Origin of the sequence: Pseudoalteromonas simplex (assembly GCF_015278155.1) — a bacterium.
Taxonomy (GTDB): Bacteria; Pseudomonadota; Gammaproteobacteria; order Enterobacterales; family Alteromonadaceae; genus Pseudoalteromonas; species Pseudoalteromonas simplex.
Window position 1 is genome coordinate 1 of sequence record NZ_JADILN010000016.1, and the last position, 54,997, is coordinate 54,997.

At 42.0% G+C, this 54,997-nt stretch carries 64 protein-coding genes, 1 tRNA gene and 1 other RNA gene; 24 read left to right on the forward strand and 42 right to left on the reverse strand.

Annotation, left to right across the window (positions count from 1 at the left end):
- Positions 1-603 precede the first annotated feature (603 nt).
- Positions 604-1,248, reverse strand: coding sequence for an orotate phosphoribosyltransferase (pyrE, locus tag IRQ78_RS19055; RefSeq protein WP_054554229.1), 645 nt, complete (start codon positions 1,246-1,248; stop codon positions 604-606).
- Positions 1,249-1,270: 22 nt separating this feature from the next.
- Positions 1,271-1,984 (reverse strand): ribonuclease PH, encoded by a 714-nt coding sequence (gene rph, locus IRQ78_RS19060; protein ID WP_054554228.1) that lies wholly within the window; start codon positions 1,982-1,984, stop codon positions 1,271-1,273.
- A gap of 181 nt (positions 1,985-2,165) precedes the next feature.
- On the opposite strand from rph, the gene IRQ78_RS19065 reads away from it, so the two are divergent.
- From IRQ78_RS19065 to IRQ78_RS19090, 6 genes are all read left to right on the forward strand, one after another.
- The gene (locus IRQ78_RS19065; RefSeq protein WP_138601109.1) at positions 2,166-3,026 is read left to right on the forward strand and encodes a YicC/YloC family endoribonuclease; all 861 of its coding nucleotides are present in this window, start codon (positions 2,166-2,168) and stop codon (positions 3,024-3,026) included.
- Between the two features lie 170 nt (positions 3,027-3,196).
- Positions 3,197-3,817, forward strand: a complete 621-nt coding sequence (gene gmk, locus IRQ78_RS19070) for a guanylate kinase (protein ID WP_054563423.1) — start codon at positions 3,197-3,199, stop codon at positions 3,815-3,817.
- 103 nt (positions 3,818-3,920) lie between these two features.
- Positions 3,921-4,196 (forward strand): DNA-directed RNA polymerase subunit omega, encoded by a 276-nt coding sequence (rpoZ, locus tag IRQ78_RS19075; RefSeq protein WP_054554225.1) that lies wholly within the window; start codon positions 3,921-3,923, stop codon positions 4,194-4,196.
- A gap of 130 nt (positions 4,197-4,326) precedes the next feature.
- Positions 4,327-6,432 (forward strand): bifunctional GTP diphosphokinase/guanosine-3',5'-bis pyrophosphate 3'-pyrophosphohydrolase, encoded by a 2,106-nt coding sequence (spoT, locus tag IRQ78_RS19080; RefSeq protein WP_138601110.1) that lies wholly within the window; start codon positions 4,327-4,329, stop codon positions 6,430-6,432.
- Positions 6,433-6,443: 11 nt separating this feature from the next.
- Positions 6,444-6,836, forward strand: coding sequence for a RidA family protein (locus IRQ78_RS19085; protein ID WP_054554223.1), 393 nt, complete (start codon positions 6,444-6,446; stop codon positions 6,834-6,836).
- A gap of 153 nt (positions 6,837-6,989) precedes the next feature.
- The gene (locus tag IRQ78_RS19090) at positions 6,990-8,594 is read left to right on the forward strand and encodes a DUF342 domain-containing protein (RefSeq protein WP_194442927.1); all 1,605 of its coding nucleotides are present in this window, start codon (positions 6,990-6,992) and stop codon (positions 8,592-8,594) included.
- A gap of 48 nt (positions 8,595-8,642) precedes the next feature.
- On the opposite strand, the gene asnA is transcribed toward IRQ78_RS19090, so the two are convergent.
- Entirely contained in the window at positions 8,643-9,638 is a 996-nt protein-coding gene (asnA, locus tag IRQ78_RS19095) for an aspartate--ammonia ligase (RefSeq protein WP_194442928.1), read from the reverse strand.
- Positions 9,639-9,835: 197 nt separating this feature from the next.
- Between asnA and asnC the strand changes: the two genes are divergently transcribed.
- The 3 genes from asnC to recG are packed head-to-tail and all read left to right on the forward strand — an operon-like array spanning position 9,836 to position 13,175.
- The gene (gene asnC, locus IRQ78_RS19100) at positions 9,836-10,294 is read left to right on the forward strand and encodes a transcriptional regulator AsnC (RefSeq protein ID WP_054554220.1); all 459 of its coding nucleotides are present in this window, start codon (positions 9,836-9,838) and stop codon (positions 10,292-10,294) included.
- A gap of 44 nt (positions 10,295-10,338) precedes the next feature.
- A complete protein-coding gene (trmH, locus tag IRQ78_RS19105; RefSeq protein ID WP_194442929.1) occupies positions 10,339-11,055 on the forward strand; it encodes a tRNA (guanosine(18)-2'-O)-methyltransferase TrmH in 717 nt (238 codons plus the stop codon).
- Between the two features lie 38 nt (positions 11,056-11,093).
- The gene (gene recG / locus IRQ78_RS19110) at positions 11,094-13,175 is read left to right on the forward strand and encodes an ATP-dependent DNA helicase RecG (protein ID WP_194442930.1); all 2,082 of its coding nucleotides are present in this window, start codon (positions 11,094-11,096) and stop codon (positions 13,173-13,175) included.
- 77 nt (positions 13,176-13,252) lie between these two features.
- On the opposite strand, the gene IRQ78_RS19115 is transcribed toward recG, so the two are convergent.
- Together IRQ78_RS19115 and IRQ78_RS19120 are read right to left on the reverse strand one after the other, a co-directional pair.
- Positions 13,253-14,185: a porin gene (locus IRQ78_RS19115; RefSeq protein WP_054554217.1), complete on the reverse strand. Its 933-nt coding sequence runs from the start codon at positions 14,183-14,185 to the stop codon at positions 13,253-13,255.
- Between the two features lie 196 nt (positions 14,186-14,381).
- Positions 14,382-15,236 (reverse strand): LysR family transcriptional regulator, encoded by an 855-nt coding sequence (locus IRQ78_RS19120; protein WP_054554216.1) that lies wholly within the window; start codon positions 15,234-15,236, stop codon positions 14,382-14,384.
- A gap of 90 nt (positions 15,237-15,326) precedes the next feature.
- On the opposite strand from IRQ78_RS19120, the gene IRQ78_RS19125 reads away from it, so the two are divergent.
- Entirely contained in the window at positions 15,327-15,701 is a 375-nt protein-coding gene (locus IRQ78_RS19125) for a DUF413 domain-containing protein (protein ID WP_138616409.1), read from the forward strand.
- 78 nt (positions 15,702-15,779) lie between these two features.
- Positions 15,780-17,015: a GGDEF domain-containing response regulator gene (locus tag IRQ78_RS19130; RefSeq protein ID WP_054554214.1), complete on the forward strand. Its 1,236-nt coding sequence runs from the start codon at positions 15,780-15,782 to the stop codon at positions 17,013-17,015.
- A gap of 2 nt (positions 17,016-17,017) precedes the next feature.
- Here IRQ78_RS19130 and rarD read toward each other — a convergent pair whose 3' ends face one another.
- Positions 17,018-17,941 (reverse strand): EamA family transporter RarD, encoded by a 924-nt coding sequence (rarD, locus tag IRQ78_RS19135; RefSeq protein ID WP_054554213.1) that lies wholly within the window; start codon positions 17,939-17,941, stop codon positions 17,018-17,020.
- A 225-nt stretch (positions 17,942-18,166) separates the two neighbouring features.
- Here rarD and recQ point away from each other — a divergent pair, with 225 nt between their 5' ends.
- The 4 genes from recQ (at position 18,167) to IRQ78_RS19155 (ending at position 22,702) form a co-directional block, all read left to right on the forward strand.
- Positions 18,167-19,990 carry a DNA helicase RecQ gene (recQ, locus tag IRQ78_RS19140; protein WP_138601124.1) on the forward strand — a complete coding sequence of 608 codons (1,824 nt, stop codon included), beginning with the start codon at positions 18,167-18,169 and terminating at the stop codon, positions 19,988-19,990.
- Between the two features lie 7 nt (positions 19,991-19,997).
- A complete protein-coding gene (locus IRQ78_RS19145) occupies positions 19,998-20,294 on the forward strand; it encodes a DUF3630 family protein (RefSeq protein ID WP_138601126.1) in 297 nt (98 codons plus the stop codon).
- Between the two features lie 67 nt (positions 20,295-20,361).
- Positions 20,362-22,077 (forward strand): BamA/TamA family outer membrane protein, encoded by a 1,716-nt coding sequence (locus tag IRQ78_RS19150; protein ID WP_082389309.1) that lies wholly within the window; start codon positions 20,362-20,364, stop codon positions 22,075-22,077.
- Between the two features lie 64 nt (positions 22,078-22,141).
- Positions 22,142-22,702 (forward strand): mechanosensitive ion channel domain-containing protein, encoded by a 561-nt coding sequence (locus IRQ78_RS19155; protein ID WP_095209703.1) that lies wholly within the window; start codon positions 22,142-22,144, stop codon positions 22,700-22,702.
- Between the two features lie 59 nt (positions 22,703-22,761).
- On the opposite strand, the gene IRQ78_RS19160 is transcribed toward IRQ78_RS19155, so the two are convergent.
- The 5 genes from IRQ78_RS19160 to IRQ78_RS19180 form a co-directional block, all read right to left on the reverse strand.
- Positions 22,762-23,352, reverse strand: a complete 591-nt coding sequence (locus IRQ78_RS19160; protein ID WP_194442931.1) for a DUF1240 domain-containing protein — start codon at positions 23,350-23,352, stop codon at positions 22,762-22,764.
- On the reverse strand, positions 23,340-24,293 hold the full coding sequence (locus IRQ78_RS19165) for a hypothetical protein (protein WP_194442932.1): 954 nt from the start codon (positions 24,291-24,293) through the stop codon (positions 23,340-23,342). The genes IRQ78_RS19160 and IRQ78_RS19165 overlap by 13 nt, the downstream gene beginning before the upstream one ends.
- Before the next feature lie 153 nt (positions 24,294-24,446).
- Positions 24,447-25,505 carry a succinylglutamate desuccinylase/aspartoacylase family protein gene (locus tag IRQ78_RS19170; protein WP_194442933.1) on the reverse strand — a complete coding sequence of 353 codons (1,059 nt, stop codon included), beginning with the start codon at positions 25,503-25,505 and terminating at the stop codon, positions 24,447-24,449.
- Between the two features lie 309 nt (positions 25,506-25,814).
- The gene (gene rimK / locus IRQ78_RS19175; protein ID WP_054554209.1) at positions 25,815-26,720 is read right to left on the reverse strand and encodes a 30S ribosomal protein S6--L-glutamate ligase; all 906 of its coding nucleotides are present in this window, start codon (positions 26,718-26,720) and stop codon (positions 25,815-25,817) included.
- A 58-nt stretch (positions 26,721-26,778) separates the two neighbouring features.
- Positions 26,779-27,201, reverse strand: coding sequence for an ATP-dependent zinc protease family protein (locus tag IRQ78_RS19180; RefSeq protein WP_194442934.1), 423 nt, complete (start codon positions 27,199-27,201; stop codon positions 26,779-26,781).
- Positions 27,202-27,361: 160 nt separating this feature from the next.
- On the opposite strand from IRQ78_RS19180, the gene zntB reads away from it, so the two are divergent.
- The gene (zntB, locus tag IRQ78_RS19185) at positions 27,362-28,333 is read left to right on the forward strand and encodes a zinc transporter ZntB (RefSeq protein ID WP_054554207.1); all 972 of its coding nucleotides are present in this window, start codon (positions 27,362-27,364) and stop codon (positions 28,331-28,333) included.
- On the opposite strand, the gene IRQ78_RS19190 is transcribed toward zntB, so the two are convergent.
- Positions 28,328-28,549 carry a Rho-binding antiterminator gene (locus tag IRQ78_RS19190; RefSeq protein WP_194442935.1) on the reverse strand — a complete coding sequence of 74 codons (222 nt, stop codon included), beginning with the start codon at positions 28,547-28,549 and terminating at the stop codon, positions 28,328-28,330. The two genes, zntB and IRQ78_RS19190, sit on opposite strands and share 6 nt — an antisense overlap.
- Before the next feature lie 62 nt (positions 28,550-28,611).
- Positions 28,612-28,686 (reverse strand) — tRNA-Arg (locus IRQ78_RS19195).
- A gap of 219 nt (positions 28,687-28,905) precedes the next feature.
- Between IRQ78_RS19195 and IRQ78_RS19200 the strand changes: the two genes are divergently transcribed.
- Positions 28,906-29,088 carry a hypothetical protein gene (locus IRQ78_RS19200; protein WP_054554205.1) on the forward strand — a complete coding sequence of 61 codons (183 nt, stop codon included), beginning with the start codon at positions 28,906-28,908 and terminating at the stop codon, positions 29,086-29,088.
- Here IRQ78_RS19200 and IRQ78_RS19205 read toward each other — a convergent pair.
- From IRQ78_RS19205 to IRQ78_RS19215, 3 genes are read right to left on the reverse strand one after another with little or no spacing between them, the layout of a single operon-like run.
- On the reverse strand, positions 29,085-29,891 hold the full coding sequence (locus tag IRQ78_RS19205) for a phosphotransferase family protein (protein ID WP_138601286.1): 807 nt from the start codon (positions 29,889-29,891) through the stop codon (positions 29,085-29,087). The two genes, IRQ78_RS19200 and IRQ78_RS19205, sit on opposite strands and share 4 nt — an antisense overlap.
- Positions 29,892-30,515: a nicotinamide riboside transporter PnuC gene (gene pnuC, locus IRQ78_RS19210; protein WP_054554203.1), complete on the reverse strand. Its 624-nt coding sequence runs from the start codon at positions 30,513-30,515 to the stop codon at positions 29,892-29,894.
- Between the two features lie 20 nt (positions 30,516-30,535).
- On the reverse strand, positions 30,536-30,793 hold the full coding sequence (locus IRQ78_RS19215) for a YkoF family thiamine/hydroxymethylpyrimidine-binding protein (protein ID WP_054563401.1): 258 nt from the start codon (positions 30,791-30,793) through the stop codon (positions 30,536-30,538).
- A gap of 115 nt (positions 30,794-30,908) precedes the next feature.
- Here IRQ78_RS19215 and IRQ78_RS19220 point away from each other — a divergent pair, with 115 nt between their 5' ends.
- Positions 30,909-31,148 (forward strand): DUF2960 domain-containing protein, encoded by a 240-nt coding sequence (locus tag IRQ78_RS19220; protein WP_054554201.1) that lies wholly within the window; start codon positions 30,909-30,911, stop codon positions 31,146-31,148.
- A 5-nt stretch (positions 31,149-31,153) separates the two neighbouring features.
- On the opposite strand, the gene alr is transcribed toward IRQ78_RS19220, so the two are convergent.
- From alr to radC, 17 genes are all read right to left on the reverse strand, one after another.
- Positions 31,154-32,233, reverse strand: a complete 1,080-nt coding sequence (gene alr, locus IRQ78_RS19225; RefSeq protein WP_194442936.1) for an alanine racemase — start codon at positions 32,231-32,233, stop codon at positions 31,154-31,156.
- Positions 32,233-33,612, reverse strand: a complete 1,380-nt coding sequence (dnaB, locus tag IRQ78_RS19230) for a replicative DNA helicase (protein WP_054554199.1) — start codon at positions 33,610-33,612, stop codon at positions 32,233-32,235. The genes alr and dnaB overlap by 1 nt, the downstream gene beginning before the upstream one ends.
- A 111-nt stretch (positions 33,613-33,723) precedes the next feature.
- A complete protein-coding gene (locus IRQ78_RS19235) occupies positions 33,724-34,665 on the reverse strand; it encodes a DUF4097 family beta strand repeat-containing protein (RefSeq protein WP_138601277.1) in 942 nt (313 codons plus the stop codon).
- An 11-nt stretch (positions 34,666-34,676) separates the two neighbouring features.
- Positions 34,677-35,162: a hypothetical protein gene (locus IRQ78_RS19240; RefSeq protein WP_082389308.1), complete on the reverse strand. Its 486-nt coding sequence runs from the start codon at positions 35,160-35,162 to the stop codon at positions 34,677-34,679.
- A complete protein-coding gene (locus IRQ78_RS19245) occupies positions 35,149-35,700 on the reverse strand; it encodes an RNA polymerase sigma factor (RefSeq protein ID WP_054554197.1) in 552 nt (183 codons plus the stop codon). The genes IRQ78_RS19240 and IRQ78_RS19245 overlap by 14 nt, the downstream gene beginning before the upstream one ends.
- Before the next feature lie 142 nt (positions 35,701-35,842).
- Positions 35,843-37,591, reverse strand: a complete 1,749-nt coding sequence (locus IRQ78_RS19250; RefSeq protein ID WP_323741664.1) for a DUF7305 domain-containing protein — start codon at positions 37,589-37,591, stop codon at positions 35,843-35,845.
- Positions 37,584-38,108: a prepilin-type N-terminal cleavage/methylation domain-containing protein gene (locus IRQ78_RS19255; RefSeq protein WP_138601275.1), complete on the reverse strand. Its 525-nt coding sequence runs from the start codon at positions 38,106-38,108 to the stop codon at positions 37,584-37,586. Before IRQ78_RS19255 ends, IRQ78_RS19250 begins: the two co-directional genes overlap by 8 nt.
- Positions 38,105-38,506: a type IV pilus modification PilV family protein gene (locus IRQ78_RS19260; RefSeq protein WP_063699823.1), complete on the reverse strand. Its 402-nt coding sequence runs from the start codon at positions 38,504-38,506 to the stop codon at positions 38,105-38,107. Before IRQ78_RS19260 ends, IRQ78_RS19255 begins: the two co-directional genes overlap by 4 nt.
- Positions 38,503-38,955, reverse strand: a complete 453-nt coding sequence (locus tag IRQ78_RS19265; RefSeq protein ID WP_054554194.1) for a GspH/FimT family pseudopilin — start codon at positions 38,953-38,955, stop codon at positions 38,503-38,505. Before IRQ78_RS19265 ends, IRQ78_RS19260 begins: the two co-directional genes overlap by 4 nt.
- A gap of 5 nt (positions 38,956-38,960) precedes the next feature.
- Positions 38,961-39,392 carry a type IV pilin protein gene (locus IRQ78_RS19270; RefSeq protein ID WP_222938086.1) on the reverse strand — a complete coding sequence of 144 codons (432 nt, stop codon included), beginning with the start codon at positions 39,390-39,392 and terminating at the stop codon, positions 38,961-38,963.
- 303 nt (positions 39,393-39,695) lie between these two features.
- The gene (gene rplI, locus IRQ78_RS19275; RefSeq protein WP_054554192.1) at positions 39,696-40,148 is read right to left on the reverse strand and encodes a 50S ribosomal protein L9; all 453 of its coding nucleotides are present in this window, start codon (positions 40,146-40,148) and stop codon (positions 39,696-39,698) included.
- A gap of 35 nt (positions 40,149-40,183) precedes the next feature.
- Entirely contained in the window at positions 40,184-40,411 is a 228-nt protein-coding gene (rpsR, locus tag IRQ78_RS19280) for a 30S ribosomal protein S18 (protein WP_002962753.1), read from the reverse strand.
- A 12-nt stretch (positions 40,412-40,423) separates the two neighbouring features.
- Positions 40,424-40,726 carry a primosomal replication protein N gene (gene priB / locus IRQ78_RS19285; protein ID WP_036973732.1) on the reverse strand — a complete coding sequence of 101 codons (303 nt, stop codon included), beginning with the start codon at positions 40,724-40,726 and terminating at the stop codon, positions 40,424-40,426.
- Between the two features lie 67 nt (positions 40,727-40,793).
- Entirely contained in the window at positions 40,794-41,135 is a 342-nt protein-coding gene (gene rpsF / locus IRQ78_RS19290) for a 30S ribosomal protein S6 (RefSeq protein WP_036973113.1), read from the reverse strand.
- Between the two features lie 228 nt (positions 41,136-41,363).
- On the reverse strand, positions 41,364-41,519 hold the full coding sequence (gene rpmG / locus IRQ78_RS19295; protein ID WP_022946036.1) for a 50S ribosomal protein L33: 156 nt from the start codon (positions 41,517-41,519) through the stop codon (positions 41,364-41,366).
- Positions 41,520-41,530: 11 nt separating this feature from the next.
- Positions 41,531-41,767 (reverse strand): 50S ribosomal protein L28, encoded by a 237-nt coding sequence (gene rpmB, locus IRQ78_RS19300; protein WP_036973115.1) that lies wholly within the window; start codon positions 41,765-41,767, stop codon positions 41,531-41,533.
- A gap of 273 nt (positions 41,768-42,040) precedes the next feature.
- Entirely contained in the window at positions 42,041-42,715 is a 675-nt protein-coding gene (gene radC / locus IRQ78_RS19305; RefSeq protein WP_138601269.1) for a RadC family protein, read from the reverse strand.
- Between the two features lie 144 nt (positions 42,716-42,859).
- On the opposite strand from radC, the gene coaBC reads away from it, so the two are divergent.
- Together coaBC and slmA are read left to right on the forward strand one after the other, a co-directional pair.
- Entirely contained in the window at positions 42,860-44,053 is a 1,194-nt protein-coding gene (gene coaBC / locus IRQ78_RS19310; protein WP_187491035.1) for a bifunctional phosphopantothenoylcysteine decarboxylase/phosphopantothenate--cysteine ligase CoaBC, read from the forward strand.
- 112 nt (positions 44,054-44,165) lie between these two features.
- The gene (gene slmA, locus IRQ78_RS19315) at positions 44,166-44,753 is read left to right on the forward strand and encodes a nucleoid occlusion factor SlmA (RefSeq protein ID WP_166339573.1); all 588 of its coding nucleotides are present in this window, start codon (positions 44,166-44,168) and stop codon (positions 44,751-44,753) included.
- A gap of 42 nt (positions 44,754-44,795) precedes the next feature.
- On the opposite strand, the gene IRQ78_RS19320 is transcribed toward slmA, so the two are convergent.
- The 3 genes from IRQ78_RS19320 to rsmI form a co-directional block, all read right to left on the reverse strand.
- On the reverse strand, positions 44,796-45,317 hold the full coding sequence (locus tag IRQ78_RS19320; RefSeq protein WP_054554188.1) for a hypothetical protein: 522 nt from the start codon (positions 45,315-45,317) through the stop codon (positions 44,796-44,798).
- 451 nt (positions 45,318-45,768) lie between these two features.
- Positions 45,769-46,134, reverse strand: an RNA gene (gene rnpB / locus IRQ78_RS19325) — RNase P RNA component class A.
- 42 nt (positions 46,135-46,176) lie between these two features.
- Positions 46,177-47,034, reverse strand: a complete 858-nt coding sequence (gene rsmI, locus IRQ78_RS19330) for a 16S rRNA (cytidine(1402)-2'-O)-methyltransferase (RefSeq protein ID WP_058585920.1) — start codon at positions 47,032-47,034, stop codon at positions 46,177-46,179.
- 61 nt (positions 47,035-47,095) lie between these two features.
- Here rsmI and IRQ78_RS19335 point away from each other — a divergent pair, with 61 nt between their 5' ends.
- From IRQ78_RS19335 to dolP, 4 genes are read left to right on the forward strand one after another with little or no spacing between them, the layout of a single operon-like run.
- The gene (locus tag IRQ78_RS19335; RefSeq protein ID WP_054554186.1) at positions 47,096-48,973 is read left to right on the forward strand and encodes a penicillin-binding protein activator; all 1,878 of its coding nucleotides are present in this window, start codon (positions 47,096-47,098) and stop codon (positions 48,971-48,973) included.
- A 37-nt stretch (positions 48,974-49,010) separates the two neighbouring features.
- Positions 49,011-49,382 (forward strand): YraN family protein, encoded by a 372-nt coding sequence (locus IRQ78_RS19340; RefSeq protein ID WP_138602020.1) that lies wholly within the window; start codon positions 49,011-49,013, stop codon positions 49,380-49,382.
- 32 nt (positions 49,383-49,414) lie between these two features.
- Positions 49,415-50,002, forward strand: coding sequence for an SIS domain-containing protein (locus tag IRQ78_RS19345; protein ID WP_138602022.1), 588 nt, complete (start codon positions 49,415-49,417; stop codon positions 50,000-50,002).
- Positions 50,002-50,568, forward strand: coding sequence for a division/outer membrane stress-associated lipid-binding lipoprotein (dolP, locus tag IRQ78_RS19350; RefSeq protein WP_054554183.1), 567 nt, complete (start codon positions 50,002-50,004; stop codon positions 50,566-50,568). The genes IRQ78_RS19345 and dolP overlap by 1 nt, the downstream gene beginning before the upstream one ends.
- 65 nt (positions 50,569-50,633) lie before the next feature.
- On the opposite strand, the gene IRQ78_RS19355 is transcribed toward dolP, so the two are convergent.
- The 6 genes from IRQ78_RS19355 to IRQ78_RS20860 form a co-directional block, all read right to left on the reverse strand.
- On the reverse strand, positions 50,634-51,074 hold the full coding sequence (locus tag IRQ78_RS19355) for a ClpXP protease specificity-enhancing factor (protein ID WP_054554182.1): 441 nt from the start codon (positions 51,072-51,074) through the stop codon (positions 50,634-50,636).
- Positions 51,074-51,700, reverse strand: a complete 627-nt coding sequence (gene sspA / locus IRQ78_RS19360; protein ID WP_054554181.1) for a stringent starvation protein SspA — start codon at positions 51,698-51,700, stop codon at positions 51,074-51,076. The genes IRQ78_RS19355 and sspA overlap by 1 nt, the downstream gene beginning before the upstream one ends.
- 79 nt (positions 51,701-51,779) lie before the next feature.
- Positions 51,780-52,517 (reverse strand): cytochrome c1, encoded by a 738-nt coding sequence (locus IRQ78_RS19365; protein ID WP_054554180.1) that lies wholly within the window; start codon positions 52,515-52,517, stop codon positions 51,780-51,782.
- A complete protein-coding gene (locus IRQ78_RS19370) occupies positions 52,514-53,779 on the reverse strand; it encodes a cytochrome b (RefSeq protein ID WP_054554179.1) in 1,266 nt (421 codons plus the stop codon). The genes IRQ78_RS19365 and IRQ78_RS19370 overlap by 4 nt, the downstream gene beginning before the upstream one ends.
- Positions 53,779-54,369, reverse strand: a complete 591-nt coding sequence (petA, locus tag IRQ78_RS19375; RefSeq protein ID WP_054554178.1) for a ubiquinol-cytochrome c reductase iron-sulfur subunit — start codon at positions 54,367-54,369, stop codon at positions 53,779-53,781. Before petA ends, IRQ78_RS19370 begins: the two co-directional genes overlap by 1 nt.
- 514 nt (positions 54,370-54,883) lie before the next feature.
- Positions 54,884-54,988: an IS3 family transposase gene (locus tag IRQ78_RS20860; RefSeq protein ID WP_138602026.1), complete on the reverse strand. Its 105-nt coding sequence runs from the start codon at positions 54,986-54,988 to the stop codon at positions 54,884-54,886.
- Between the last annotated feature and the right edge of the window lie 9 nt (positions 54,989-54,997).

Genomic DNA, 54,997 nt, shown 5'->3' on the forward strand with positions numbered 1-54,997 from the left:
AACTCTTCAATTAAAAGTTTTTTGTTTGAAGTAAACTTCAAACCATGCTCAATGAATTCTGATTTTGATATCTTTCGATATCGAATTGACTATGAAGTCACTCAGTTACATTTGAGACTCTAAATTTGTTTGCGTCATCTAGCGAACTAGAATCTGCTGTTAGAACTCAATCTGTACGAGTGCCCACACAGATGATTGCTTTATATTGTTAAAGAACGTTTGAGATACTTTTGCGTCTCAAGGGCTGTGCATTCTACGCAAGCCGTTATTTTTGTCAACACTTAATTTTGAGAAAAGTTTATCTTTTCAAAACTCAGTCTTACTTGACTCAACCAACTCGTCGTTTTGCTTTTTTGTAAGCAGTCCGCCGTGTCGGTGGATGCGCATTATAGGGATGCAGCGAATTAACGCAAGCACTTTTTTGAGAAAACTTTAAAAAAACTGCCTTTTGTATCCTTTTTAGTCTAAACACCACAAAAGAGAAACTTTATTAACGCTTCAGTAACTTTTTAACCGTATTTAAGGCCATAAAAGTACAAGACTCTAAAAACAAAAAGGCCCAGCAATATAGCTAGGCCTTTAAATTGTTCGCGTTTTTAGGTGTTAAGCAATGCCGTATTGATCACGGTATGCTTTTACTGCAGCTAAATGCTCATCCATTGTACCTTTGGCTTCTAGGTAACTAATTAAGTCAGCTAGTTTTACAATAGAGATAACTTTAGTGCCAAAGTCACGCTCGACTTCTTGAATAGCAGATAACTCAGCTTTGCCTTTCTCTTGTCGATCAAGTGCAATTAAAACACCACTTAAGTCTGCACCATTATCTGCAATGATTTCCATAGACTCACGAATAGCTGTACCTGCAGTGATCACGTCATCAACTAACATGATCTTACCTTTAAGTTCAGAACCTACTAATGTACCACCTTCACCGTGTGCTTTTTTCTCTTTACGGTTAAAACAATATGGTACATCTTTGTCGTGATGATCTGCTAAAGCAACCGCTGTTGTTGTTGCGATTGGAATACCTTTATAAGCAGGGCCGAATAATACATCGTAATCAATGCCCGCATCTTCAAGTGCTGCAGCGTAAAAGCGACCCAAGCGTGCAAGGTCACGACCGGTATTGAATAAACCAGCATTGAAAAAGTAAGGACTAGTGCGGCCAGACTTTAAAGTAAACTCACCAAATTTAAGCACCTGCTTTTCAAGTGCGAATTCAATAAACTCTTTTTGATAATCTTTCATAACTAATAAACCTACTTCTTTATCAAGCTAATGCTTGCTTTTGAACGTCGATAATTTCACGAATTGAGTGCTTAGCTAATGTAAGTAGCTCATCAAGTTCGTCGAATGAGAAAGGTTCGCCTTCAGCTGTGCCTTGGATTTCGATGATTTTGCCAGTTTCGGTCAAGATCACGTTCATATCTGTTTCGGCTTCAGAATCTTCTAGGTACTCAAGGTCACTAATTGGTTGACCTTTATATACACCAACTGAAATTGCCGCAATCATATGCTTAAGTGGGTTTGAATTGATCATACCTTTACTACGCATGTAAGTAAGTGCATCAACTAATGCAACACATGCACCACTGATTGATGCCGTACGTGTACCGCCATCTGCTTGAATTACATCACAATCGATAGTAATGGTGTTTTCACCTAACGCCTTCAAGTCAACCGCAGCACGAAGTGCACGTGCGATTAAGCGTTGAATTTCCATAGTACGACCGCCTTGCTTACCGCGCGATGCTTCACGACCATTACGAGTATGTGTTGAACGAGGTAACATACCGTATTCAGCCGTAACCCAACCTTTACCTTGGCCTTTCATAAAGCGTGGTACACCAGCTTCAACAGTTGCTGTACACAAAACTTTAGTATTTCCAAACTCTACTAATACTGACCCTTCAGCATGCATAGTGTAATTACGTGTGAATGTAACCGGTCTAATTTGGTTAGGTGTTCTTTCGCTTGGACGCATTAACGATCCCCTTAATTCTGAATTTGCCACATTATAAGTCGATGTGGTGCTAGATGCCATGTTCATTTACATAATTAACTGCATCAGAAAAGCACATTTCAGAAAATTTACGCTAGAGGTTAAAAGCTGATTCGGTATAATCAGTCAACTTTGTAAATTTAATAACACTAGGAAATCATCCATGATCCACAGCATGACAGCTTATGCGCGCCGCGAAATTAAAGGCGAATGGGGCACTGGCACTTGGGAAATTCGTTCAGTAAACCAACGTTACCTTGAAACTTTTATCCGCGCACCTGAGCAATTTCGTGGCATGGAACCGGTTATTCGTGAGCGTTTACGTAAACATTTACAACGCGGTAAAGTTGAAGTTTTCTTAAAGTTTGCTGCAAATCCAGCGCATGTTGGTGAGTTAACGATTAACGAATCACTCGCTGAACAATTAATTAAAAGCGCACAATGGGTGCAAAACCAAAGCAATGGTGACATCAACCCAGTTGATATTTTACGTTGGCCTGGCGTGATGGAAGCTGAAGAGCTCGATATGGATAGCGTAAACACTGCGCTAATTGCAGGCTTCGATGAAGTGATTGAAGATTTTAAACAAGCTCGCGGCGATGAAGGCGCAAACTTACAAGAAATGATCGCAACTCGCCTTGATGCTATTTTAGAGCAAGTAACTATTGTTGAAGGCCACTTACCAGAAATCGCTAAATGGCAGCGCGAAAAACTAAACCAAAAGCTAGAAGAACTAAAAACAGACATCGATGAGTCTCGCCTTGAGCAAGAGCTTATTTACCTTGCACAAAAGCAAGATGTTGCTGAAGAACTAGATCGCTTAAAGTCACATGTTAAAGAAACCAAAAAAATCTTAACTAAAGGCGGCGCATGTGGCCGACGCCTAGACTTTATGATGCAAGAGTTTAACCGTGAAGCAAACACATTAGCATCAAAGTCTATCAACAGTGATATCACAAACGCTGCGGTAGAACTAAAAGTGTTAATCGAGCAAATGCGCGAACAAATTCAGAATATTGAATAAGCACGCTTTACAGTTTTTTATAAGACCCAGCACCTGCTGGGTCTTTTGTTTTTGAAAAGTCTAAAAGCAGGCAAACTTGAGCACTTTTAGCGAAATAAAGTACAATAGTTCAATTAAAGGCTTGGATTAGCGATAGTCCGAGCCTGTTTATTTTTTATTAGAGACAGATCATGGCGCAAACTCGCGGAAATTTATTTATCTTGTCAGCTCCATCAGGGGCTGGTAAATCAAGCTTAATTGGTGCTTTACTAAAGAAACACAGCGATATGAAAGTATCGGTTTCGCACACTACTCGCTCACCTCGTCCGGGTGAAGAAAACGGTGTGCACTATCACTTTGTTTCTGTGGATGAGTTCAAAGCGCTAATTGAGAAAAATGACTTTTTTGAATGGGCGCAAGTGTTTGATAACTACTATGGTACGTCTAAGCAAGCAATCGAAAGCCAACTTGCAGCAGGTATTGACGTATTTTTAGATATCGATTGGCAAGGTGCTCAGCAAATACGCAAATTAGTTGATGATGTTGAGACTATCTTTATTCTTCCACCATCAAAAGAAGAACTTGAATCACGCTTAAATAACCGTGGTCAAGACTCTGCTGAGGTAATCGCAGGAAGAATGGCAAAAGCACAATCAGAAACATCACACTATAATGAGTATGATTATGTTGTTGTTAACGATGACTTTGATACTGCACTTACAGAAATCGAAACTATCGTTATGGCTAAACGTTTATCGTTAAAAAGCCAAACTGTGCGCCATCAGGCGTTATTAGAGAACTTACTTAAGTAATACTTTTTTAAGAATAAGATAAAAATTAACCACAAGCTATTGGCGAATTTAACTTGGTACAGTAAACTACGCCTTTGCTTAAGAATTTATTTGGAGTGCTAAGATGGCTCGCGTAACTGTTGAAGATGCAGTAGATGCAATTGGTAATCGTTTTGACTTAATTTTAGTTGCGGCTCGTCGTGCCCGCCAAATCGCGGTTGGTGGTAAAGATCCACTCGTTGATGCTGAAAATGACAAACCAACGGTTATTGCTTTACGTGAAATTGAGAAAGGGTTAGTAGATAGCTCTTCTATGGACTTAATTGATCGTGAAGAACAACAACATCAAGAAGCAGCAGAGATGGCTGCTGTGGCTGCTATCGTAGGTGGCAACCAGTAATCGAGCTCCCCGCTTTGATTTAGCTATACGGCTAGTATTTCTACACTAGCCGTTGGCAAGCCCTTCTTTTCATCGTATATTCTATTCATACCGTTACCGATTTACTTCATTTGCGCATTGGAGTGTGACTTTGTATCTATTCGAAGGCCTCAAAAAGAAAATATCCGAATACTTACCACCCGCTGAGATTGAGCTGGTACAAAAAGCATACGTGGTCGCTCGCGAAGCCCACGAAGGCCAAACACGCTCAAGTGGCGAGCCTTATATCACCCACCCTGTCGAAGTGACACAAATACTTGCCGGCATGCACTTAGACCACGAAACGCTGATGGCTGCCCTGATGCATGACGTGATTGAAGACACTGACTTTAGCCAACAAGACTTAGCTGAAATTTTTGGCGACACCGTTGCCGAGCTTGTTGAAGGGGTGAGTAAGCTAGATAAACTCAGCTTTAAAGATAAAAAAGAATTCCAAGCCGAAAACTACCGCAAAATGATCATGGCGATGACGCAAGATATTCGCGTGATCTTAATTAAATTGGCTGACCGTACTCACAACATGCGTACTTTAGGCGCACTGCGCCCTGACAAACGCCGTCGCATTGCCCGTGAAACCCTAGAGATTTACGCACCAATTGCGAACCGCCTTGGTATTCACGATATTAAAAATGAATTAGAAGATTTAGGCTTTCAAGCGTTATACCCGATGCGTCATCGCGCATTAAGATCAGAAGTAGTCAAAGCACGTGGTAACCGTAAAGAAGTTATCAGTAATATTAAAACTGAAATTGAAGCACGTTTAGAAGAGTCTGGCATCGAAGCAACTATATCTGGCCGCGAAAAACACCTTTATAGCATTTACAAAAAAATGCTTAATAAAGAGCTTTCGTTTAACGAAGTGATGGATATCTACGCGTTTCGTATCAATGTTGATAATATGGATACCTGTTATCGCGTATTAGGTGTTGCGCATAACCTTTACAAGCCAATCGAAACTCGCTTTAAAGATTATATTGCTGTACCAAAAACCAATGGTTATCAGTCGCTTCATACCTCATTAGTTGGCCCTCATGGTATTCCTGTTGAGATTCAAATTCGTACCCACGATATGGATCATATGGCAGATAAAGGGGTCGCTGCTCACTGGATGTATAAAAAAGCCGGTGATAATGCAGGCCACACAGCACAACAACGTGCTCGCCAATGGATGCAAAGCTTACTGGAACTTCAGCAAAGCGCTGGTTCGTCTTTTGAGTTTGTTGAAAACGTTAAAACAGAGCTATTCCCTGAAGAGATCTATGTTTTCACGCCAGATGGCCGTATCGTTGAGCTACCCATGGGTGCGACAGCAGTCGACTTTGCTTATGCAGTTCATACTGATGTAGGTAATACCTGTGTGGGGGCACGCGTTAACCGTAAACCTCACCCACTCAGCAAAGCGCTTGATACAGGGCAAACGGTCGAAATCATCACCAGCTCTGGAGCACACCCTAATGCAACTTGGTTAAACTTCGTTGTAACAGGTAAAGCACGTTTAGGTATTCGCAATTACCTGAAGAGCCAACAGCATGAAGAAGCCATGCTGCTCGGTCGACGTTTACTAGACTCAGCACTTGGTGAAACCAAACTGGATGATATTCCAGATGAAAACATTCGCCGTGTACTTCAAGAGCATGAACTAAATACCGTCCTTGAGCTACTAGTCGAAATAGGCTCAGGTAATCTCATGAGTGTGCTTATTGCAAAACGCTTGATGCAAGTTGATGCAGACGACCTAGACGACCTAGCACAAAAAGCAAAAGCGACCATCATAGGTACTGAAGGCATGTTAGTTAATTACTCTAAATGCTGCCGCCCAGTCCCGGGGGATGCTATTACAGCTTATATCAGCCAAGGTAAAGGCCTTACGGTTCACCGCCAAGAATGTAAAAATATTCGTGGTTGGGAAAAAGAGCGCTCAAAATACCTCGTTGTAAAATGGGACGATAACCCAGAGAAAGAATATATTGCGGCCCTTCGTATTGAGATTATTAATCACCAAGGTGCGCTGGCTAAATTAACCAATGTTGTTGCCTCAACCCAAGCCAATATTGTTGAAATAGCGACTGACGAAAAAGAAAGTAATTTATACATGATAGATTTAGGCATCACGGTTAAAAATCGCGTTCATGTTGCTAACATTATGCGCCGCATTCGCGTTATGCCTGATGTGCAAAGAGTCTATCGTAAAAAGTAACAAGGATAATCATGAACAAATCTTTTATTTCTACTGATAATGCGCCTGCAGCTATCGGTACTTACAGCCAAGCAGTTAAAGTAGGCACGGCTGTTTATTTATCAGGTCAAATTCCACTTGTACCAGAAACAATGGAAGTGATCTCTGAAGACTTCACTGAGCAAACTCACCAAGTATTCAAAAACCTAACAGCTGTTTGCCAAGCTGCCGGCGGCCAAATTCAAGACATGGTGAAAGTAAATATCTTTCTAACTGACTTATCTAACTTTGCGATTGTCAACGAAGTAATGAGTCAGTACTTTAAGCAGCCATACCCTGCACGTGCCGCAATTGGCGTACGTGCGTTACCAAAAGGTGTGCAAGTTGAGATTGACGGTATCATGGAGCTACCTTCAACAAACTAGTCAGCCCTGCCAGCAACACAAAGTTGCTGGCACTTTTTTAGAAAAAGTTATTACTTCCCTCACCCGAAATTCTTGACTCATTAGCAAATCTCTAGCACTCTGTTGTTATAACAAATAAAACCTTTAGCTAATGTAGTAAAAAAGGATCTCCACGTGTTTAAGCTCGCTCACAACGGCAACGTTTTATTAGATGTTCATGAAAACTCGCCTCCTAGTGCTGCGTTTATTATCGAAGCATTAGAAAAGTCACCATTTTGCGAATGCAGAGTGGATCATGAAGCTATCAATAAATTCTTCAAAAGTGACTCTAACGAGCGCATGCTTGTTGTTGCCTCTAAACATGATGCGAGCCTAGTTGTAACCCTAAGCGATGATAAAATGCTTGCTACAGGCGAACTTACTCTTGCTGAAGGCGGCAAAGTTATGACGCTTGATGAAGCTAAAAAGGAGCTTATCAGAGCGGGCGTTGCTCGCGGGTACAAACAAGCTTTCTTAGAAAAGTTATTACAACAACAGTTTGAGTTACCTGCGGGTGAAGTTTCTAAAGGTGTGCTCGCAAAAGGCCGGTTACCGATTGATGGCCAACCATCTAAGTTCGTACCACAGGTTGAAACATTAAAAGACCGCTTAAAAAAACCTAAACTACGTGAAGACGGCACAGCCGATATGCGTGACTTTGGCAAACTCGCCAGTGTCGAACCCGGTGTATTACTTATAAAACAGATTCCTGCAACTCCTGGCAAAGAAGGTTTTACCGTTACTGGTGATGTACTTCCTGCAAAACCGGGGGAGAACAGCAAACTAGTCGCAGGTGAAGGCACCGAAATATCAAAAAACAACCCGCTAGAGCTAATTTCTGTGATCGCTGGTGTACCCGTTGATATTGCAAATGGTATGCGTGTTGATGATATTTTTACTATTGCCGATGTAAACGTAAAAAGTGGCCACGTAGATTTTGAAGGTAGCGTAATTGTGACTCATAACGTTGAACCTGGCATGCGTATTAATGCCAAAGGCGATATCACAGTTATGGGTACAGTGGAGTCTGGCCATTTATCAGCAGCTGGTGATATCACTATAAAACAAGGCGTAATTGGCCACCAGCTCGAAGATAAAAAGTTATCATGTAATATTATCAGCCAAGGTGACATTCACTTATCACATGGTCAGTACTGCTATCTTGAAGCCAATAATATTCTCATAGAACGCCAAGCCAGCCATTGCACAATGAAAGCCACTAAGCTGTTGCAAATAGGCCAAGAAGATAATCCGCAAGGCAAGCTATTTGGTGGAGAGGTCCTAGATGCACAAATATTAATTGCTGGCGAAATCGGCAATGAATCGGGTGCTAAAATGATCATTCACTTAGCAGCTTCAGGTGCTGATGTCACCGCACAAACAGATCAGTGTTTAAAAGACTTAGCACAAACAGATTCACAGCTAGATACTTTGCAAGCGGCTATCGAAAAAGCTGACCAAGTTAAAGACGCCGAAAAGAAAAAACAATTACTCGCAAAGATAGGTGCCACACAAATGCACTATTGCGAGCAAGCAGAAATTCTTGAGAAAAAGCTCTCTAGCTTAGAGCATCACCTGCATGATTTACTGGAAGATGCGCAATTAGTCGTTAATAAAAAACTGCATTCAGGGGTAGAAATACATATTTTTGAAAAAGTGCTACGTACAAACCGTAAGTACCCCCCTTGCAAGGTTAAGCTTGAAGAGAACAAGGTTGAGGTGGAGTTTAAAACCAGTTAATAAAAAAGAGGCTTTAAGCCTCTTTTTACCAGGGTCATTAATCTTAACTTAGAGAATTCCCTCCACTTGCTGTTTTAGCTGTTCAGGCCAAACACCAACTTGTACTTGCCCGATATGCTGTTTTTGTAACAGCAACATAGCGAGTCGTGATTGACCAATCCCACCACCAATTGTTTGCGGAAACTGCTTCGCCAGTAGCTGTTTATGCCAATCAAACTCTAAACGAGCTTGGTCGCCTGTAATCGCTAATTGAGTAGCTAAGGCATCTGGGCTAACACGAATGCCCATTGAAGAGATTTCAAATGCATCTTCAAGCACAGGGTTCCAAACTAAAATATCACCGTTTAAGCCTGCAAATTTACTACAGGTTTGTGTTGACCAATCGTCATAATCCGGTGCTCGTATGTCATGAATTTTGCCATCTGCAAGTGTGCCACCTATACCAATTAAAAATACCGCACCGTACTCTTGTGCTACCGCTTTTTCACGTTGTTTTGCAGTAAAGTCAGGATACATCTGACGTAACTGTTCACTGTGTACAAAGGTGATTTTCTCTGGCAAAAATGGCGTTAAATCAAACTCGCTTGATACAAAGCGTTCGGTTGCTTTAATAGCCTGATAAAGTGATGTTACGGTTTCTTTAAGCTTGTCTAAGGTACGCTCTGTACTCTCGCAAATTACTTTTTCCCAATCCCATTGGTCAACATACACCGAGTGAATTGGGCTTAAAGATTCTTCATCTGGGCGAAGGGCCTTCATGTGCGTATAGAGCCCCTCACCTACCGAAAAATCGTAATCGGCTAAAGTTTTGCGTTTCCATTTAGCTAAAGAGTGCACGACTTCAAATTGGCTACCCGGAATTGTTTTCACTGCTACCGATACAGCATTTTCAGTACCGCTTAAGTTATCTTGAATACCATCGCCTACTTTTGCCAAGATCGGCGCTTGTACTTCAACTAACCCTAATTGTTGTTCTAATTGGCTTGAAAAAAACTGTTTTACTTTACTAATTTGCTGCTGTTGCTGCAGGTAGTGTGAACTCATAATAATTGGCCTCATTCCCAGTTATTGTTACTTGCTTAATTAGAGAAACCCGCTGCTTGGCCCCTCCTGTTAAAACAATCCTCAACCAAACAAAGATAATTTTCAATAACCCGCAATAAAAAGAACTTAACATTGAAATTTTCATAAAAATAATGCTATAAAATTTATTGATTCAATAATTAACACTACGAAATACCATGGAAAATTATCAAATCGATAATCTCGATAAAAACATCCTTAATGCGTTAATGGAAAATGCGCGAACAGCGTATGCAGAACTCGCTAAACGCTTTGCAGTCAGTGCCGGGACTATTCATGTTCGGGTCGAAAAGATGAAACAAGCGGGAATTATTACAGGCACCCAAGTCAGTATTGATGCCAAACAGCTTGGTTACGATGTTTGCTGTTTTATTGGTATTAACCTCAACAATGCACGTGATTACCCACAAACTTTACTGCATTTAAAAGAGCTAGAAGAAGTCGTAGAAGCCTATTACACCACAGGTAATTACAGTATATTTATCAAGGTGATGGCGCGCTCAATTGATCATCTACAAGATGTGTTAATTAACAAAATACAAGCCATCGAAGCAATTCAATCAACAGAAACGCTGATCTCATTACAAAACCCTATTAGCCGTGCTGTTGTTCCCTAGGGTATAATCAGCGCCAATTAGAATCCGTCAACGAGCACACAACTATGGATACAACTCGCTTTGAGCGTGTTAAGCGCGTGTTAGATCGCCGCCAAACGGACCTAACGGTTTGTTTAGAAGAAGTACATAAGCATCATAATTTATCGGCCATTGCCCGCACAGCTGACGCGACAGGCTGCCATCATGTTCATGCTGTATGGCCAGAGAATCAAAAATGGTTAACTAACAATACTTCAGGTGGTAGTAAAAACTGGCTCGAAACTCACTTACATCGCAATATCGATGAAGCCGTAGCCATGATGCGTGCGCAAAATCCTGATGTACAAATTTTAGCAACTCACCTCAGCGACGACGCAGTCGACTTTCGTGAAATTGATTACACCAAACCGACAGCTGTTATTGTTGGTCAAGAACGTGATGGTATTTCGCCGCGTGCCCTCGCTCATGCTGATAAAAACATCATCATCCCAATGCAAGGAATGGTGCAATCTCTTAATGTATCTGTTGCAGCAGCACTTATTTTATTTGAAGCACAGCGCCAACGTGAAGAAGCAGGTCTTTATAACCGCGATATGCTTGATGCGAAAGTTAAGCATCGTATTTTGTTTGAAGGCTGCCACCCTATCATCGCTGAACAATGCCGCGAAAAAGAGCTGCCGTACCCTGAGCTGGATGAAAGTGGTGAAATTGTTGCTGATGAAACGTTCTGGAACATTTTAAAACACACGCAACCGCTTGAAGCCACTAACGAGTGCAAGTAAACTGAAAAAAGTCTACTAATTAATAATTTGAGTCACCTTTGAGTCATCCAAGCTTAGCGTTATACCCAATTACAGAATTAAAAGGCGTCGGCCCAAAAATGGCCGAGCGCCTTGCTAAGCTAAATATTCATACGGTACAAGACATGCTGTTTCATTTGCCTCATCGCTATGAAGACCGCACCCGCATTCACCCAATTTGCGAACTCCAACCGCATAGCCATGTTAGTGTTGAAGCCACCATTGAAACCAGCCAAATTACTTTTGGAAAAAGGCGCATGCTGGTTTGCCAAGTAAATGATGGCACGGGCCGTTTAACGCTCAGGTTTTTTAACTTTAGCGCGGCTCAAAAAAATGCCTTAAGTGCAGGTAAAATCATTCGTTGCTTTGGTGAGATCCGCCGTGGCAGAGTTGGCTTTGAAATGACACATCCGGAATACAGCTTATCGGATACCCTTTCTGAGCAACCAACGAACACCACGCTTACGCCGGTTTATCCTGTTACCGAAGGACTTAAACAATTATCTATTCGTGCGCTTAGCGATCAAGCACTTGCGCTATTAACTAAGTACCCTGTAGAAGAGTTGCTACCAGAACAGTTTCAGCCGACCGGAATGCGTTTAGCCGATGCACTTATGACCTTACATCGTCCACAAAACGATATTGATTTAACTGCCCTTGAACAAGGTATGCACCCTGCCCAGCAACGGCTAGTGTTTGAAGAGCTGCTTGCGCAAAACTTAAGCCTTTTAAAGCTACGCCAAAAAGGGCAAACGGTAAAAGCGGTTGCTTTAAAGCCGCATAACCAACTTGAGCAACAGTTTTTAGCTAATTTAGCCTTTAGCCCAACCAACGCACAAAGTCGTGTTGTGGCAGAAATCAAAGGTGACTTACAACACCCGTTTCCGATGATGCGCCTAGTACAAGGCGATGTCGGCTCTGGTAAAACCTTAGTCGCAGCGCTCAGTGCGCTCAGTGCTATCAGCGAAGGCTATCAAGTAGCGCTAATGGCACCAACAGAGATTTTATCAGAGCAACATGGCATCAACTTTAGCCAATGGTTTAATCAACTCGGTGTTGAAGTTGCCTGGTTAGGTGGCAAAAGTAAAGGTAAAGAGCGAGCAGCGACTTTGGAAAAAATCGCCTCTGGGGAAGCACAAATGATTGTTGGCACCCATGCATTATTCCAAGAACAGGTTGAGTTTAATAATCTCGTTTTAATTATCATAGATGAGCAACACCGCTTTGGTGTTCATCAGCGCTTATCACTACGCGAAAAAGGCCGCTTCGGTGACTGTTACCCACACCAATTAGTGATGACTGCAACCCCTATCCCGCGAACCTTAGCAATGACAGCCTACGCTGATTTAGAAACCTCAGTGATTGATGAGTTACCACCCGGTAGAACGCCTATTACAACGGTGGCGATTCCTGATGCACGCCGAGACGAAATTATTCAACGTGTGAGAACAGCATGCTCAGAGCAAGGTCGTCAAGTGTATTGGGTTTGCACCCTGATTGATGAATCTGAAGTGCTGCAATGCCAAGCCGCCGAGGATAGCGCCGAGCAATTAAAAGCAGCACTGCCAGAGCTAAACGTTGGCTTGGTGCATGGCCGGATGAAAGCCGCCGAAAAGCAAGCCATTATGAGTGAGTTTAAGGCAGGTATTATTCATGTACTGGTTGCCACAACCGTGATTGAAGTGGGTGTTGATGTGCCTAATGCGAGCCTTATTATTATTGAAAACCCTGAACGGTTAGGGCTTGCGCAACTCCACCAGCTACGCGGCCGTGTTGGTCGTGGGGCAACGGCATCACACTGTGTTTTACTTTATCACGCGCCATTATCAGCTACAGCGCAAAAGCGCTTAGGTGTGCTGCGTGAAAGTAATGATGGCTTTGTGATTGCTGAGCGAGATCTCGAAATCCGTGGCCCAGGTGAAGTACTTGGCACCAAACAAACAGGCTTAGCTGAATTCAAAATCGCCGACCTAAACCGCGATAAACAAACACTTAATCATGTCAGACCCATCGCTTTCAAAATATTGAATGACTACCCAGAACTTACCGATAAATTGATTCAACGCTGGCTTGCAGGCAAATCAAACTACGCACAAGCTTAAAGCTAACTTCAGTATAATTTTGTTCAACAAAAAAAGCCCAGCTAATTAGCTGGGCTCACAAGTAAGGGAGTGTTCACTTAGAATTTGTATTCAATACCAACACCTAGGTAATCTTGGTCAACTTGATTGTCTGTATCAAACGTTGAGTAGAAACCAAATACTTTGGTGTTTTTGTTTAGCTTGTGATCAACACCTGCAGAAATAGCTGTTTTCTTATCGCCTTCATCAAAGTCAATTACTTGGTACTGTACTTTGAATGTGTTGCTATTCATTTGGTAAGCAGCATTTACTAAGTAGCCATCAGCTTCTGCGCTACCATCCACTTTTTCTTGTGTTTGGTACATAGCACCTAGTTTGAAGTCACCTAGTTTACCTTGTACTGTTGCACGAACAATGTCGTAACCTTTTACTTCGCTGTCAGCTGCAACTGATGCATAAAGTTTGCTTTCTTTAAGTTTTGCATCGCCGTAAGTTAACGCTACTGAGTACCCGTTATCAGCATCTACATCATCTTCAGCTACATAAGTTGCTAATACTTTGAAGCCACTGAAGTCTTTAGAAGCATAAGAAATAGTGTCGCCTAAACGGTTTTCACCTTTAAATGCGTTTTTGATATCGCCTTCAAGGTCATTGAATAAATCAACTTTACCTTGAGATTGCTTCATTGCTGTATCGTTACGACCGATAACAACTTGACCAAAGCTACCTTTCACACCCACGTATTGATTACGCGCAGTGATGTTATCGTCATTGTCGCCTTTTGAATCAGCGTCAGATACGTCTACACCAAACTCAAATTTATAAACCGCTTCTAAGCCTTCAGAAATTTTTTCTGAACCTTTTAAGCCAAAACGTGAGTTATTGCTTTTAATTTCAGTGAAAGACCCTTCGCCATCATCTGATGATTGAACAGTCACGTTTGCTTTACCATATACATCTACATCAGCTAGTGCAGAAAAAGATAAACCACCAAATAAAGCTAGGAATAAGCTAGACTTTGCAAATTTCATGTCGTTTCCTCAATAATCGCAACAAAAAACACATGTTGTGTTTCAATGCGCGCAGTGTGACAGTAAAAAATGACAGAAAGATGACAGTTGAAATAAAAGCGTCAATTTAGCTTCATAAAATGTAATTAATTTTGAAATAAAAACGTAACTCACTGTTGTAAAATTAAATTTTTATGAAAGCTAAATTAAATTAATTTTAAGCTTTTATTTGTAGCTCAGTTAATAAAGTGACTAACTTCTCTAACAGAGGGGTTTGCTCGTTGTCTCTGTGGTAAGCAACAAACACATCACGCGATGTATGCGCAACATCTTCAACATGATAAAGCTCACCAGATTTAAGCTGCTCTTCAACTAATAACTGAGGAATAAAGGCACTGCCGCCGCACTTCAAAATTAAATCAAGCGCAATACGGCCCGTACTGGTTCTAAAATATGGAGGGGCGTGGCCGTTAAACTCACGAGCATGCCATAAAGAAAAGGTGGTACCCCAATCAACATAGACATATTGATTATCGAAAAAGTTTTCACTATTTGCTGTTTCAAACGCGCTCACTGGAATAATAGGTAGCTCACAAATTCGCTGTACAACCAGTTCATCTACTTTAGGGGGATCGAATAACACAGCTAAATCTAAAGTACGCTCCAATAATAAGCGAGTACTCTCTTGTTGTGCTTTGACTTCAGCAACTAACGACACACCCGGCATAGCAGAAACAATATTAGTAATACCAAACTGTAAAAATGCATCCCAAATATTAGGTGTTCCTGCTAAGCTAATTTGCTTATGCATATTATCTGCAAGTGCCACATCAACTTTTGCGCGCTGCATACCCGTAATGATCATTTGTGCATGTGGCAGTAATCGCTCACCAGGCGCCGTTAACTGTATGTTGTTACGTTGGCGAATAAATAAGTTAACGCCTAAACCTTGCTCTAATTGTCGGATCCGAAAACTCACCGCAGACTGTGTAATATATAAATTTTCAGCTGCCTTACCGAAATGGCGCGTACGGACCACTTCAACAAAAGTCTTCAATAAATCGATATCCATTTTTTACCCTTACGATAAAAATAATTTGTTTAATAAAATCGACAACTTGATCCATACTCCAGCAAGAAATTAGGGCATGAGGATAAAGCCATGAGCAATGACATTTCATCACTTCGTCAGGCATTTGCAAGCCAACGTCAATTCTATGATGATCAAAATTTCCCACGCGGTTTTGGTCGTAGTGGTCACTTCACTTTGCTAGAAGCCGACATTCTCGAGCAGCATGGTGTTGTTCTAAAGGGTTTATACAACAAAACCCTAGAACCACAAAATGAATTTCAAACTCAATTTGTACAAGTTGTCACCGGCAATCTTGACGCGACCAATGCAATTGAACGTGCTTGGGTCAAATACCTAAAGCAAACCACTTGCAAAACGAAATTTCATACATTGTTTGGACGTTCCCGTATTGCAAACCCAACAACACAAAGCGTTGAATATTATTCTGAGTCAGACAGCTTATAACGATTTGCTTTTTTAGGCTTTTAAGGTTAAAACTTGTAGTAACTATTGCTTCGCCAAAAAGTTATAACAAGGCAAACCGTGACTAGAAGAATATTAATAATTGAAGATACGCCAACGATTGCGCGAGTGCAAAAGCATATCGCGCAAAAAGTTGGTTATGAAGCCGATATTGCAGGCTCGTTGGCTGAAGCAAAAAAGTTAGTTGAAGAGCACTCTTATTTTTGCTCGGTAGTAGACTTTATTCTACCTGATGCACCAAAAGGCGAAGCAATTCCTTTTACTATCGCCTCTGATATTCCCACAATTGTCATGACGGGAAACCTAGATGAGACAACGCGGAATATTGTCGAAAAGCACCCAATAATTGACTACATTACTAAAGAAAATAAACAAGCTTATCAGTATCTGGAAAAACAACTCGCTCGCTTGCCTCGAAATGAACAAGTGCAAGTTCTTGTCGTTGATGATTCAGCGGCAACTCGCCACCACATTTGTAACTTATTAACTCGTCACAAATACCAAACCATTGAAGCTGTTGATGGTGTCGACGCTTTAAAAGTACTGGCTGAAAACCCAAAAATATCGGTGATCATTACCGATAACGAAATGCCAAATATGAATGGGGATGAGCTTTGTGTTGAAATTCGTCGTTTATATTCCAATGATGAAAAAGCCATAATCGGCATTTCTGCACTCGATACTCTGCACTTATCAACGCGCTTTTTAAAATCTGGTGCAGACGATTACCTTCGCAAGCCATTTAATAATGAAGAATTCTATTGCCGGCTAAGTCAAAACGTCGACATGCTTGAAAACATTAAAACGATTCGTTTACAAGCAAACACTGATTACCTCACTAAGCTGCCTAATCGCCGCTATTTCTTTGGTGAAGCAAACAGCCACCTCAAAGCTGCAAAACTGGCAGAAAACTCTGTCTCTTTAGCTATGATCGATATTGACCACTTTAAATCAATAAATGATAACTATGGTCATGATGCCGGTGATGAAGTGCTTAAAGGCCTATCGCAATGTATGGCAAAGTATTTTAAAAATAATTTAGTTGGCCGCTTTGGTGGTGAAGAGTTTGCAGTATATTTTGCTGATCAAGACCGACATGAATCGTTACAGCGTTTAGAAAAATTCCGCTTATTTGTTGAAAAGCACAGCCCTGAATTTAGCAAAGACCGTATCAAGTTTACGCTGTCGATTGGTTTTCATAATGGGCCTATTTATAGTTTAGATGAACTAATAAAACAGGCCGATCTAAAGCTTTATCAAGCAAAAGAGTCTGGGCGCAACAAACTAATAAGCTAAGCCTATACAGGCTTAGTCACTGCCTCTAATTTCGCTTTGCGTTGCTTACGACTTTGGCGGTACGAATCCCAACTGAATAACGCCAAAGCGCTCCAAATACAAGCAAAGGTCACCACACGCTCAGCATCAAATACCTCACCATAAAAAGCCACAGCAAGCATAAACATTAAACTTGGACCAATGTACTGAAAAAAGCCTAATGTGCTGTACTGAAGGCGTTTTGCTGCACCGGTAAAACACAACAGTGGTAAAGTTGTCACCACTCCTGCACTTATCAGTAACACGTTAATATGCCAATCATTTGCAGTTAAATCAGAGCTTGGCGAAGGCGCCATAAACCACCAGTAAATAAGTGCAACAGGTAATAAAATAAGTGCTTCGAGCAATAACCCTGGTAATGATTCAATCGGCAGCTTTTTGCGTAAAAGACCATAAATAGCAAACGAGCCAGCTAGCGAAAAAGCAACCACAGGAAATGATCCAAAGCTCACTAATTGAAGCAGCACACCACAAAGCGCGAGGCCTACAGCAACGCCTTGCCATTTACGCAGCCGCTCACCTAAAAACAACATACCAAGCAACACATTTAGTAGTGGGTTGATGTAATAACCTAAACTAGCATCGAGCATGTGATTATTGTTCACCGCCCAAATAAATAACCCCCAATTAAAGCCAAGTAAACTTGCTGTTATTACCAACATCAAAAGTAATTTAGGTTGCCCAAGCACAATTCGAATACGCTGCCATTGATGACGAGCTGCAATAATAAGAAGTAAAAATAACACCGACCAAATAACACGGTGCATTAAGATCTCAAAAGCAGAAACCTGCTGAAGAAATTTAAAATAAATGGGTGCAAGACCCCACATAAAAAAGGCTAAACAAGCGAAAATGACACCTTTTCGCTGCTCAATGTTGGTAGGCATAAGTTTGGCTTTATAGTTTAAAAGCGCTATTTTACGCCCCCTAAACAGTGACGCAACCAAAACACGCTAAATAAGCCCATGTATTTACTTCTTAAAAGGGACTGCCATTGTTGCAAAGTAACGCCGTGACATTAAGCTCCTGTGAAACGCTGAATTCTGCATTTTGAGATAGTTTGGGTATATTGCTAAAGACATCGCTATAAAAAACCACTAAAATGCTCGGCGATGAATACCAATACCGCAATGTCCAACACACCCGTTCGATCACCACAAGCCGTACTCAAACAAGTGTTTGGTTACAAGGACTTTCGTGATGGCCAAGAAGCGATTATAGCCGCAGCGCTAGACGGCCAAGACTCGCTTGTACTTCTACCAACGGGTGGAGGCAAATCATTATGCTATCAAGTACCCGCTTTGATCCTCGATGGTGTTACTGTGGTTATCTCGCCGCTTATATCCTTGATGCAAGACCAAGTTGCCCAACTAAGAGCGCTCGGCGTGCAAGCGGCCTACATCAATAACAGCCTGCCTTTTGAAGAGCAACAAGCTGTCTATCAACAATTACACTACGGCCAAATTAAGCTGTTATATGTTGCACCAGAAAAAGTATTACAACACGAATTTTTAGAGCGCTTGAGTCATCTTAAACTCGCACTTTTTGCTATTGATGAAGCTCACTGTGTGTCGCATTGGGGGCATGACTTTAGGCCGCATTACTGTCGGCTCAACGAGTTAAAGCAACGCTTTATGCACGTGCCCATGATGGCCCTTACAGCAACGGCAGATAAAGCAACTCGTTACGATATTATTGAACAGCTTCAGCTTAACCACCCTTACGTGCACACTGGTAGCTTCGATAGACCTAACATTCGTTACACCATAGAAGAAAAATTCAAACCTATGGTACAGCTGCTTCGATATTTAAAAGAGCAGCAAAATCAAAGCGGCATTATTTATTGCACCAGCCGAAAACGGGTTGATGATGTAGCCGAAAAACTTGCTGACGCAGGGTTTAATGCCGCCGCCTACCATGCAGGTATGAGCAATGAACAACGCCAATTTGTGCAATCGGGCTTTGCCCGTGACGATATTCAAATTGTGGTTGCGACCGTTGCCTTTGGCATGGGGATTAATAAACCAAACGTACGTTTTGTGGTGCATTACGATATTCCAAAAAGCATTGAGGCTTACTACCAAGAGACCGGTCGTGCAGGTCGTGATGGTCTGGCTGCAGAAGCGATAATGTATTTTGATCCGGCCGATATTGGTCGCGTACGCCGCTTTTTTGAAGATATTGAAGACGAGCAACGGCGTCGTGTTGAAGAGCAACGCTTTAATGCTATGGCCAGCTTTGCCGAAGCACAAACATGCCGCAGACAAATTTTGCTAAATTACTTTAGTGAATATAAGCGCGAAACCTGTGGTAACTGTGATATTTGCTTAAACCCACCGACTAGCTTTGATGGCACACTTGTCGCACAACAAGCTCTCTCGTGTGTGTATCGTGCAGAACAACGTTTTGGTATTGGCTATATTGTTGAGTTACTGCGCGGCGCAAACACTAGCCGTATTCGTGATAACAATCACCATCAGCTAAGCACCTATGGCATAGGAAAAGAGCATAGTGTGGAGTTCTGGCTAAGTATTTTAAGGCAGCTTATCCATCAAGGGTTATTAAGCCAAGATATTACCCAAGGCTCTTCATTACGCTTAACCGAAGCCGCCCGTGCGGTGCTTAAAAGTGAGTATGCACTGCAACTTGCTGAACCTCGCCTACAAGCTAAGCACGTTTACCAAGATAAACTTGCTCAGTTTAATTACGATAAAAAGCTGTTTGCAAAATTACGTGCCTTACGTAAAGAGTTGGCAGATGCTGATGACGTACCACCTTATGTGGTATTCAATGATAAAACTCTCGCTGAAATGGCGCAGCTCATGCCAACCAATGACAGTGAGTTTTTGAAGGTATCAGGTGTTGGTTTCACTAAGCTCAATAAGTACGGCGAACCGTTTTTAAATACCATTCGCGACTATCTTGCCGCTAATTAGGACTGCTATGACTGAACTAAGCTATGATGCTGAGCATGAAATCATTCTCATAACGTCAAGTGAGCTTCCACACGACGAAGACTTTGAACTTTGGGCAACCCTTTTCTTACACGCTCCAGCAATAACAACCGCCGACTTTGATGCTGGCGCTGATCGTCATCAATTACGCTTTCACTTTACAGATCATAGTTTTAATCTAAACTTTGAACATTACAGTGAAAGTATTTGGATTAATGCTGAAGGCATTGAGGCCAGTGCAGTTTTACCGCAACTTTATCAATATTTAGTCATGCAATTACAATAATAAGCTAGACTTTTTTCCACGCTTAGTATGTAGTAGTTGCACAGGACATACTCAACTAAGGGTGTAAATGGGATTTAAGCAGTCGCACTTTGTTGCTAGGCTAATAACACTATTACCAATCTGCATAGCAGCCAATGTTCATGCAGAGCAGCTATTAACTGACGATAATAATTATTGTCAAAACCAGCGCACGCTTAAATCGCAAGATAATAACTTACGCCGCCAACTCGATGCAGATAATCCACTTCCCGATGCTGCTAATAACCGTAAAATAGTCGCCATTGAACTTGAACAGCTAAACGTCTTTAACACTGAGCTAGAAGAAGAAAATAATTTTTTATTCCGGTTTGCCAATCGCGCTCACATGACGACTGAGCCAGAAGTAATACACAGCGTTTTATTGTTCGAAGAAGGTGATGTTTACAATCCACGTAAATTACTAGAGTCAGAGCGGTTACTGCGTAAACAAGGCTATTTATATGATGCACGTATCAACGCAAAGCTCGATTGTGATGGCAACGTCCATGTAAAAGTAATTACGCGCGATCTGTGGACTTTATTACCAGAAATAAGCTTTAGCCGTAGCGGCGGTGAGAATGAGTCGAGTATTGGCTTTCGCGAGTCAAACTTTTTAGGCTGGGGTAAACGTGTGTCGTTTAGTCGCACCCGTGATGCTGATCGCACTGGTTACCTATTTGTGTATGACGATCCACATATATTCTCTAGCCGTTATCAAGGCCGTTTAGAATACTCAGACAATGATGACGGTAAACGTCATTACCTCGATGTCAGCTACCCGTTTTTCTCAATCGATACGCCCTACAGTTACGGTGTTACAAGTTACTCTGACCAGCGCAGAGAATCTCTTTACTACCGTGGTGATGTAGTTAGCGAATTTGAGCAAAAGACCATATTAAACCGTGCTTACTTTGGTCACTCATCACAACTTGGCAATAGCTGGACTCAGCGTATCAAACTCGGGGTAGAAAATCGTAAGGATACTTTCAAGGCCATATCATTAACGAATTTACCTATCGCTGAAGATAGAACGCTGAGTTACCCTTACGTTAGTGGTCAATGGTTTGAAGATCACTACGTTAAGGTTAGAAATTTCGATAGCATCTACCGAACAGAAGATTTAAACCTCGGTTGGAATATCCGCGCTTTACTCGGTTATTCGAGTAAAGACTTTAGCGACGATGCCAGCCGTACTATTTATTCGTTATCTTTATCAAAGGCGCATTACTCTGGAGACAACCAATTGTGGCGCTTTAAAGCAGACCTAGATGGCTACTGGAATGAAGAAACCGATGACGTCGAAAACCTGTTTGCCAGCACGCAGTTACAGTATTACCTCAATACCACACTAAGACAAAGCTGGTATGCCAAAGCCCGCCTACAATATGCAGAAAATCTCACTGCTGATAAGCAACTCACGATTGGTGGGGAGAATGGCCTGCGTGGATACCCGCTTGACTACCAAGTTGGCGACCGCAGCTTTTTAGTGACTTTAGAGAAGCGCTACTACTGGGAATATGACTTACTGCAATTGTTTAAAGTGGGTGGTGCCGCGTTTTATGATATTGGTAGAGCTTGGTATAACAACAAAGATAATGGCGATAACGGTAACGTGCTGCAAAATGTGGGAGTGGGCCTTCGCTTAGCGCCAAGCCGTGCCAATGCCGGTACGGTAATTCACCTAGATATTGCCGCACCAATTAACAAACAAGATGATGATATCGACTCTGTGCAGTGGCTAGTAACGGTTAAAAATACCTTTTAAAGTAGTGTTATTGTTTAGCTAAAAAGCTAAAATCGAAACGTAAAATATTAACTTAGGAACCCTTTTGGACTTCGTCGAATTCTTTAACGAGCAATATCATTTAATCGTGACTGTTATCGCGGTTTTGCTTTACCCGCTGCTTCGTAAAACCACCAAAAAACTGCTGTTAAAAGCAATTAAAGGCAAAGCTGATCCGCATCGTGAATACCGTGCTGAGCTGTTGCTCAATATCATTCTTGCCATTGTCATGCTGTGTTTAGTATTGGTTTTTTGGGGTATAGAGCTACGCGGCTTACTAGTACTTGGCTCATCCATTTTTGCCATGCTAGGTGTCGCGCTTTTTGCAGCCTGGTCGTTACTAAGTAACCTAACAGCCTTCTTGTTGATGTTTATTCAAAACGACTGCCGCGTTGGCTTTTGGGTGAGAGTAATTGATGGTGCAAACTTCTTAGAAGGCCGCATTATCGAAATGGGACTAATGAACGTGGTACTTGAACACGTTGATGGTCACAAAGTGATTTACCCAAACAACATCTTTGTTACCCGCCCTGTGATGGTCCTAAAAAACCCACCTACGGCAACCAAAGCGCCAACCATAAAACGTATTTTAGGTCCAAAAAAATAAAGCCGCGGCTGCGGCTTTTAAATCACACTAAAACTGTCTGGTTCGACTAAAATAGGCGGTTAGCGACCTTGCTCCTTATTTGTTTTAGCTATAAAGGCCTTTAGTTCATCAAGTTGAGGCTCAATACCTTGCTCATTATGCCACTCAAACCACTCTTTAACATCTGGCACAACATAATGATGAACTTTCAAACAAAGCTCACTATTTTTTAGCCATACATCTGGTGAGCGTGTCGGGGAAAATTTATACCAAGAGCAGTAAGTGTAGCCATGGTTTTTTAAGTTTGCTTCAATGTAAAAACTCAACGCAATCGACGAAATAAAGTATAAAACTATGCCAGCTAACGTTGACTTTATCATCAGCAAAAATGTTTTTTCATTTTTATAATTAAAGAGCTTTTGAATTATCCCAATCATCATTAATAATGGGAACGGTAATAAAAAGAAAGCAGGAGCCTGAATGCCAACCTCACTTACATAATAACTATCTGTACTAAAAAATACATGCTCATTCATTCCTTTATTTGCCCCATAAAGCAATAAAATCGCAATACAAGTCATAAATATCAAGCCAAAAAATAGCCAGCATTTAGTAGTGAAATTAAGATCAGAAAATTTTTCATTAGACTTTTCCCCCTCTAGAATCGACATAAATTATCTCTATAACTTTTAATGTTTACATTTGGAATAGCGAATAATGAATAAAAATAATCTTCAAAATTACAGTTTACTTTTTCAAGGGGGGGCATTTTTGGGGTTAGCTTAATAGCACCAGTGATTACTTTTTCTTCTAACAATCTGAGTTCGTCAGCTAAAGAAGAAGCTAATTTATTGATTTCTTCACCAAAGATTGATGTTACAACGGTTGTAAGTATACCGACTACAACAACTACTATTAGGGGCACAGCAGCAGCCGTTACCACAGCGACTCCCGCTGCAGTAGCAATACCAATTGCCATTGCACTTACAGCTATACTTGCAGCAACAATTGCCATATCGACAGCAACACCAGCAACAAAATCATGCCATGTTTTTTCGTCCCTAAGAACCTGATCTAAGGCATGAAAAGTAACTGATATAATCAAAGTAACAATAAACCCGCCCTTCATTGACTTTGCCGCTTCTAACCTACCTACACCAACTGTAAATAGCTTTGGATTACTTGCTAAGTATCGGGTCCCTGTTAAGTGTTCACGGATTCGTGGGTATGAGTCTATAATTATGGCTGGCGAGCCGTTATACACTTTGATTTTAAACTTCCCGAACACATTTCCCTGATTTTTAAGTGCCATAGCTAGTACAGTAAGAGCTCTTACATCATCAAATAAAGGATATAAGCCAGCACCGAACTTTAAATCACCTTTAATTCTTTCCCATTTATTAGATACAGAGTTATATTCTTTTAACTGTGTATCAATCCAATCAACAGCTTGTGCACGAGAATATCCCTGTTTCATTTTTACAGAAATAATGTAGTCAACAAACTCCGCTGAGTTCATGATTAACATTGTATGATTATTACTGGCGAGTATATTTTGAATTTGTTTTTGGCGTTGCCTTTGTGCAATTGCACGGCGAGCATATGCTGACATGGTAATTTCCTTATTAATTTACCGACTCCATTTGTCTCTATTTTAAACACTAGAAAAGTTAATTCAACATTTGTTTAGTCAGAAATATCTGCAATTAACATCCAGCAAAAATAAAAGCCGCGATTGCGGCTTTTTTCTAGAAATATTTATCTGCTAGTTATTTAATTCTGCGGTTTTTAACTCGTCTTCAATATCACTTATTTCATCAATAAAGTTTTCGAGCTGTTGTTCAACTAAGCTGTTTGCGTGAGCAAAGTAAGCAAGATGGAACACGGCATCCCCCTCGTTTACCAGCGGCATGGTTTGTTGACCAATGACAATACCGCTGCGCGGCGCTAGTAACTCAAGCTCAGCATCACCAAGAGGGCTGCTAATATAAGCTAGAGCCTGCCCTTTCATTACTCGCTCACCGAGTGACACTTGTGCACGAACAATACCGTCAACTTCAGCGCGTACCCAACTCGTCGAGCTTGCAATAATCGGCTCTGGTAACTTTTTAGCACGCTTGCCACGCACCATTTTTAAATGGCGCATGACATAGTCAACACCTTGCACACCAGCTGCAATGGCTATTGGATCAAAGCGTAGCGCTTCGCCAGCTTCATAGGTAATAACGGGTATTCCTAAATTGGCCGCTTCACTGCGCAATGAGCCATTACGAAGTGACGCGTCAATCACCGCTGGAGTACCAAACGCTTTTGCCATAGCCGCCGTTGCAGGGTCGCTCAAATTGGCACGAATTTGTGGCAAGTTAGTTCGGTGAATTGCACCTGTGTGCAAATCAATAATATGCGTACAATGCATTGCCACCTGAGTAAAAAACGCATTCGCCATTCGCCCTGCTAACGAGCCTCGTGTTGAGCCCGGAAAACTGCGGTTCATGTCACGGCGGTCTGGTAAATAGCGTGACTTGTGAATAAAGCCAAACACATTCACAATCGGTACCGCAATAATAGTACCGCGCAATTGCTCCGGATCGATTTTAGCAAGCAACTGCCTAACAACCTCAACACCATTGAGCTCATCACCGTGAATTGCAGCACATACCATTAATACAGGCCCTTGCTGCACACCATTGACGACTTCAATTGGAATATTTAACGGCGAGTGGGTGTAAAGCTTGGCAGCTTCAATCGCAAATGTTTTACGTTCGCCAACACCAACCGTATCGCCTAAAATTGAAAACGGTGTATTTTTCTTAACCTTAGCCACGCACTTTTCCTTTTAATAGAGCGCTAATACCCAAACCTCCTCAAGGTGCAGAATTCAGCGTTTCACAGGTGCTTAATATCAAGGCGTTACTTTGCAAGAATGGCAGTCCCTTTTAAGAAGTAACAACGATGAGAGTTAGTACCTGTGAAGCGCCCAAAGGGTTGGTTTAAAAGCGATTTATACTGCGTTATTGATTTTAACAATAGAACCACTATTACTTACAATCAATGCCTTGCCTAAATCGCTTTTAATTCCAACTGAAACTCGCACCTTGAGGTGGTTTGGGTATACATAATTATGGGTAAAGGCTTAACCTTTACCACGCGTTGCAGTTCTTTTTGATGCCGCTGTTTTTTCAATAAACTCAACAATCATGCCTGCAATGTCTTTGCCGGTTGCAACTTCAATACCTTCAAGACCAGGTGATGAGTTAACCTCCATTACCAATGGACCACGTGCAGAGCGAAGTAAATCAACACCCGCTACGTTTAAACCCATCGCTTTAGCAGCTGCAACCGCTGTTCTTCTTTCTTCTGGAGTAATACGAACCAATGTCGCACTACCACCTCGGTGTAAATTAGAGCGGAATTCACCTTCTTGCGCTTGACGCTTCATCGCAGCAATTACTTTATCGCCTAATACAAAACAGCGAATGTCCGCACCGCCCGCTTCTTTGATGTACTCTTGCACCATAATATTGGCTTTTAAGCCCATAAACGCTTCAATTACGCTTTCTGCTGCTTTACGTGTTTCAGCTAATACCACACCAATACCTTGGGTACCTTCAAGTAGCTTAATAACCACTGGTGTGCCACCCACCATGCTTAATAAATCTTTTACATCATCAGGTTTACTTGCAAAGCCTGTTACTGGCATACCCACACCTTTACGTGAAAGTAGCTGTAATGAACGTAACTTATCGCGCGAGCGAGTGATCGCCACTGATTCATTGACAGGGAATACCCCCATCATTTCAAACTGACGTAATACCGCACAGCCATAAAAGGTCACTGATGAACCAATACGCGGTACGATAGCGTCAAAATCTTTTAAATTTTCACCGCGGTAATGGATTTCAGGCTGCTCTGAATTGATGTTCATATAACAACGAAGTGCATCAATTACTTTCACTTCGTGACCACGTTGCTCTGCTGCTTCAATTAAGCGACGTGTTGAATATAAATTTTGGTTGCGAGATAAAATACCAAGTTTCATAGTTAAAAACCTTAACTGATAAACTCATACACGTAACAACGTGTGATAAGTCCTTTTCCTATAATAAATGAGATAAAGCCGGATCAACGACTATGCGATTTTCCATTGCTGTACGCCCTAACAACATTCTAAACTTCATTGTTGAACGGTTACTTAAAGTCACCCTTATAGGCCAGCTTTGGGTTCCTGCGACTAATTTTGTTTCAATAAAGTAGCGTAGCTCACGCTGACCGCTTGAACTGGTCACATACTTACGCTCAACTACTTTGGCGCGACACTCTACCGTTGTTTCTACATCGTCTTGTAGAGGATGGGTAGTAAATTTCACCCATGCTTCGCCATTTTCTGAAAATTCCTCAATGTCAAAAGCATGAATACATGAAGTTCTCGCTCCGGTATCAACTTTTGCTTTGATTTTTTCTATTCCCAGTTCAGGCAGGCCAAGCCACTCTCGCCAGCCAACAATAATTTTTGCGCTCATTAATGTGCCCTCTATAAAAAAGTGTCTTATACGCTACAGAGCTAGAAACACCAACGAAATATATTTATCCCCTCGATAAATCGATTTCATTAATATAGTCTTGACTATACTAATGTATATACTCAACTATATCGCACTATTTGTAAAACGAGAGTTCAATATGATCAATGGGTTACTTCATGTCTTAATCTTAGACGAACAAGGCGGTGCACGTGCTATTGAAAATAGTACTGAGCTGCAAAATTGGCAACCCGAACACGGAAAACTTTGGGTGCACATGGACTACAGTCAAGCTGAAGCCGTTGAATGGCTTGAGCAAAGTAATTTATTAACTGATTACGAACTTGAGTCGCTGATTGCCGATGAAACACGCCCGCGTTTAAGTAAAGTCACTAATGGTAATATGCTGTTTTTACGTGGAGTTAACTTAAACCCAGCGCAAAGTCCAGAAGACATGGTCTCGCTACGCTTGTTTATTAACGAAAACATTGTGGTCACAACACGTAAGCGCCGTTTATTATCGGTGCAAGATATTGTTGAATCGTTCGATGGCAGCAATGGTCCTTGCACAATTTCTGAGTTAGTGTGCCAATTAGCGCAAAACCTAACCTCGCGTATGCAAGCTGTTATCGACAATTTAGATGACACACTCGATGGATTTGAAGATGAAATTGATGAACCAAACAAAGGCTTTGATCATCAATCATTAGCACAAATTCGCCGCCAGACAATCGCGTTAAAACGTTATCTACGGCCACAAAAAGAAGCACTTATTACTTTGTTAAACAACAAGTATAAGTGGTTAGATGAAGACGATAAGGCACGCTTAAACGAAACAACTAATATGTTGATCCGTTATTTAGAAGAGCTAGATAGCTCAATTGAACGCGCGCAAATTATTCAACAAGCAATTACTAGCCAAGTATCTGAGCAACTAAATCAGCGCATGTATGTGATGTCGGTGGTTGCTGCATTGTTTTTACCACTTGGCTTCTTAACAGGCTTATTAGGTGTAAACGTAGGCGGTATTCCGGGCACTGAAAGCCCTTACGCATTTAGCTTGTTTATTATTTTCTTGGTGGTGCTAACCGTTGGGATTGGCATTTACTTTAAAAATAAAAAATGGCTATAGCTCGACAACCTTTTTAATTAAATCAAGGCGGACGGCATGTTCGCCTTTTTTTGTTGCCAAAATCAGGTGCTCGCCACCGGAGTTGAGTATCTTCAAGGTCTTTGCCTTACCTTCTAACTGCTCACCAGATTCTAAGGTAATGCGTAATAAAGAGTTATGCATGCACCATAATTCATATTTATCGTAGTCGCCACAGGCGATAGGTTGATAAGTCATTAGCTTTTTGAGATTGCTGAAGGAATAAATCGAGCTTAGAAGATATTAAAGTGAAGAGCAAATGGCGCTCTCGGCAGGGATCGAACCTGCAACTTAGCCTCCGGAGGGCCACGTGATATCCATTTCACCACGAGAGCACATTTGTCGTTATCAATACTGACTCGCGATATCAGCATGACAACCCGGCAATGATAATGGCATCTTGCGCTAAATGCTAGCATCAAGGCCTTTATATGCACACAAATTCAGCAATTTGCATTAAAACACTTCACTTTCGTGCAGAACCAAGGTATTAACGTATACTTAATAAAATTAATAACAAGGTGGCAGTATTGCCATGTAAGGGGAATTTGATCATGAGTTTAATGTCTACAGAGCAAGTCGCGGAATTTTTGGGTGTAAAAGTTGAACGCGTAAAGCGCCTTGCTCGCGAACATTTACTGATCTCGAAATCACAAGATGACAAAGGGGAGCCTTTGTTTGAACAAGAAGATGTAAAAAAATATAAAGAACTTGCTGAGCGAATTGGCGGTCTTTAATTTTTAGCTTTTTCTATGAAGTGGTTAAGCTGTGTTAGCAGTGGCGCCACTTTATCCATCGCACCACGTTGTTCATACCAACAAATACATAAAAGTAAAAACAGCGCATGAAATGCCGCGAGCTTTTCAACTGATAAGTAAAACTCGTGATGTTCGCACACTAACGCTTGGTAATGTTTAAGTAACGCCAGTTGCTGCTCATCATTTAACGCAAAGCTCACCACCAGCGCAGCTAAGTCAAAGTAAACATCGTTGCTTTTGGCATATTCAAAGTCGATTAAAAACATACCCGTCTCATTCACAATGATATTTTCTTTCACTAAATCATTATGACAAAAGCCCATGTCTTTAGGTGCACTATCAATATAAGCCAGTGACTGCTTAATTAGCTCTGCGTGTTGCTGGTATCGCGCTGTTTGCTGGTAGTAGTTAATTTCATAAGCAATATTCATCGGCTCGGTTAGCACAGGGTAACGGTGTAAATTAACTAAGTCGGGCAATAAGCTACTACAGAATTCACCGCTGGCAATACTACCTGCCACGTATTCGAAAATAGCCGTGTCGGTTGCTTGTTCTAACCAAAGTGGGGCTGGGCAGCAGCTTTGCTTTGCAAAATGCGCTTGCGCTGCAAGACCAATCGCCGGCCAGTGGTCGCGATAGTGCTTAACCAAAAAATCTTGGCTTGCTGTTTTTACTAGGTAGTTATCATTGCTTAACCCCTCAACCAGTGGACTGATTGAGGTGATAACTAAACGTGAGTTGAAGCGCGTAAAAAGCGCGTGAATTTGTTGCTCAGTTTTCATCTATAGCTGTGCAAGCGGCTTAGCCTGATGCTGCTCGTATTCTTCATACCAAGTTTTAAAGCCCCATGCGGCCATAATGGTGTAAAACACGAAAAGTACTAAGGTTGGGTAATACCCTTTTTCAAAGTACAGATACATAGATGCTGCATCAATTACAATCCAGTACAACCAGTTTTCCAGCACCTTCTTGGCAACAAGGTAGGTTGTCACCACCGCAAAACAGGTGGTAAAGCTGTCTAGATAAGCAAAATCAGCGTGAGTGTAATTGGTCATCACAAAACCAATGGCAACTGAGGCCAGTGAGGTGGCAAGCAAAATCACCGCATGGCGCTTTAACGACCATGAAATAATGGGCAGATGATCTTTATTGTCCACGCCCCTGCGCCAAACGACCCAACCATATACCGCCATATACATGTAGTAAAAATTCAGGAGCGACTCCATCAACAGTGCGCCATTCCAGTACATTACGGTATAAATAAAGGTGCTTACAAACGCGGCAGGCCAACACCATAAGCTTTCTTTAATCGCTAACAGCAAATACGCCACCGATAAAGCAACGGCAATATATTCCCAATGCGACATGGCAGTAAAGCCTGAGAAGGTTTCGTTTAAAAATTCCATAACACGCGCTACTGTAGGCTTTAGTCTTCGCTAGGCGACAAGTCACCATGTAAGAATTTACAGACGAAAATAGCTTTACCAAACTCTTCATAAGAACGTTTGATTTCAGTATTAAGTACAGACATCACTAAATCATAGTCACCAAAAATCTGAGTAGATAGGGTGTTGGTGATCACTTTAAGCCCTTCATAACTGTTTACACGGTCAATAAAACCTTTGATAAACGGAATGTAGTCTTGATGTAGTGGGTACTTACTGATCTCTACTGAAAGTTTCATTATGAGTTACCGAGTCTTTAAAAAGTATTGCATTGTAACCCGCTTGTACTAACAAGTCATGGCTATGGTTATTTTTTAGTGTAAAATCAGCCCCGATAAACATTGAGGATTCATTATGGCACGCCGCATCACTTACAAATTTAAAAACCAGCCTCGCGAAATCAATTTTGCAAAAGATAAATACCGCGATATGTACCATGCCATTGCTGCGGCTGAAGGCATTGATTTAACCAATTATTTAAAGATGGAACAGCAAGTCGAAATGACTTCAAAAGGCTCTGCAGCAGTACGTAACTTTCGTGACCAAGAATTCGCACGAATGGGTTTCAGTGACGTGTATTTTATTAAAGAGTAACAAAGTTACTCTTGATACTCGTAGCTTACACGTGGGGTGATATTACACAGTAACTCGTAAGGTATGGTTGTTGCGCACTGGGCAATCTCTTCAACGGGAAGCTCTGGCCCCCACATGATCACCTCATCACCCACTTTTATGTTGTCGCGGTTATCACCAATATCCACCGTGATCATGTCCATCGCCACACTGCCAACAATACCATAGCGTTGTGATTTGATAACCACAGGTGTGCCCTGCTCGGCATGGCGTGGATAACCATCCCCATAGCCCATCGCAACCACCGCAAGCTTAGTCGGTTTATCGCTATGCCAGCGTCCGCCATAGCCAACACACTGATCGGCATCAACATCGCGTATCGCGATAACTCGCGTAGTCAAACGCATAACAGGCTCCAGTCCGTGCTGCTGCCCTACACCATTAAGCATTGGCGATACGCCATAAAGCATCAAGCCAGGACGCACCCACTCACCATGACCTTTTGGCCAAGCAATAATACCAGCAGAGTTTGCAAGGCAATGCTGCTCACTTTTGCCATCTGCCAGTGAATCAAATAAGGCAATTTGCTGAGCGGTCTTTTCATCATTGATGTCATCGGCGCACGAGAAATGCGTCATTAACTTAATGTCATCACGGGCATTCTGGCTTGCTTTTAAGCGACTGTAGAAAGACTCAAATTGCGATGGTGCAATACCCAGTCGATGCATCCCAGTATTCACCTTTAACCAGCATGCAATTGGTGCATCAAGGCTTGTTTTTTCAAGCGTTGCGAGCTGATTTTCATCATGAATAATGGTTTGAAAGTTATTGGCAAGCAAGATAGGTAAATCATCTTTATGAAAAAAACCTTCAAGCAATACAATCGGTTTTGTCAGTCCACCTGCACGTAGCGCTAACGCTTCGTCTATTCGCGCAACCGCAAAAGCATCCGCATCATTAAGGTATTGGGCAATTTTTACTAAGCCATGACCATAAGCATTGGCTTTAAGCACCGCCATTACTTTGCAACCAGGCGCAAAGCGCTTCACTTGCGCTAAATTATGAGCAAGTGCTTGTAGGTTGATTTCGGCAATGGCTAAGCGCATTAGTATTCGTCATCCATGGCTGGACCCGCGTAGTTATCAAAACGCGAGAATTGACCTTGGAAGGTTAAACGTACTTTACCGATTGGGCCGTTACGTTGCTTACCTATGATGATTTCGGCCACGCCTTTTTCTGCACTGTCTTCGTTATACACTTCATCACGGTAAATAAACATGATTAAGTCGGCATCCTGCTCGATTGAGCCTGATTCACGTAAGTCGGAGTTGATTGGGCGTTTATCGGCACGTTGCTCTAGGGTACGGTTAAGCTGCGATAGTGCAATAACCGGACACTGCAGTTCTTTTGCCAGTGCTTTTAATGAACGAGAGATTTCAGCGATCTCTAAGGTACGGTTATCCGACAAGCTTGGCACACGCATTAGCTGCAAGTAATCGACCATGATCATACTAATACCGCCATGGTCACGGGCAATACGACGTGCACGTGAACGCACATCTGTTGGTGTTAGGCCCGATGCATCATCAACATACATCTTACCTTTTTCCATCAACAAGCCCATGGTTGACGACAGGCGCGCCCAATCGTCATCATCTAGCTGGCCGGTACGCACCTTAGTTTGGTTAATACGACCTAGCGATGCTAGCATCCTCATCATGATTTGCTCTGAAGGCATCTCTAATGAGTAAATAAGTACAGGCTTGTCTTGGGTCATAGCGGCGTGTTCGGCTAAGTTCATCGCAAAGGTTGTTTTACCCATCGATGGACGTGCCGCCACAATGATAAGGTCAGAAGGCTGCATACCCGCCGTCATTTTATCCAGATCGGTATAGCCGGTACTTACACCCGTCACACCATCTTGTGGCGACTGATAAAGCTCTTCAATCTTATCAACGGTTTTTTCTAAGATACTGTGTAAGTTTTGTGGGCCTTCGGTGCTTTTACTACGCTGCTCAGCAATTTTGAATACTTTACTTTCAGCAAAATCAAGCAGGTCATGACTAGTTCGCCCCTCGGGGCTAAAACCAGCTTCTGCAATTTCGTTCGCAACACCAATCATTTCACGAATAACAGCGCGCTCTCGCACGATATTCGCGTAAGCATCAATGTTCGCCGCACTTGGCGTGTTCTTGGCAATTTCAGCAAGGTAGGCGAAACCACCAACACTACTTAACTGATTGTTTTTCTCTAAGCTCTCAGAAATAGTGATCAAATCGATTGGATCACCACCTTCAGCAAGATTCACCATTGCTTCAAAAATGAGCTTATGGGTGCGGGTATAAAAATCCTGTGCAACCACTAACTCAGCAACACGGTCAAACGCTTGATTATCAAGCATTAAACCACCTAAAACAGATTGCTCAGCTTCTATTGAATGGGGAGGGACTTTTAACGTATCGACTTGCTTATCTGGTTTGGCCATAACATCACAAAACTAAAATTGAATGGCTCTATTCTATCTACTTGCTAAGGCTCTGCAAATAGTAAAGCGGGAAAACTTCCCGCTTTATTGTAATTGAGTGAACTGTAATCTTTATTTCTGTTTACGAAGTTCAATGCGTCCGCTAATCGTATCCATTTCTATATCAGCATCCCCACCGTTAATACTAAATTCTAAGTCGCTAGATGGGCCGTATTTCGCCTTCGTTGCTCTGTCATCACTAAGTTCATTAACGATTTTACCGTTAGCGTGAGCTTCAATCTCAAACGTTGCCGATACATCAGCTGGGAAATAAAATTCTGCATCACCACTGACTGATTCAAAACGAATATTGGCATCTGCTAGCAGCTTGTTGATGTGAACCTCAGCTTCACCATTTACGGTATTAATGCGCAGCTTTTTAATTGCATCAAAAGCAAAGTCGATATCACCGTTTACGTTTTCAAGACGCACATCTTGTGCTTTGGTTTTTGACTTAATGTCGCCATTCACCGCAGTAAAGCGTAAAGCACCTTGTGAGTTTTTATCGTTAATTTCACCATTAACGGTTTCAAAGCGAATATCACCGCTTAAATCATGAGCATTCACATCACCATTAACCGTTTCAAAGCTCATGTTGCCGCGAATATCTTGCACTGTGATATCACCGTTGACGGTATCAATCTCTGCGCCCGCTTCAAGCTCTTTAGCACTAACTGTGACATTCACCCCAGCAAATTCAAGCTCACTGCTTTTTGGCATGTAAATGGTTAAACGAGAACCGTCACCACTATTCCAGCCACCTAAGTTACGCGGCATTTTTACGATAAATTCAACACGGCTGCCTTCAACCTCTAAACGATAGCCTTGTGCTTTATCGTCAAGCTCACCTTCGATTTTAAGTTGTGGTTTATCCCACCCTTCAATGCGTACATCACCACGTTGGTTTTCAATAAAAATGCGTTTATTTGCAGGTACATCAATTTGTTCATTAATGGTTTGTCCTGCCATTGCCATCAGTGGCAGTAATCCTAAAGTTAAGGCTAGTAATTTCATAATTGTCACTCCTAAATCGTTTGCCACTTCGGTGCATGCACCTTGTTAATTAAGTCCAGTTGTTGCTGATAAACCTGCGACAGCATTTGTAATAAAGCTGGGTTTTCAGGTTCATTCTCAAGTGCTTGCTTAATGGCACTTTCGGCTTCTTCTAACTCTTTTAGTTGTTGCTGCCAGTTATCGGTTAATGCAGGTTGATTTTGATACTGCACCAACAAACCTTGCTTTTGCTTAGTAAAATAATCGCTCATTGCCATCATGCTATTTGGCTCACCTTGGCCAACAAAAAGCTGTACGGTCAATAGTGCGGCAATACAACAAGCGGCAACTGCAGCGAGTTTATTCCAGCCATGGTTTGGCTTCTCAGTTTGCTCTGGTTGCCCTGTTGCAATTGCTCGCTCAACACCGGGCCAGAGATCTTTGTCTGGGCTAATATCTTGCTTATGGTTAAGCGAGTCATTTAAAAATTGTTCAAATTCTGGCTTACTCATTTTCATACCACTCTTTTAATAACTGCCTTGCACGGTGAAATTGCGATTTACTTGAACCGACTGCCATATCAAGCATGCTTGCTATCTCTTCATGGCGATAGCCTTCAATTGCATGAAGTACAAACACCATACGTGCTCGCTCAGGTAGTCTCAGTACTAATTTGTCAAGGCCGTTAAAGCCGTCGCAATCTGCTGCGCTTTGCTCATCCATACCGCTTTGTTCAAAACTCACTACTTTTTGAAACCAGCTTTTATGTTTGCGAATGTAGCTAATCGCAATATTGCTGGTAACACTATGTAACCAAGTCGAAAATTGTGAGCGTCCATCAAAGTTCGCGATTTTGTGCCACAACTGTACAAACACTTCTTGTGTTGCATCTTCGGCGTGCTCTTTGTCTGCAAGCAATCGCAAACATAGGCTATAAACCCGCTTCACATGCAACTCATAAAGTGTTGCATAGGCTGCTTGATCACCGCTTTTTACGCGCTCTATCAAGGCATGCTCACTTTGCTGGGCGAACGCTTGTTCTGCATCTATCAACATCCTGGATGTTGTCCTTTATGATTATTGTTGTGAATTTAGTGTATTAGACGTAAGGAGGGATTCAAAAGGTTTAAATGAAATTAAATTTTTTTGTGTAAGCTACAAATAATTGAGCTTACACAATTTTATTTGGGGATTTGCGTTATTCGGCAGGTGATGCTTCGCTTTCTTCTTCAGTTGTTTCTGCGGTTTTGTAGCTCCAACCTAAAAATACGATACGTGCCGAAGAAGCAGGCGTGCCGCCATTTTGTACTTGTAATAAACCCGCATCATAGTGAGCACCACTGCCCCCTGTTGCGGTAATTGTAGAGCCGCGTACACTACCAAACAGCTCACCACTTCCCGATAGCTTCACCGTTGTCAAAGGGGCATAAATAGCCGCATATAAATTCGCAGCACCGCTAAATTGCACGCCATTTACACCATTAAATGATGAGTAGAATGATAACGACGGATGACCACTAGTAGTTAATCCTTCTTGCTCAGTAATAACTTTTGCGCCTGCGCCAATATTGACTTTTCCGGTTAATAACACAGTTAAACTACTGTCTTTTTTAATAGTCAGTGTTGTGCTCCCCGCCATCGAAAAGTCACCATCAATCAGTAAAATAACATCACCACCAGAAACTTCCATTTTGCCGTCACTGGTCATTTTGAGTCTATCAACTGCAAAAATATACTCTTTGCTATTGCTACCATTAGCTTGGTTTTGCGCTTTAGAATTAAACAAGAAAACATCAGCAAGGCTTGGCATAATAACTTGGCTACCACCGCTACTAAAATAGCCCTTTTCAGTATTAAGCTTAAATTGTTGCGTAGGACCTACAGAAATAGAGCTGTAACTGCTTACTTGGTCTGTGATGCCTGTCATTTTCTCTGGCAAAATTAACGGGTCGCAACTGGTATCTGGGTTTGTAGGGTCATAATCAGGTGCAGCTGGATCGGCTACAGTTACCGGTTCAACATTCGGGTTCACGTTAAATTTACGATCACTATAATGCACACCATCTTGCTGGTTATTGCTGGTATCTTTAAAATCGCCTGAACCGCCATACATAATATCCAACGCTTCGCCTTGGCTATTCGTGATGAATGTTGACCACTGCATTTTTGCATCACCATTGGCTCGCACAACCCCCGAAACAGTCCCGCCACGATGGGTATAATAACCACGGGTATAGACATTACCGTCTACACGTAAACCACTGCCAGGAGAGATATAAACACCGGAGTTCGAATGGATATTACCAATAATTGGTGATGAGCCATTTAAGTAAATAACTCCGGTCGCTTTTACATCGCCCTTTATCGGTGAATGACCCGATAGCACTACATCTGAATCGCCAGCAATGGTTGAAACATCACCATCATTCGACTTTGTTTCTTCGTAGCTGCCTTTACTCGAATCATAGCTGTCGATACTACCACTGCCCGATAAATCGACTCCCTTACAGCCCACCATCGCATTAGTGAAAACAGAACTACCTTTCGCACCTTGTACTGCAAAACGGGCGACTAAGTTACTTTGCGCGTCACCATCAAATCGTTGCCCCAAGCTTGCAATTTCAAGCTCACCAGCAGCGTTTTGACTTAAACTGGCATTAAAAATGGCATCATCAGCAATAACACCAGAGCCCGATGCGTTACTGGTTTTACTGATCAAATCTTCAACCGCTAATACACCTGCATCATTCAAGGTTTGTTGCAGTAACTTAGCTTGTTCAAACACACCTTTTTCAGCCATTAAGCGGCTGTTTAATTTCTTTTGAAAGTTGCCACTTAAACGTTCTTGAACAACGTTTTCACGTAGCGAACTAAGCACCACTATGCTAGCCATACTGGTCAAGATCAACACTGTAATTAGGGTAAAACCATTTTGCTTGTTATACACTGCCAGCTCCGTATGCTTTGACTAATATTGCATTAGTTAAGGCAATATCAATGTTAATACCATTACCGAACTGAGCTGGTAAATCATTTGGCTTTACAGTGACTGTGACAAGCTCACCGGCGATATCAAATGACAAAGCTTCGATTCCTGTCAGTAATCGCTCTGAGGCAGCACCATCGAGTGAACACATTAAGTTGCTACCATTTAAGCTATATACTTCAACCACCTGCGCAGTTGTCGCAGAGCCATCACAAGCAATCACTCCGCTAGGTTGAGTAATGGTAATCGTGCTTTTATCTGCACTGATGGTCGGTGTTAGTTGTGTCTGCTTTATGCTGCGGGTGAATACTTTACTGGTATAGCGAATCACTTCTTGAGCGTTTTCCAGCTCTTTACTTACTTCAATCGTGCTTTTTATCGCCGAGTAAGACAAGCTCACTCCCGCTAATAAAAAAGCGCCGGCAGCCAATGCCACCATCAGTTCAACTAAGGTAAAACCCTGAACGTGTTTATTCATGAGCACACCGCCGTTAAATCAGGAAAACTGGCATTTAGACTAATTTGATTTTCTGCATTATCTGTCATGCGTTTATCAACCCAAGCCACATTAATTTGCATGTCATCACTGTAAGTAGCTGGGATCGTCAGCTGATAATCACTCACTTGTGGCGCGAGCGAAGCTCTAAATGTCGCGTCTTGAAAAAGTGCGGTATTAGTTTTTTGTATTTCACAAATGCGTGGCCACAAACGCTCAATGGTGTTTTGCCCTTGAATAAGTGACACGGTGTAATTAAAGCTATTGGTTGCATATTGCAGCGATTTTAGCTGCGCTGCCGCCAAGCCTAATAATGCGATGCCAGCGATCACCACTGAAATCATCACTTCTAATAATGAAAAGCCTGCCTGCTTATTCATGCACATCCTCGCTGTGAATTTTCTACTAACCAGTTTTGGCCACTTTTAAGCACACACATCACGTAATCAGTGGTATTTGTGTGCTCATCTTTCACTAAAATTTCAGCTTGTTTATCAACTTCGCCACTGGCACTAATGGCCAATGCGACTAAATTGACGGCAACGCCGCTTTTTGTGACCGAAAATTCTTTTAAAACCGTGTCTACGCCGCCCTCGTTGAGGGTCACTTGCCAACTATTATTACTAACAACTAGGTTAATAGGTTTGTCGCGTTTGACCGCTTCACTGCGTGCAAATTTATAAGCACTATTTAATTGATTTGCAGTAGTTACGACGCGATCTTGCAAAATTTGCTGACTAAAAGACGGGAAAGCAAGGGCTGCCATAATGCCAATAACACTCAGCACAACCATTAACTCAATTAAGGTAAACCCTGCAATTCGACGCAATTGTGTTACTCCCAGCAATCACTAAATGAAGCGCTATAACTACCATCATGTTTAACGGTTAAGTCACCACAGCGATCACTCGCTTGCGCCGAACCCGATTTAGGAGCGGCTTTTAAACTGTAGCCACGATTTTTAAAATCGCTTACAGCACCTGATACTTTATCTGTTGCTGTGTAAGTAAGGGTGTAATAGTCAGTATTTTGAGTTGCAAATGCATTGGGATAGCCGCCATTTCGTGAATAAATTCGTTCAAGACTGGCGCTGTATTGCAGTAACTCTTGTTGAATATCAGCACGGCGACTACGTTGCATGTGCTCAGTGTAAGCAGGCAGTGCTACGCTATACAGAATCCCTAAAATAGCGATCACGATAAGAATTTCTACTAATGTAAATCCTGTTTGTTTACCTATTCCATGTGGTACTAATGCACTTTTCAACCTCAACCCCTTAATACTTTTTAACCAGCACAATATAAATGACAGCGTTGTCAGTGTCAATTTTAACCAATTTACTTTTACTCATTCGATTATACTAATAAGAAAAATAAAATTAAGAAAAAAGAACGTATGTTTGTGAAATAGGTAAGATTATAGGATTGGTATTTGTCTGTTTAAAATATAGAAACCAATACTATTGGATGATAACTGAAGAAGCAATAGCGGTACAAAATGCTACAATTTATAAATTTCAGGCACAAAAAAGCCGCACCTAAGTGCGGCTTTTTTTACTTAATATTGCTATTAAGCTTCAGCGATAACGATTACTTTGATAGTAGCCGATACGTCTGAGTGTACTGCGATTGCTACGTCAAATTCGCCAGTCTCACGGATAGTACCTAGAGGTAAACGAACTTCTGATTTAGCAACTTCAACGCCAACAGCTGAAATAGCTTCAGCGATGTCGCGAGTACCGATAGAACCGAATAACTTGCCTTCGTCACCAGCTTTAGAAACTAGTGTAACTTCAGCTAATGCTTCTAACTTGTCAGCGCGAGCTTGAGCAGCAGCTAGATCTTCAGCGATCTTAGCTTCTAAATCAGCACGACGTGCTTCGAAAGTTTCGATGTTAGCTTTAGTTGCAGGAACTGCCTTACCTTGTGGGAAAAGGAAGTTACGTGCGAAGCCAGATTTAACTACAACCTGGTCACCTAGGCCACCTAGGTTTGCGATCTTGTCTAGTAGAATAACTTGCATGTCTCTACACCTTTTAAAAACTGTTAATCCGCTGCTTACTTATGTAAGTCAGTGTATGGAAGAAGGGCTAAGTAGCGAGCACGCTTGATAGCAGTTGCTAGCTGACGCTGATATTTAGCGCTAGTACCTGTGATACGGCTAGGTACGATTTTGCCACTTTCTGTAACATAGTTTCTAAGAGTAGCTAGATCTTTATAATCGATTTGTTGTACGCCTTCCGCTTTGAAGCGGCAGAACTTACGACGTCTGAAATAACGTGCCATGAGTAAAATTCCTCAAAAAATTCTTTCTATATGTTGAGCATGCAAGACCAATTGGCTTAAGCCGTTTCGGCCCTCGTGACGGTTTAAAAACCCCGTCACTTGCACTTGTTGCCCAACGTGCAATTGTTGAGTTTGTTGTTGCATTGGCGTGCCGCTGGCAACAACTTGAAGCCTGACATAACTATTACGGTTAAGGTCTGCTTCAACTTGCATCGATTTATGTTCAAGAACAAAAATACAATGCGGTATACCAGCAGGGCTTTGACTATATTTAGGTGTTTTACAAACAACCCCAGATAGTGTCAGCTGATTCATATAAGGATTAAGCGGTTGGCTCATCTTTTTGTCTCAACTGCAAGCGCCATGCTTGAACTCAAAACGATTAAGCAGCTGGTGCTTCTTTCTTCTCTTCTTTCGCAAGAGGAGATGCTTCAGTTACAGCGTCTTTAGTACGCATAACTAAGTTACGAAGCACTGCATCGTTGTAGCGGAAAGTAGTTTCTAGCTCGCTGATTACTTCAGTAGGTGCTTCAACGTTCATAAGAACATAATGAGCTTTGTGAAGCTTGTCGATTGGGTAAGCCAATTGACGACGGCCCCAGTCTTCAAGACGGTGGATAGTACCACCAGCTTCAGTGATAGAACCAGTATAACGTTCGATCATACCAGGTACTTGCTCACTCTGATCAGGGTGAACCATGAATACGATTTCGTAATGACGCATGGATATTCCTTACGGTTAATAGAGCCTTCTACCGTTTCGGCCAGTCGGTTTAAGGCAAGGAATTAAATTTAATAAGCCGAAATGAGCGCGCATTTTACGCTTAGATTGATAATTAAGCAAGATAAAACAGCAAGCCAAGCTAGATTATTGTGCCCTATTAAGATTTTCTAAACGCTAAAAACAAAAAACCCAGCCGAGGCTGGGTTTTTGATATTCTGAAAACTAAAATTACTTGATTTTAGCTTCTTTGAAAATCACGTGTTTACGAGCTTTAGGATCGTATTTTTTGATTTCCATTTTTTCAGGCATGTTACGCTTGTTCTTGTCGGTAGTGTAGAAAAAACCAGTACCAGCAGTTGAAACTAAACGGATCTTATCGCGCATGATTCAGTTCCTTAAACTTTTTCGCCACGAGCACGGATTTCTGTAAGAACCGCGTCGATGCCTTTTTTATCGATAATACGCATACCTTTAGTAGTAGTGCGTAGTGTTACAAAACGTTTTTCACTTTCAACCCAAAAACGGTGAGTTTGTAGGTTAGGTAGGAAACGACGTTTAGTCGCGTTTCTCGCGTGTGAACGGTGATTACCAACCGCTGGACGCTTACCTGTAACTTGACATACTTTAGACATGTCTATATATCTCCAATAACTTCGCTCGAGCTTAATTTTCCCTTAGGCCAGTATTTGTGCCCCGGGATAAATCGAAGGGCGCTCTTTATACAGCTTATACAGGCAAAGATCAAGTAACAGATCTTATCCAATCAGCTCATGTGTAAATTTGATAGCGGCTAATTATAAAGATCGAATGCCCTTAGGGAAAGTAAAAACTGCATTTAAATTAAACTAATTTCTAAAATCGCCCTAAACTGCTCATTTTTAACACACTCTCTAATACAGTTGGCTCTATATAAGCCCTCTTTCGGCAAACGAAACACAATTTTCACCACCCACTATGATGTGATCCAGCACATTTATATCGACTAAGGCTAAAGCTTGCTGCAATTTAGTGGTGATCAATTTATCGGCCTGACTAGGCTCAGCCACCCCACTTGGGTGGTTATGAGCAAGTATTAGTGCCGCCGCATTATTACGCAGCGCTGCTTTAACCACTTCACGGGGGTACACAGACGCGGCATTAATAGTGCCGTAAAAAAGTACTTCGTCTTTAATCAACTGGTTTTGACTATCTAAGTACAGCACCATAAATACTTCCTGCTGTAAGCCACGTAACTGAATAGTTAAATAGTCATACACGGCTTGTGGCGAAGTAAATAACGCCTCGCGCTTACATTGCTCAAGCATATAGCGCCGGCTTAATTCAAGCACTGCTTGAAGCTGCACATACTTAGCAGCCCCTAAACCCTTTTGAGCGCAAAACTCTTGTTCAGATGCATTAAATAAGTCATGCAGCGTACTATTAATATCGAGCAGATGCTCAGCCAGTTCAATGGCATTCATGCCCGGCACACCGGTTCGTAGGAATATTGCTAATAACTCTGCATCTGAGAGTGCTTTGGCACCTTGGGCAAGTAACTTCTCCCGCGGCCTTGCTGATAAAGGTAAATCGGTTAATGGCATTGCTTCATCCTTAAAACAACTATTCCATATATTAAACTGTACTATAAAATTTAGTTTTTTCCTGTCTGTAGAAAAGAAAACTTCATGCTATCGGTAAAGATTTGCTATCGTTAGCCCATATCGACAAAGGTTAAATTTCACGTAATGACAAAATCAGTAAATAAAAAAATCCTGTTAGGTATGAGTGGTGGTATTGCAGCCTATAAATGCGCAGAACTTGTTCGCCGTTTAAAAGATCAAGGCTGTGAAGTAAAAGTCGTCATGACCGACTCAGCCAAACACTTTATTACTCCTTTGACTATGCAAGCGGTAAGCGGTGAGATTGTTTCTGATTCATTACTCGACCCAGCAGCAGAAGCCGCAATGGGTCATATCGAATTTGCCAAATGGGCAGACCTTATTTTAGTCGCCCCTGCAACCAGTAATATTTTAGCGAAAATGGCCATGGGTATTGCAGATGACTTACTGACGACCCTACTACTGGCTACCCCTGCAAAAGTGGCGGTTGCACCTGCCATGAATCAACAAATGTATGCCCACCCTGCTACACAAGCAAACCTTGCCATACTTAACGAGCGTGGCGTGGCTATTTGGGGCCCAGGTAAAGGCGAGCAAGCCTGTGGTGATGTAGGCGCAGGACGCATGTTAGAGCCTCATGAGTTAGTCGCGCTTTGTACACAACCTGAAGTAGAGCCACTACTTGCAGGCAAAACTATCACGATTACTGCAGGACCAACCCGAGAAGCCCTCGACCCAGTTCGTTATATCTCTAACCACAGCTCAGGCAAAATGGGTTATGCCCTTGCTGAAGCTGCGCTTGCGTTAGGTGCAAAGGTAAATCTGATTTCAGGCCCTGTAACAATTAAAGCACCTGCTAATGCCCTGCTTACTAACATAGAAAGTGCTGAGCAATTACTCACCGCCTCAATGGAACTGGCCGCGCAATCGGATGCTTTTATCGGCTGTGCAGCAGTGGCTGATTACCGTGCAGCTGCAATTCATGAGCAAAAGATGAAAAAGCAAGGTGATGAACTGACCCTCACTTTAGTTAAGAACCCAGATGTCATCGCTAATGTCGCTGCGCTTAGCGAAAACCGCCCTTATACCGTTGGCTTTGCGGCAGAAACTCAAGATGTTGCAAGCTATGCTCAAGGTAAATTAAAGAACAAAAACCTCGATATGATCTGCGCAAATGACGTATCAAAAGAAGGCCTTGGCTTTAATTCTGATCATAATGCTTTAACACTCTTCTGGCACAATGAGCAGCTAGATTTAGCAATGGGAAGTAAAAAAGATTTAGCCATGAGCGTAATGACTGAGCTTGCCAAGCGTTTGTAAAAATGCTGGAAAGAAACTGAATAAAACATTAACATAAGCCACTCATTTGCACAAAAAATGGCTTGTCTGACTCCCAACAGCGCAAGTAATAAATTATAAGAAAGGAATGGTCATGCCTGCGACAAAAAGAAGTAATCGCAAAGAGCAGATTCTGCAAGCACTCGCACAAATGTTAGAAACCAGCCCAGGTCAACGTATCACCACCGCAAAACTCGCGGCTGAGGTCGGTGTGTCTGAAGCTGCGTTATATCGTCATTTTCCGAGTAAAGCACGGATGTTTGAGGGCCTAATCGAGTTTATTGAAGATACCCTGTTATCACGCATTAACCTCATTTTAGAAAATGAGAAAGAAAGCCAAACACGTGTCTACAATATTTTGCTGTTATTGTTAGCCTTCGCCGAGAAAAACCCGGGCATTACCCGCATTTTGACCGGTGATGCCTTACAAGGTGAACAAGAGCGTTTACGTGAACGTGTACAAGGCTTATTTGAAAAGCTAGAAACTCAGTTCAAGCAAGTGCTACGCGAGCGCAAACTGCGCGAAGGTAAAGCATTCCAGTCAGACGAAAGCACCCTAGCCAACTTCTTACTCGCCTATGTAGAAGGTAAGATGAACCAATTCGTGCGCAGCGACTTTAAAGCAAAACCCAGTACACAATTTGAAAAGCAATGGCCAGAGTTACAAAAGATTTGGTTGTAGTTCAAGTTTTATTAGCTGGTAGTTAAACTACCAGCTTAATACCTACCTTATATACACTTGATTTGAAAAATATTTCTTTTTTGAGTTAGTTAATTGAATTTCGGCCTGGTTACCAACAAGCTGCAATAGTAAGCCCTGAGCAATTTCCCTTTCACCCAATTTCGATTTCACAACAACTTCTTTTCCTATTGCTCCTTGCAACCTCGGTTTAGGGAAACTCGCTTTAGTAACTGGTTTTAGCCCTTCATTTTCAACAAACAAATTTAGACAATGCTGCTTAGCGGCACTGATCCAGTCATCATGGGATTTAACAATATCAACGTTATTTAAAAAGTGTATCAACGCACTATTTCGACTACTAAATTCACTCGAAACATCGGCCATATTTTTAACTTGCGCCCATTTACGAATAACAACGTACTTGCCTTGCGTGAGTCTCGCTAAACTCGTCGATGCGCCCGTCATCCGGCTATACCATTCGATTCTATAACAAGAAGAACCCAAGCTATGAAGTAGAATAGTCGTATTGCCAAATTCCTTAGTACTGCCCTCAATAACACTCACTTTAAATCCTTTAAGCAAAAGTAAATCAGACTTAAAGGATATGAAGAACAAGCCGTTATGGTAATGAGTGACTTTCTTAGTAAGCCTAAGAAATATTCCTAGATTGCAGAGAATGGTTAAACAACTTAAAGGGGTAATCGAGATTAAAGAGCAAAGAATGATGATTCATTTTGAATGTTGAGCGGAGTGGTTTTTATAAGCCCTAAAAATCTAAAAGCCCCGCATCGCCGCGAGGCTTTTTATATGATTTGGTGAGTCAGCCAATAAGCCGCTGTTTTGTATGCGCGGAGTGGGTTTTCTTTTAGAAAGTAAAAAGCCCCGCATTGCTGCGAGGCTTTTTATGTAATTTGGTGAGTCAGTCAGTAAGCCGCTGTTTTGTATGAGCGGAGTGGATTTTCTAAGCCCTAAAAAACAAAAAGCCCGTAGCATTCACTACGGGCTTTAATATGATTTGGTGAGTCAGCCAATAAGCCGGGTTCTGTCGTGGATAATCATTCGTCTAGGCCATAAATTGCTCTATGGCTCAAGCAACCTACCCGGTTCTCACGTGGGCCACGCGTTCATTATTTAAAATGATAGAACCCTATTTGGTCTTGCTCCGGGTGGAGTTTACCTTGCAACCAACTGTTACCAGTGGCCCGGTGCGCTCTTACCGCACCCTTTCACCCTTACCAACCGAAGTTGGCGGTCTCCTCTCTGCTGCACTTGTCGTAGGCTCGCGCCCCCCAGCCGTTAGCTGGCACCCTGCCCTGTGGAGCCCGGACTTTCCTCCCCCTGCGCATTTTCGTTGCAGGCAGCGATTATCTCGGCTGACTCGGCGCGCAGTATACCTGAGCGCGCACGTCTATGCAGTAAAGAATTAGTCTTTTTCGTCAATAATTGCTTTATAAAGTGCATTTTTCTTCAAACCAAAATACTCAGCCACAACACCACAGGCTTTTTTCAGTGGCATTTCGGCTTCGAGTAAACCTAGCATGCGGCGCGCATCTTCTGGAATATCGTCACTTTGCTTTGCTTTACCCGGTAGCATCAGTACGATTTCACCACGCTGCTTAGTGGGATCATCCGTTAAGAACTGTTTTAGCTCGGCAACTGTGCCATTGAAAAAGGTTTCGAAAGTTTTGGTAAGTTCTTTGGCAAACACTACTGGCTGCTCTGCACCGAGAGCTGCTTCTAAATCATCAAGGCTCGCCATTATACGGTGGGTACTTTCATACATGATGCTAGTAATACCTGAGTTTACCGCTTCGATAAAAAAGCTCTGCCTTGCTTTACTCTTTGCAGGTGTAAAACCAATAAACTGAAAACGATCTGTTGGTAAACCAGAACAACACACCGCGGTAATTGCAGCACATGCCCCCGGCACCGGCGTGACGTGCGCGCCTTGTTCACGGCATAAATTAACCACCGCATAACCTGGGTCGCTAATAAGTGGCGTGCCGGCGTCAGATACCAGCGCAATATTCATTCCTTGCTCTAACCAATCTACAATTTGTTGCGCTTTTTGTTTCTCGTTATGGTCATGTAAAGCAAAGGTTTTTGCTTTGATATTAAAATGGCTTAACAACTTTCCTGTGTGACGAGTATCTTCAGCGGCTATTAAGTCAACCTCAGATAGGGTTTGGATGGCACGCTGGCTGATGTCATCAAAGTTACCAATAGGCGTGGCAACAATGTAAAGAGTGCCGATTTTATCTGAATTGTCCTCATTTAACATTGAGGTCTCCTGCGTCAGTCAGTAATATAAGCAAATCGCGTTAACGTATCGGGAAATCATTGTGCGACTTAAACTTGTTAGTCTATTAATTGTATTGTCAGGGTTATCGGCTTGTAGCACAACCGAAAAACCTCGAAATAGTGCAGAAAATCAATCGGGCCAATCGAGTATTGCCCTATCACAGCTAACCGACGCACAATCTATGTACCAAGCAGCGCTAAATCGTCAAGGCGCAGATAAAATACAGCTTTTATACACTGCGCGTGATGCTGCTATCAGTGAGGAGCGCTGGGCACTACTAGAAAAAGTCTGCCTTGAACTAGAAGCGACCCCAAGTGTAGACCAAATTCAAAACAAACTTTACATTGCTCTTGCACAAGAGCATCAAGGCAAAAGTGATTTAGCTTTAGCTCAGTTACAGCAGCTCGAGCCACAGTTAAGCCAGCCTGAACATCAAGCATGGCACCAATATTTAACTGCGCGTGTTTATGCATCGCAAGGCATGCCAAAACGAGCAATGCCTTTCTTTTTTAAAGCATCAACACTTAGCAGCGAAAACAATTTTATCGTTGCCAATCTAAACAAAGATTTATGGCAAAGCCTAACCCAGCTTTCATCGTACGCACTTGAGCGTTTTAATCGTGGCTCTGTGGTGCAACAAGGTTGGGTCAATTTAGCGCTTTATCATCAAGTGTATTTAGGTGCGCCTGTTGAGCTTCATCAAGCAATGAACAACTGGCTGCGTCGCTACCCGGGTCACCCAGCAGCTGAGGTGCTGCCTAAAAAGGTAACAGAGCTAGTACAAATTGAACCTTTAAATGTAAACCGCCTCGCAGTACTACTCCCTCAATCAGGCGCCAATGAGCGATTAGGTGATGCACTAAAAGCAGGTGTGCTTGCTGCCTTAGATGGAAAATCATTAGAACAAACATTATTTATTGATGAGTCGCTATCAGCCGCTGAAATTACACTTAAACTCAGCGAATTTAATGCTGATTTTGTTATCGGCCCTTTATTAAAAACTAATATCGAAAAGCTAACCAACGCTCAAACACTAGTTGATTACCCAGTGATGCATTTAAACACCTTTGATGGTGAGCGAATTTCACAGCAGCACTTTTTCTTTGCTTTAAGTCCTGAACATGAAGTTCAGCAAGCACTGGAGCGATTTTTAACAGCTGGCTATCAAAAGCCGATGCTGCTAGCACCAAATAATAGTAACGGCCAACGCCTAGTTGAATACTTCAATACGCAGTGGCAACGCTACAGCGAAGTTAAACCTCAAATTGGGCTTTACTCTGGTAAAGACGACATGCCAAAAACCATCACTGGCTTACTTGAAGTAGACCAAAGCAAAGAGCGTATTAAAGTTGCCAAATCGTTATTCAAGCAAGAAGTTGAAAGTGAAACTCGCTCGCGCAGCGACATTGATGTGATTTATATTTTAGGTGATGCTACTGAAACGCGTTTAATCAAGCCCTATTTAGACGTAAACGTAAGTACTTTTGCTGAGCGTATTCCGCTTTATGCCAGCTCAAAAAGCCACAGTAAGCAAATCGATAGAACCGACAAAGGCGATTTAGATGGCCTTTATTTTACGGAACTACCTTGGATGCTTGATGGTCAAATTCAACAACACAATTTACGCCAGCAATACGAAAGTTTATGGCCAGAAAACGCAGATATAAGCCAGCGCTTATTTGCCATGGCATTCGATGCAGCCAGTATGCTAGGTGATGTGAAGCAATTAAGCATGGTGCAAGGTAAACGCTTTAGTGGTATCAGTGGTCAACTGAGCATTGCCAGCAATGGCTATGTTACGCGCACTTTAGATTGGGCACAGTACAAGAATAAACAAATTATTGCGGTTGATTTAGCGACTGAGCAACCAATTCCATTATTTATGCAATCTGCCTTTGGAATTAACGCTGCTGAATAATCTTTTTAAAACGTAGTAATAGCTCAAGGATGAAGCTATGTCTTGGTTTAAGCAATTATGGCAAAATAGCCGCGAAAAAGGCCTGTATTACGAAAAGCAGGCTGAACAATATTTAATACAACATGGTTTAAAAGCCATTGAACGCAATTACTTATGTAAATACGGTGAGCTAGACCTAATAATGCGTGACGGGCAAACGCTGGTATTTGTAGAAGTAAAATTTAGAAAAAACGCCTTGCGTGGTGGCGCAAACTATGCGCTCAGCAAACAAAAGCAGCAACGATTAAGGCGCACGATTAGCCATTATCTTGCCGAGAAAAAGATCTCAAACCAGTCTATGCGGATAGATTATGTCGCTATAACAGGTGAGCTTAACAGCACCCTAAACTGGTTTAAAAATGTTTACTAACGCCGTTTGGCGTCGGCTTAATTTGGTAGGTTATGCAAGAAACGATAAAAAAAATCTTTACTGAAAATATTCAAGTTCAAATAGCGGCAGGTGAAGTACTGCCAAGCGCACTTGAATCAGCAGCATTCACCATTGCACAAAGCCTCATTAACGGCAATAAGCTGTTATGTTGTGGCACTCCTAGCTGTCATATGTTGGCACAGCACATGGCAGGGCTATTAATTAACTTTTATGAAACCGAGCGCCCTTGCCTACCCGCAGTTGCGCTTGCACAAGATCAAGTTAACTTAGGCGCTGCAGCCAATAACGATGAGCACGAAACCTTTGCACGACAAATTCGTGCATTTGCTCAGCAAGGCGACCTTTTATTAGCAATTGCAGTTAATGGTAATGAAAAGCAAATTATCTCAGCAGTTGAAGCGGCACTGACTCGTGATATGAAAGTGATTGTGCTTGTTGGTGATGACGGCGGTGAATTAGTTGGCTTACTTGGCCCAAATGACGTTGAAATTCGTGTGCCATCAAAGCGCCCAAGCCGTATCGTTGAGTCGCATTTAGTGAATTTGCACTGCCTCAGTGAACTTATCGATTTAACCTTATTCCCACAGGAAGAAAATTAATGTTTAAACAGTCTTTAATTGTTATTAGTACCGTTTTATTGCTGCAAGGCTGTGCAGCTGCCGTTGTCGCCGGTACAGCGGGCGCTGTAACTGCCGCGAATGATCGCCGCACGATTGGTTCACAAATCGACGATAACAACATCGAAATTAAAAGTTCTATTGCTATCAGCGAAAATGAGCGCCTACATAAATTTGCTAACGTTAACGTCATTAGCGTTAATGGCATTGTGCTAATGATTGGCCAAGTTGCTAACGCAGAAATGAAAGACGAAGCACAACGCGCTATTGAAGGCGTTGATGGCATTCGTAAAATCCACAACCAAATTCGCATTGGTTCAAATATTGGTATGAGTACGCAAACGCACGACTCTTGGTTAACTTCTAAAGTGAAAACGCAATTGCTCACCACAGAAAGCATCAGCAGCAATAACATCAAAGTAGTAACAGAGAATGGCGAAGTCTTTTTAATGGGCTTAGTGAGCGATTCTGAAGCGAATTTGGCGGTTGATGTAGCACGTAACGTATCAGGCGTTGAACGTGTTATTAAAGTGTTTGAATATCTGTAACGCTAAATAGTTAATTAATAATAAAAAACCCGCTAAATAGCGGGTTTTCTTTTGTCTGACTAAGGTTACTTAATCACTCGTAAGTGAGCACCTTTTTTCTTCTCTGGTTTAGCAGGTGGTTCATCATCTGGCGTAATATCGTCAGGTGTTTCAACACTTTCTAATACCGGAGCAAAATCGTCTTCGTCCTCGATGAATTCTTCTGCAGTAAATACAGTCCCTTCACCATTCTCACGTGCATAAATTGCGAGCACAGCACCCATAGGTACGTACACTTGCATTGGTTGGCCACCAAAGCGCGCATTAAAGCTAAGCTGTTGGTTGTCCATTGCAAATTGTGTTACCGCTGATGGGCTAATGTTCAAAACGATCTGACCGTCTTGCACAAACTGTGTTGGTACTTGTACAGCAGGAAAATCAGCGTTAACCACTAAGTGTGGTGTGCACTGATTATCAACAATCCAATCAAAGAAAGCGCGTAGTAAATAAGGACGATTAGGCGTCATTATAAACGGATCTCACGCTCTGCTTCAGTTAGTGAAGCTTGGAATGATTCACGCTCAAATAAACGCAACATGTATTCTTTAAGCTCTTTCGCGCCTGCACCATTAAGCTCAATGCCAAGCTCAGGTAAACGCCAAAGTAATGGTGCTAAGTAACAATCAACTAAGCTGAACTCTTCACTCATGAAGTAAGGTGCTTCAGAGAAGATTGGTGCAATTGCAAGTAACGCTTCTGTCAGCTCTTTACGTGCTTGCGCTGCTTCGCTGCTACCGCTAGTGATTTTGTTAGCTAGGCTATACCAATCCGTGTCGATACGATGCATCATCAGACGACTACGGCCACGCATAACCGGATAAACTGGCATTAGTGGAGGATGAGGGAAACGTTCATCAAGGTATTCCATGATGATGTTTGCCTGATATAAACCAAGCTCACGATCGATCAGTGTTGGTACTGTACCGTAAGGGTTAATCTCATGAAGTGCTTCTGGCAGGTTATCCTTTTCAGCCAGGTGAATGTCAACACTTACACCTTTTTCAGCAAGTACGATACGTACTTGATGGCTATACATACAGTTAGCACCAGAAAACAGGGTCATTACAGGGCGCTTATTGGCAGCTACGGCCATGCCTACCTCCATTATATTACAAAAACAGCAATAGGGGCTTAAGCCCCTATCACAAAACTACCTTTCAAAATGCCCAGGATTAGTGAACATCTCTCCAGTATTCTTTCTTCAGCATGAATGCCAAGATAAATAGAATCACTAGGAAACCAATTACCTTTAGACCTAACGCTTCTGACTCTAAACGTGACGGCTCGCCAACGTAAGCTAAGAAGTTAGTTAAGTCACGAGCAGCACGATCGTACTCGTCAACACTCATTTCACCAGAACCATCTGTCTCAACGCCAACAACTTTAGTCACTGTGTGACCATGTTCTTCCACTTCTTCAGTGATTGGTGTTGGTAAGCCTTGTAGTTCTTGAAGAACGTGTGGCATACCTACCGATGGGAAAACAACGTTGTTTACGCCAAACGGACGAGATTCATCTTTATAGAATGACTTCAGGTAAGTATAGATCCAGTCAGTACCACGAACTCGCGCTACAAGCGTAAGATCCGGTGGCGCTGCGCCAAACCATTTAGCTGCGTCATCTTTATCAATCGCATTTTTGATGTGGCTACCTACTTTTGAGCCATCAAAAATTAGTTGCTCTTGACCAATCTCAGTAGGAATACCGATATCGCGGAACGTACGCTCATAACGTTGATACTGCATTTGGTGACAACCAAGACAGTAGTTCATGAACAATTTAGCACCGCGCTGTAAAGATGCGTTATCTTTAAGGTCAATGTTCGCATCCATTAAAGGAACCGAAGGACCTGCTGCCATTGTCAACGATGGCAACAATGCGAATAAACCGATAATTAGCTTTTTCATCATTTCGTCAACCTCGTTGGTAATGGCTTAGTTTTCTCATTCTTGCTGTAAACAAATAACAATACGAAGAACATGAAGTATGTCACAGTCGTGATTTGCGATAACAGCGTTTTGAAATCAGTTTGTGGTGTAGCACCAACCCAACCCAAGATAACGAAAGTTACCACGAATTGTGCGATGTTTAACTTGTGTAAGCCACAACGATAACGAATAGAGCGAACCGAACCACGGTCAATCCAAGGAAGTAACGCAAGCACTACGATAGATGCACCCATCGCCACAACACCCATTAACTTGTTAGGTATTGCACGTAGGATTGCGTAGAATGGCGTAAAGTACCAAACTGGGAAAATGTGCTCTGGTGTTTTCAGCGGGTTAGCTGCTTCGAAGTTTGGCGCTTCTAAGAAGAAACCATTCATCGCAGGCATAAAGAATACAACCCAACAGAATAAGATTAAGAAACCAACCACACCCACAATATCTTTTACTGTGTAGTAAGGGTGGAAAGGGATTGCATCAACAATGTCTTTCTTGTTGGTGTAATACTCGTGGAATTTGAATTTAGGCTTATCTTCTTCAGCTACAGTGCCTTTCTTACGCTTGATTTCAACACCATCTGGGTTGTTTGAACCCACTTCGTGTAGTGCAACAATGTGTAAGAATACTAAGATAACGATTACTAAAGGTAATGCAATTACGTGTAGTGCAAAGAAGCGGTTAAGCGTAGCACCAGAAATTACGTAGTCACCACGGATCCAAAGCGTTAAATCATCACCAATAACCGGAATCGCACCGAATAGTGAAATGATTACCTGTGCACCCCAGAAAGACATTTGTCCCCAAGGAAGTAAGTAACCCATGAAAGCTTCAGCCATAAGCGCTAAGAAGATGAACATACCGAATAACCACAGTAATTCACGTGGTTTTTGGTAAGAACCGTAGATCATGCCACGGAACATGTGCAGGTATACAACGATAAAGAACGCTGATGCACCTGTTGAGTGAAGGTAACGAAGTAACCAACCGTATTCAACATCACGCATGATGTATTCTACCGATGCGAAAGCACCTTCAGCAGATGGTACGAAGTTCATTGTTAACCAGATACCAGTTACGATTTGGTTAACAAGTACTAACATGGCTAGAGAGCCAAAGAAGTACCAGAAGTTAAAGTTTTTTGGTGCTGGATACTGTGCAATATGCATGTTCCAAACACGTGTCATTGGAATACGATCGTCGATCCAACCAATAATTTTACCAAACATTACGCCACTCCTTTTTCTTCACCGACTAGAATAGTCGTGTCATCAAGGAAGGTATACGGAGGAATTTCTAGATTTAATGGTGCAGGTACAGATTGGAATACACGACCAGCCATATCAAATTTAGAACCGTGACACGGACAGAAGAAACCGTCATCTGTGCCCTCTACTTTCTCACCAAAGCCACCTTGTAGGAAGCTAGGAGAACAACCTAAGTGCGTACAAATACCAACAGCAACGAAGATCTCAGGACGTTGCGAACGATATTCATTGGTTGATGATTCAGGTTGTTGAGGCTCTTCAGACGCAGGATCACGAAGTTGACCTTCATGTTCTTTCATCTGTTCAAGCATTCTTGGTGTACGATTAATAACCCAAACAGGTTTTCCTCGCCACTCAACACGTATTAATTGTCCTGGCTCAAGCTTGCTGATATCTACTTCTACAGGCGCACCCGCAGATTTAGCTCGCTCACTTGGATTCCAAGACGCAATAAAAGGAACAGCAGCCCCAGCCGCACCAACACCACCAACAACAGAGGTAGCTATGGTTAAAAAGCGACGTCGGCCATTGTCTACAGGCGCATTGCTCATCCACTTATCTCCACTATGATTCCCAACACTTGCCATATTGAGAACATCAGTTACAGCAGGTTAATTTTTAGAAATTTCAAAATAGACGCGATCATAATTAAAACCCTTGATTAAAACAAGGTTATTCACAGTCTCATGCTCGAATAAACCCTATTTAATGAATTATTAATTTAGGTTAGCTCGAGTATGAAGCCGCTGGTTATGATAACGCATATAAAAAAACAATATACTGACCAAGATCAACCTCACTAAGAGGAAACAGAATTCTGCATTAGCTGTTGTTGAACTCACTCACATTACTTGCCCCCCAATTGTAGCAAAAAATTTCATCAATTAACTGATGGATTTAAGCTAATTTTGCTAAATCTTGAAGTTTTTTTACTGTAATACGTACTAATTATTAACAGCGGTTAAATATCGAACGAAAAAAGGTAGGTTTTTGTACTTCAGCTATCAGCTATCAGCTATCAGCTATCAGCTATCTGATCTGACCCCGATAAAGTAGACACGGGGTTTAATTAACTTGTTCGTACTGCATGGGACTTTTATACCCTAGGGTGCCATGCCTTCTTACTGAGTTGTAGTATTTTTCAATATAAAAATACGTTTGTGTTGTCATTTCACTACG

What these genes read in the sequence shown, in the direction of transcription:
- IRQ78_RS19115 (WP_054554217.1), bottom strand. Translation starts at nt 14,185, where the DNA reads ATGAAATTTGCAAAGTCTAGCTTATTCCTAGCTTTATTTGGTGGTTTA.
- petA (WP_054554178.1), bottom strand. Translation starts at nt 54,369, where the DNA reads ATGAGCAATGCGCCTGTAGACAATGGCCGACGTCGCTTTTTAACCATA.
- IRQ78_RS19355 (WP_054554182.1), bottom strand. Translation starts at nt 51,074, where the DNA reads ATGACGCCTAATCGTCCTTATTTACTACGCGCTTTCTTTGATTGGATT.
- rpmB (WP_036973115.1), bottom strand. Translation starts at nt 41,767, where the DNA reads ATGTCTAAAGTATGTCAAGTTACAGGTAAGCGTCCAGCGGTTGGTAAT.
- rpsR (WP_002962753.1), bottom strand. Translation starts at nt 40,411, where the DNA reads ATGGCACGTTATTTCAGACGTCGTAAGTTCTGCCGCTTCAAAGCGGAA.
- rarD (WP_054554213.1), bottom strand. Translation starts at nt 17,941, where the DNA reads ATGCCTACCAACATTGAGCAGCGAAAAGGTGTCATTTTCGCTTGTTTA.
- IRQ78_RS19190 (WP_194442935.1), bottom strand. Translation starts at nt 28,549, where the DNA reads ATGACTTATCAACCTATCGCCTGTGGCGACTACGATAAATATGAATTA.
- alr (WP_194442936.1), bottom strand. Translation starts at nt 32,233, where the DNA reads ATGCGCTTAGCCATTGCCGAAATCAACCTACAAGCACTTGCTCATAAT.
- IRQ78_RS19255 (WP_138601275.1), bottom strand. Translation starts at nt 38,108, where the DNA reads ATGAATAAACACGTTCAGGGTTTTACCTTAGTTGAACTGATGGTGGCA.
- IRQ78_RS19145 (WP_138601126.1), top strand. Translation starts at nt 19,998, where the DNA reads ATGACTGAACTAAGCTATGATGCTGAGCATGAAATCATTCTCATAACG.
- IRQ78_RS19165 (WP_194442932.1), bottom strand. Translation starts at nt 24,293, where the DNA reads ATGTCAGCATATGCTCGCCGTGCAATTGCACAAAGGCAACGCCAAAAA.
- dnaB (WP_054554199.1), bottom strand. Translation starts at nt 33,612, where the DNA reads ATGGCCAAACCAGATAAGCAAGTCGATACGTTAAAAGTCCCTCCCCAT.
- IRQ78_RS19345 (WP_138602022.1), top strand. Translation starts at nt 49,415, where the DNA reads ATGCAAGAAACGATAAAAAAAATCTTTACTGAAAATATTCAAGTTCAA.
- IRQ78_RS19260 (WP_063699823.1), bottom strand. Translation starts at nt 38,506, where the DNA reads ATGAATAAGCAGGCAGGCTTTTCATTATTAGAAGTGATGATTTCAGTG.
- radC (WP_138601269.1), bottom strand. Translation starts at nt 42,715, where the DNA reads ATGCCATTAACCGATTTACCTTTATCAGCAAGGCCGCGGGAGAAGTTA.
- IRQ78_RS19200 (WP_054554205.1), top strand. Translation starts at nt 28,906, where the DNA reads ATGAGTTTAATGTCTACAGAGCAAGTCGCGGAATTTTTGGGTGTAAAA.
- IRQ78_RS19125 (WP_138616409.1), top strand. Translation starts at nt 15,327, where the DNA reads ATGAGCAATGACATTTCATCACTTCGTCAGGCATTTGCAAGCCAACGT.
- rpmG (WP_022946036.1), bottom strand. Translation starts at nt 41,519, where the DNA reads ATGCGCGATAAGATCCGTTTAGTTTCAACTGCTGGTACTGGTTTTTTC.
- IRQ78_RS19340 (WP_138602020.1), top strand. Translation starts at nt 49,011, where the DNA reads ATGTCTTGGTTTAAGCAATTATGGCAAAATAGCCGCGAAAAAGGCCTG.
- pnuC (WP_054554203.1), bottom strand. Translation starts at nt 30,515, where the DNA reads ATGGAATTTTTAAACGAAACCTTCTCAGGCTTTACTGCCATGTCGCAT.
- IRQ78_RS19365 (WP_054554180.1), bottom strand. Translation starts at nt 52,517, where the DNA reads ATGATGAAAAAGCTAATTATCGGTTTATTCGCATTGTTGCCATCGTTG.
- IRQ78_RS19215 (WP_054563401.1), bottom strand. Translation starts at nt 30,793, where the DNA reads ATGAAACTTTCAGTAGAGATCAGTAAGTACCCACTACATCAAGACTAC.
- sspA (WP_054554181.1), bottom strand. Translation starts at nt 51,700, where the DNA reads ATGGCCGTAGCTGCCAATAAGCGCCCTGTAATGACCCTGTTTTCTGGT.
- slmA (WP_166339573.1), top strand. Translation starts at nt 44,166, where the DNA reads ATGCCTGCGACAAAAAGAAGTAATCGCAAAGAGCAGATTCTGCAAGCA.
- dolP (WP_054554183.1), top strand. Translation starts at nt 50,002, where the DNA reads ATGTTTAAACAGTCTTTAATTGTTATTAGTACCGTTTTATTGCTGCAA.
- asnC (WP_054554220.1), top strand. Translation starts at nt 9,836, where the DNA reads ATGGAAAATTATCAAATCGATAATCTCGATAAAAACATCCTTAATGCG.
- rpoZ (WP_054554225.1), top strand. Translation starts at nt 3,921, where the DNA reads ATGGCTCGCGTAACTGTTGAAGATGCAGTAGATGCAATTGGTAATCGT.
- rplI (WP_054554192.1), bottom strand. Translation starts at nt 40,148, where the DNA reads ATGCAAGTTATTCTACTAGACAAGATCGCAAACCTAGGTGGCCTAGGT.
- IRQ78_RS19245 (WP_054554197.1), bottom strand. Translation starts at nt 35,700, where the DNA reads ATGTTGATAGATGCAGAACAAGCGTTCGCCCAGCAAAGTGAGCATGCC.
- zntB (WP_054554207.1), top strand. Translation starts at nt 27,362, where the DNA reads ATGATCAATGGGTTACTTCATGTCTTAATCTTAGACGAACAAGGCGGT.
- rph (WP_054554228.1), bottom strand. Translation starts at nt 1,984, where the DNA reads ATGCGTCCAAGCGAAAGAACACCTAACCAAATTAGACCGGTTACATTC.
- priB (WP_036973732.1), bottom strand. Translation starts at nt 40,726, where the DNA reads ATGAATCAGCTGACACTATCTGGGGTTGTTTGTAAAACACCTAAATAT.
- IRQ78_RS19180 (WP_194442934.1), bottom strand. Translation starts at nt 27,201, where the DNA reads ATGAGCGCAAAAATTATTGTTGGCTGGCGAGAGTGGCTTGGCCTGCCT.
- IRQ78_RS19160 (WP_194442931.1), bottom strand. Translation starts at nt 23,352, where the DNA reads ATGTCGATTCTAGAGGGGGAAAAGTCTAATGAAAAATTTTCTGATCTT.
- rpsF (WP_036973113.1), bottom strand. Translation starts at nt 41,135, where the DNA reads ATGCGTCATTACGAAATCGTATTCATGGTTCACCCTGATCAGAGTGAG.
- IRQ78_RS19065 (WP_138601109.1), top strand. Translation starts at nt 2,166, where the DNA reads ATGATCCACAGCATGACAGCTTATGCGCGCCGCGAAATTAAAGGCGAA.
- IRQ78_RS19085 (WP_054554223.1), top strand. Translation starts at nt 6,444, where the DNA reads ATGAACAAATCTTTTATTTCTACTGATAATGCGCCTGCAGCTATCGGT.
- IRQ78_RS19120 (WP_054554216.1), bottom strand. Translation starts at nt 15,236, where the DNA reads ATGGATATCGATTTATTGAAGACTTTTGTTGAAGTGGTCCGTACGCGC.
- coaBC (WP_187491035.1), top strand. Translation starts at nt 42,860, where the DNA reads ATGACAAAATCAGTAAATAAAAAAATCCTGTTAGGTATGAGTGGTGGT.
- IRQ78_RS19220 (WP_054554201.1), top strand. Translation starts at nt 30,909, where the DNA reads ATGGCACGCCGCATCACTTACAAATTTAAAAACCAGCCTCGCGAAATC.
- IRQ78_RS19205 (WP_138601286.1), bottom strand. Translation starts at nt 29,891, where the DNA reads ATGAAAACTGAGCAACAAATTCACGCGCTTTTTACGCGCTTCAACTCA.
- asnA (WP_194442928.1), bottom strand. Translation starts at nt 9,638, where the DNA reads ATGAGTTCACACTACCTGCAGCAACAGCAGCAAATTAGTAAAGTAAAA.
- rsmI (WP_058585920.1), bottom strand. Translation starts at nt 47,034, where the DNA reads ATGTTAAATGAGGACAATTCAGATAAAATCGGCACTCTTTACATTGTT.
- IRQ78_RS19150 (WP_082389309.1), top strand. Translation starts at nt 20,362, where the DNA reads ATGGGATTTAAGCAGTCGCACTTTGTTGCTAGGCTAATAACACTATTA.
- rimK (WP_054554209.1), bottom strand. Translation starts at nt 26,720, where the DNA reads ATGAAACTTGGTATTTTATCTCGCAACCAAAATTTATATTCAACACGT.
- IRQ78_RS19370 (WP_054554179.1), bottom strand. Translation starts at nt 53,779, where the DNA reads ATGTTTGGTAAAATTATTGGTTGGATCGACGATCGTATTCCAATGACA.
- IRQ78_RS19235 (WP_138601277.1), bottom strand. Translation starts at nt 34,665, where the DNA reads ATGAAATTACTAGCCTTAACTTTAGGATTACTGCCACTGATGGCAATG.
- IRQ78_RS20860 (WP_138602026.1), bottom strand. Translation starts at nt 54,988, where the DNA reads ATGACAACACAAACGTATTTTTATATTGAAAAATACTACAACTCAGTA.
- gmk (WP_054563423.1), top strand. Translation starts at nt 3,197, where the DNA reads ATGGCGCAAACTCGCGGAAATTTATTTATCTTGTCAGCTCCATCAGGG.
- trmH (WP_194442929.1), top strand. Translation starts at nt 10,339, where the DNA reads ATGGATACAACTCGCTTTGAGCGTGTTAAGCGCGTGTTAGATCGCCGC.
- recQ (WP_138601124.1), top strand. Translation starts at nt 18,167, where the DNA reads ATGAATACCAATACCGCAATGTCCAACACACCCGTTCGATCACCACAA.
- IRQ78_RS19240 (WP_082389308.1), bottom strand. Translation starts at nt 35,162, where the DNA reads ATGAAAATGAGTAAGCCAGAATTTGAACAATTTTTAAATGACTCGCTT.
- pyrE (WP_054554229.1), bottom strand. Translation starts at nt 1,248, where the DNA reads ATGAAAGATTATCAAAAAGAGTTTATTGAATTCGCACTTGAAAAGCAG.